Origin of the sequence: Aeromicrobium sp. 636 (assembly GCF_024433585.1) — a bacterium.
In the GTDB taxonomy this organism is placed as follows: domain Bacteria; phylum Actinomycetota; class Actinomycetes; order Propionibacteriales; family Nocardioidaceae; genus Aeromicrobium; species Aeromicrobium senzhongii.
This window is the reverse complement of the sequence record NZ_WNJU01000003.1, coordinates 168,863-224,147: the sequence shown is the minus strand read 5'-3', so window position 1 is coordinate 224,147 and position 55,285 is coordinate 168,863. Positions and strand designations below refer to the sequence as shown.

Genomic DNA, 55,285 nt, shown 5'->3' with positions numbered 1-55,285 from the left:
TGCGGACACTGGCACCTGAAGCCAGCGCGTCTACCATTCCGCCACTCGCGCATGGTCCGGATAACCGAACCGACGTCAGAGTCTAACAGGCACTCACCGCACCACGAACGCGGTGGGTCACCCAGCGATCCGTGGACCCACTGTGCGGCGGGTCGCAGGCGCGAACGACCCCGATGTGGTCGGGTGTCGATACGATCAACAGGACCAGACGTCGCCGTCGTTCGCATGCCCAGGAGGTGAGCACCCGTGGCCGGAGTACTGCAGCGCTTCGAGAAGCGCCTCGAAGGTGCGGTCACCGGGGCCTTCGCGCGCGCCTTCCGCAGCGCCGTCCAGCCGGTCGAGATCGCCGCGGCCCTGCAGCGCGAGGTCGACCAGAACGCCACGATCATCAGCCGCGAGCGCAGGCTCGTGCCCAACGACTTCACCGTCGAGCTCTCGCCGGCCGACCACGAGCGCCTCGCGCCGTACGGGGCGACGCTCTCGAGCGAGCTGGCGACGCTGCTCAAGGAGCACATCGCCGAGCAGCACTACACCGCCGCCGGGCCGCTCCACATCGAGTTCGCCCTCGACGAGGATCTGCACACCGGCCGGTTCACGATCGTCAGCGCCTCCAACGCGTCCGTCACCCCGGTGCGCGGCGAGCCGATCACCGACACCGCGGTGCGCCGCGCCAAGGTCGTCCTCGACATCGGGGGCCTGCGTCACCCGGTGAATCCGCCCGGCATCACGATCGGGCGGGGCTCCAGCGCCGACCTCAAGATCGACGACCCGGGCATCAGCCGGAACCACGCCGAGATCTCGTTCCTCGGCTCGGGCGTCGAGATCCGCGACCTCGGGTCGACCAACGGGGTCATCGTCGACGGACGCCGCGTGGACGCAGCATTCCTGCGCAACGGGTCCACCGTCCGGTTGGGCAACACGACGATCGCGGTGCAGATCAGCGAGGAGATCGGGTGACCGGGGACGCGGGGGGCCGATGAGCGAACTGACCCTCACCTTGATCAAGCTCGGCTTCCTGGCCGTGCTGTGGCTCTTCGTGCTCTCGGCCGTGTCCGTGATCCGCACCGACATCTTCGGCACCAAGGTCCAGACCCCCAAGCCGCCCAAGGGGCAGAAGCAGAAACAGAAGCCGGTCAAGCCGGCCAAGGGCGGAACGCGCAACCGCCGCGCGCGGGGCGCCCCCAGCCAACTGGTGATCGTCGACGGTCCCAATGCGGGCCAGAGCGTGCCGGTCGGCACCGAGCCGGTACTGCTCGGCCGCGGCACCGACGCGGCGATCCGGCTCGACGACGACTACGTCTCCACCCGCCACGCCCGGTTCGCCACCAACGGCGAGCAGTGGTTCGTCGAGGACCTCGGGTCGACCAACGGCACGTACATCGGCAGCCAGCGCGTGACCACTCCGGAGCCTGTCGCCATCGGCACCGCGGTCCGGTTGGGGAAGACGATCGTGGAGTTGCGCAAGTAGATGGCGTCCCTGACCTACCGCTACGTGGCGCTCACCGACGTCGGTCTGCGCCGTTCGAACAATCAGGATTCCGGTTACGCCAGCCCTCGGCTGCTGGTGATCGCCGACGGCATGGGCGGCGCCGCCGCCGGTGACCTGGCCTCCTCGGCCGCCCTGGCCGAGATCCGCCAGATCGACCGCGACCTCGATCCCGAGGAGGACGGCGACGCGCTCGAGGCGATGCGCACCGCCGTCGCCCACGCCAACCACCGCCTCGCCGAGCTGATCCGTGACGACCCCGCCGTCGAGGGGATGGGCACGACCCTCGAGGCGATGCTCTGGGACGGCGAGAAGCTGGCCGTGGCCCACATCGGCGACTCGCGGGCCTACCGCCTGCGACAGGGCCGCCTGAGCCAGCTCAGCATCGACCACACCTTCGTGCAGAGCCTCGTCGACGAAGGGCGCATCACCGCCGAGGAGGCGCGCGTCCACCCGCACCGCTCACTGTTGCTCAAGGCGATCCTGGGCCGCGACGACTTCGAGCCGGACTTCACGTGGTTGCAGCCCTCGGCCGGTGACCGGTACCTGCTGTGCAGCGACGGCCTGACCGACATGGTCGACGACGAGACGATCGAGCGGACGATGAAGCTCGAGACGATCGACGTCGCCGCCACCGAGCTGATCCGGCTCGCGCTCGAGTCCGGGGGGTACGACAACGTCACCGTCGTCATCGCCGAGTTCGTGTCGGCCGACGAGCCCGAGGACGAGGACCTCGTCTGCGCCGACGGTCAGCCCCAGATCGTGGGCGCGGCGACGAACCAGGCACGCGGTCGCACCGGTTCGGTCCGGGCCGCCACCTCGCCGACCTCGAGCCTCACGGCCAACACCGGCGCGGTCGAAGCCGACCCCGAGGAGCTGCGCTACGCGCCCCGTCCCGTCCCGCGGCGACGCTGGGTGCGCTGGGCCCTGGTCGCCGTCGTCATCGTCGGCCTGCTCGGCGGTGCGGGCGCGTACGCCTACGACTGGTCCCAGCGTCAGTACTTCGTCGCCTCCCAGGACGGTCAGGTGGCGATCTTCCGAGGCGTGGACCTCTCGGTTCCCGGAGTCACCCTGGCGCACCTCGACGAGGTCACGCAGATCGAGATCGACACCCTGCCGGCCTATCAGCGCGACCGGGTCGCGGCGGGCATCACCGCCGCCGACCACGACGAGGCCAAGCGCATCGTCACCAACCTGAGCATCCAGGCCGTCGAGCCGACGCCGACCCCGACGCCCACGCCCTCACCCGCGCCGCGCCGCACCCGCGCGACGCCCGAGCCGACGGAGACCCCGTGAGTGCCGCGGGCGCGACCCCGGCCTGGATCCCCCGCAAGCGCCGCACCGCCGAACTGGGACTGCTGCTGCTCGCGATCGCGATCGGCATCGGCTCCTACGCGGCGGTGGGTCTGGGCATCGACGGCACGGTCCCCTCGGGCATCTACACGGTCGGAGGCGTCTACGCCCTCGTTGCGCTCGGCGCCCACCTGGCGGTCCGCCGGTTCGCCGGGTACGCCGACCCCGTGCTGCTCCCCCTGGTCGTGTGTCTCAACGGCATCGGCCTGGTCATGATCTACCGCATCGACCTGGGCCTGGACTCGATCGGCTCGCCGTTCGGTCCGTTCGCGCAGGGCCAGCTGCGCTGGACGATCCTGGGCGTGCTCATGTTCGTCGCGGTCCTGGTGCTGATCCGTGACCATCGCTGGCTGCAGCAGTACACCTACACCTTCGGGCTCGCCGCGATCGCCCTGCTGATCCTGCCGATCCTGCCGGTCATCGGCAGCGCCAAGCGCGGCGCCCAGATCTGGATCCAGCTGGGCCCCTTCAGCTTCCAGCCCGCCGAGGCGGCCAAGATCGCCCTCGCGATCTTCTTCGCCGGCTACCTGGTCGCCAAGCGAGATGCGCTCGCCCTGGCCGGCCGCCGGATCCTCGGCGTCGACCTGCCGCGCGGACGCGACCTCGGCCCGATCCTGCTCGGCTGGCTGATCAGCGTCGGCATCCTGGTCTTCCAGCGCGACCTCGGCTCGTCGCTGTTGTTCTTCGGCCTGTTCGTCGTGATGCTCTACGTCGCCACCGAGCGTCCGGGGTGGCTCGTCGTCGGCACCGGCCTGTTCGCCGTGGGCGCCTGGTTCGGCTACCTCGCGTTCGGGCACGTCCGCGCCCGCTTCGACGCCTGGCTCGATCCGTGGAGCGACCCTGACCAGAACTACCAGATCATCACCGCGCTCTACGGGCTCGGCCACGGCGGCCTGCTCGGCCGCGGTTGGGGTCAGGGCAGCCCCGAGCTGACGCCGTTCGGGTTCTCCGACTTCATCTTGTCGTCGATCGGCGAGGAGCTCGGCCTGGCCGGGCTCATGGCCGTGATCATGATCTACGGGCTCATCGTCGAGCGAGGCCTGCGCATCGCGCTGACCTGCCGCGACGCCTTCGGCAAACTGCTGGCGGTCGGCCTGTCGGTCTCGTTCGCGCTGCAGGTGTTCGTCGTCGCCGGCGGCGTCACCCGGCTGATCCCGCTGACCGGCCTCACGGCGCCGTTCCTGGCCGCCGGCGGCTCGTCGATCATCATGAACTGGATCATCGTCGCGTTGCTGCTGCGCATCAGCGACCAGACCCGTCGGCCCGCGCCCGAGGCGACCCCCATCAGCGGCGACGAGGCCACCCAGGTGGTGAAGCTGTCGTGAACAAGCCCATCCGCGCCATGGCCGTCGTCTGCCTGCTGATGTTCATGGGACTGCTCCTCAACGCGAACTACGTCCAGTTCGTGCAGGCCGACGACCTCAACGAGAAGCCCGGCAACCGTCGGGTCATCGACGAGGAGTTCAGCCGCGAGCGCGGCGCCATCATCGTCGACGGCGAGCCGATCGCCCAGTCGGTCCCGGTCAAGGACCGGTGGCAGTTCCAGCGCAAGTACACCGACCCGAAGCTCTACGCGCCGGTGACGGGCTACTTCTCGTACCAGTACGGCCAGGCGGGCATCGAGCGCTCGTACAACTCGATCCTGTCCGGCAGCGACGACCGCCTGTTCGTCAACCGGGTCATCGACCTCATCGGCAACGACCAGCCGCAGGGCGGCAGCGTCGAGCTGACCCTGGACGCGGCCGCCCAGAAGGCCGCGTTCGAAGGGCTGGCCGACCTCGGCGAGGAGACCCGCGGCGCGGTCGTGGCGCTCAACCCGCAGACCGGTGCGGTCCTGGCGATGGTGAGCCAGCCGACCTACAACCCCAACCAGCTGGCCAGCCACGACGCCGACAAGGTGATGCGGACGATGCAGCGGCTGGAGAAGGACAAGACGCAGCCGCTGACCAACCGCTCCACCCAGACCACCCTGCCGCCGGGATCGACGTTCAAGATCGTCACGTCGGCGGCCGCGATCGAGGACCTCGGCCTCTCCGCGGACGACGACGTGCGCGGCGGAGCGACGTTGGGCTTCCCCGGCATCGGCTACAAGCTCACCAACCAGGGCGGCAGCAGCTGTGGCGGCAACCCGATCAGCTTCGAGCGTGCGCTCCAGGTGTCGTGCAACGTGTCCTTCGGCTGGCTCGCCGGCAAGGTCGGCCAGGAGAAGATGGCCGACCAGGCCGCGAAGTTCGGCTTCGGCGAGCGGCCCATCGAGGACCTCCCCTCGGCCGCCAGCCGCTTCACCGCCGATCCCGACACCAAGCTCGAGCCGCCGCAGCTCGCGCAGTCCGGCATCGGCCAGTTCGAGGTCGCGGCCACGCCGCTGCAGATGGCCATGGTGTCGGCCGCGGTCGCCAACGACGGCGTCCTGATGAAGCCGCACCTGGTCCGCACCGTGCGGGCGCCCAACCTCTCGATCCTCGAGCAGCCCGAGCCGCAGGAGCTCGGGCGCCCGATGTCGGCGGGCGACGCCCGCGAGCTCAGCGACATGATGGTCTCCGTCGTCGACCAGGGCACCGGCAGCCCCGCCGCGATCCCCGGCATCGACGTCGGCGGCAAGACCGGAACCGCCGAGTCCGCACCCGACCGACCCCCGTACGCGTGGTTCATCGGCTTCGCACCGGCCGACGATCCCCAGGTCGCCGTCGCCGTGTTGGTCGAGTCCGCGCAGAACACCAGTGACATCGCCGGAGGCCGCCTGGGCGGGCCGATCGCCCGTGCCGTGATGGAGGCAGTGCTCCGATGAACCTCATCCACCCTTTGGGAGACTGGAAACCATGACCGAGAGTGACGCGAAGATGGAGCCGCTCGGCGGCCGCTACGAGGTCGGCGAGCTGGTCGGACGCGGCGGGATGGCCGATGTCCGCGCCGGCTACGACCTGCGGCTCGGCCGTCCCGTGGCGATCAAGCTGCTCCGTGCCGACCTGGCCGCCGACGAGACGTTCCAGGAGCGGTTCCGCCGCGAGGCGCAGTCCGCGGCGTCCCTGAACCACCCGTCGATCGTCGCGGTCTACGACACCGGCGAGGCCACCGACGCCTCCGGCGCCACGGTGCCCTACATCGTGATGGAGCTGGTCGAGGGCCGCACCCTGCGGGACGTGCTGCGCGACGGCCGCAAGATCCTGCCCGAGCGCGCACTGTCGATCACCGCCGACATCCTGGCGGCGTTGGACTACAGCCACCGCGCCGGCATCATCCACCGCGACATCAAGCCCGCGAACGTCATGCTGACGCCCGAGGGCAAGGTCAAGGTGATGGACTTCGGCATCGCCCGGGCGATCGCCGACACCTCGAGCGCGATGACCCAGACCGCAGCCGTCATCGGCACGGCGCAGTACCTGTCGCCCGAGCAGGCCCGCGGCGAGACCGTCGACGCCCGCAGCGACATCTACTCCACGGGCTGCGTGCTCTACGAACTGCTCACGGGACGGCCGCCGTTCGTCGGCGACAGTCCCGTCTCCGTGGCGTACCAGCACGTGCGCGAGGAGGCCCGGCCGCCGTCGCAGCTCAATCCCGACGTCTCGGTCGCGGTGGACCACGTGGTCGCGAAGGCCCTGGCCAAGCGCGTCGACGACCGTTACTCCAGCGCCGGCGAGATGCGCAAGGACATCGAGCGGGTGCTGGCCGGGGGCTCGGTCGACGCCCCGACGCAGGCCGTTCCGGTCACCGCCGGCGCCACGCAGGTCGCACCGGCCGTCACGGCCCCCGTCCTGCCCCCGCCCGGCGAGGAGGAGGAGAAGAAGGGCCACGCCAAGTGGTGGGCCCTGGCGCTCGTCCTGCTGGCGATCGCGGCGGCGATCGGCGTGGCCCTGATGCTCAACGGCGGCGACGAGGAGAACGCGCCTCCGCAGGTCGCCGTGCCGCGGGTCGAGGGCCTCGACGTCGAGACCGCGACGAACCGGCTGGAGTCGAAGAACCTCACCGTGGGAGACACGCGCGAGCAGACCAGCGCCGACATCCCCGAGGGCCAGGTCATGGCGACCGATCCCGAGGCCGGCACCACGGTCGACGAGGGCACCGCGGTCGACCTCGTCGTCAGCTCCGGTCCGGAGCTGGTCGATCTGCCGAACCTCACGAGCTACTCGTACGACGAGGCCAAGGACCTGCTCGAGGGCGACCAGTACGGCCTCAAGGTCAAGCGTCAGAACACCGACAGCGACCAGCCGAAGGACCGCGTCCTCAACAGCAACCCGCCGCCGGGGTCCTCCGTCGAGCGCGGCAGCACCGTGACGCTCATCGTCTCGCGTGGTCAGGTCGACGTGCCCAACGTCGTCGGGCAGAGCGCGGACGACGCGCGCCAGGCGCTCGAGGACGCCGGCCTGAAGGTCTCGGTGCAGAACGACACGTCCGGCACCGCGCCGAACGGCACCGTCACGGCGCAGAGCCGCGAGCCCGGCAGCATGGTCTCGCCGGGCACGACGATCACCATCACGGTGTCGCGACCGCCGGCTCCCACCACGCCCACGCCCACCCCGACCACGGAGCCCACGGACGACGACCTCCTCCCCTGAGGGAGGTCAGTCCAGGGCGGTCGCGTACCGCATGGAGACGCTGCCGTCGTAGGCCGGAGCCTTGATCCGGTCCACGGCGCGCTCGTCGAGCCCGAGGCTGTAGCGCTCGGCGTACTGCGTGTAGGTCGCCACCTCGGGCGAGGCGGCCAGCGCCTGGCGCAGAGCGGCCTGGTCCCCGATCGCCTCGATGACGTAGGGCGGGGCGTACGGCACGCCGTCGAGCACGACGGTGTTGCCGACGCACTTGATCCCGATCGAGCTGATCAGCCGCTGGCCCTGGAGCGTCACCGCCTCGGCGCCGCCGGCCCACAGGGCGTTCACGAACGCCTGGATGTCCTGCTGGTGGACCACCAGCAGGTTCGGGTCCAGTCCCGGGAACTCGACGGAGCGGGGGGCGTCCTCCAGCGCGATGCGCAGGCCGGGTCCCTGGACGGGCGTCAGACCGGCCGGGCCGGAGAGGGCCTCCACGCGGCGCAGGTCGCGACGCAGGTCCGCATCGTCGACCTTGCGGCTCATCGCGTCGACCTCGCGTTGCAGCCGGGACGCCTCCTCGCGACGGGTCTCGACCTCACGAGCCCGGTCGCGCAGGACCGAGTTCAGGTCTCCACCGGCCGGGCGCAGGTCCGATCCGTTGGACGTCACGGCGGCGGCGACCACCACGATTCCGCACACGCAGGCCAGCGCCAGCGCCAGCAGGCTCCACCTGCTGACGGTCGCGTTGTTCCCCTCATGACGTGGCGTGTCCCGCACGGCGACTACGCTAGCGGAGTACGTCACACCGCGGCCTCGCCGCCGCCCGACCGGGAGAAGCTCGTGTTCAACAGGTTCAAGCGCAAGTCCGTCGACGACAACGGCCCCAAGCCGGTGCGCATCGGCAACCGGTGGGCCGCTCCTCTGATGGTCGCGTGCGCGGTCATCGGCCTGGCCTGGATCGTCGTGTTCTACACGATCAGCAACACCGACGTCACCATCCCCGGCTACAGCGACCTCGGTGGCTGGAACCTCGTGATCGGCATGGGATTCATCCTCGCGGCCTTCGGCTTCGCGATGAAGTGGGAGTGAATCACACCGATGTGATTACCCACAGGTGTGCACACACATGTGGATAACTACACCCGTGTGATTCGGTGCCGCGACGCTCAGGCGAAGCCCGGAACGAGCGATCCGACGAGGTGGTCGGTGCGCCAGGCGATCGCGGCGACGAACAGCGCCCACAGCACCACGAAGGCCACGACCTGCACCAGCGTCCGGCGATCCCGGGGCGCGTAGGCGAACACCAGGCCGAGGGCGACACCGGTGAGGAAGCCGCCGAGGTGGCCCTCCCAGCTGATCCCCGAGCGCAGACTGAAGAAGGCGTTGATCGCCAGGATGACGACCATCCCGGTGATGTTCTGACGCGTGCGGATCAAGAAGATCAACGCCAGGCCGAAGAGCCCGAACACCGCGCCGGACGCACCGATCGTGGGCGTGAACGGGTCCTCGAGCAGATAGACCAGCACCGACGACCCGATGGCGAGCGTCAGGTACGTGATGACGTACCGCACGCGGCCGAGGGTCTCCTCGACGTAGGGCCCGAACAGATAGAGCGCGAACATGTTCAGCGCGATGTGGGTCAGGCCGCCGTGCAGGAACGCGGCGGTGATCAGGCGCCAGTAGTCGCCCTGGGCGACCTCGATGCCGCTCATCCAGCCCCAGCGGAAGAACTCGCTCTGATTGGGGTTGCCGGCACCGCCGGTGGCCATCACCACGACCTGGGCCGCGATGTTGATCGCGATGATCGCGTAGGTGATGGCTCCGGCGCTGCCGGTGACGGCCCCGCCCGCGATCGTGCGCGGCTGGCGCACGGCCGCCTGGCCCCGGCTCACGCACTCGGGGCACTGGAAGCCGACGCTGGCCTCACGCATGTCCTGAGGACAGATGTACCGCGAGCACCGCTGGCACTGGATGTACGCAGGCCGGTCGGGATGCCGGTAGCAGGTCTGCTGACCGGCGCCCTCGGGAGTCACCGCTCGATGGTCACGGATTCGATCACGACGGGCTCGGCCGGACGGTCGAACCGGTCGGTCTCGATCGCGGCGATCGCGTCGACCACGGCGCGGCTCTCGGGATCCTTGACCTCGCCGAAGATGGAGTGCTTGCGGTTCAGCCACTCGGTCTTGGCGACCGTGATGAAGAACTGCGAGCCGTTCGTTCCGGAGCCGTTGGGCTTGGTGCCGGCGTTGGCCATGGCGAGCAGGTACGGGCGATCGAACTGCAGCTCCGGGTGGAACTCGTCGTCGAACTCGTAACCGGGTCCACCGCGGCCGTCACCGAGCGGGTCGCCGCCCTGGAGCATGAAGTTGGAGATCACGCGGTGGAACGTGAGCCCGTCGTAGAAGGGCTTCGTCGACACCGAACCAGTGGCGGGATCGACCCATTCCTTCGTGCCCTCGGCCAAGCCGACGAAGTTCGCCACCGTTTTGGGTGCTTGGTGGTCGAACAGCTCGATCTTGATGTCTCCACGGTTGGTGTGGAGCGTTGCGTTGATGGGCACTTCACGTCCTTTCAGGGGTTGAGTCCATCCTTGCACGACCCGACGAACGAGGACCGCTAGCGTGGGGGCATGTCGAGACTGGTGTTGCTCCTGGTCGCCTCGGCGACCGCTGTCGTGGTGCTCCGCAAGGCGACCGCCGACCGCGGTGGCTCCTACGATCCCAGGACGGACCGGTGACCGTCGACCTCCGCCACGACGCGGGTGTCACGACGCTGACGTTCTCGTCCGGACCGGTGAACCTCTACTCGCTGGAGCTGCACGACGAGTTCGACGCGGCCCTCGACCAGGTCGAGGCCGACCTGCCCCGCGTCCTCGTGGTGCGCGCCGAGGGCAAGATCGTCTCGGGCGGTGTGGACGTGGCCCAGTTCCACGCCCGGAAGACGAAGGCCGACACCCAGGCGCTCTACGACCGCATGCTGGAGCTGCCCGAGCGCTTCGCCGCGCTGCCGGTGCCGACCGTGTTCGTCGCGCACGCCCTCACGCTGACGTGGGCCCTCGAGGTCGCGCTCGCCTGTGACGTGCTGCTGGCCTCCGAGAAGGCGAAGTTCGGCCTGGTCGAGCGGGTCATCGGTCTCACCCCCACGATGGGCGGCACGCAGCGGTTCGCGGGACGTGCCGGCGTCGCGCGGGCCAAGGAGTTCGTGTTCACCGGGACCCCGTACGACGCGGCCACCCTCGAGCGCTGGAACGTCGTGAACCGCGTCTTCGCCCCCGACGAGCTGGACGCCGGCGTCGACGCCTTCGCCGCGGACCTCGCGGTGGGCCCCACCCGCGCCTTCGGCGCCGCCAAGGAGATCCTGCGCGAGTTCGAGACCGGGGGCGTGCCCGGCTCGATCGCCCGCACCACCGCCATCGCCGCCGAGCTCTTCGACACCGAGGACCTCCAGCACGGCATGGCCTCCTTCCTCGCCGACGGCCCCGGCAACGCCACCTTCGCCGGCCGCTGACCTCCGCCCTTCCCAGATTTGCTCCTATTTCGACCTTTGAGGGGCAATCAAAGGTGAGATGAGGAGCAGATCTCGGGGCGGAGAGGTCAAGGTCCCTTGACTGTCAAACGTCCTTGACACTACGGTCGAGGCATGACGTCGCAGGTGCGGGACCAAAGCTTGTGGGGACGGTCACGGTTCGGGGGTGGGACCGCGGTACTGCTGGCAGGATGCACCGGGGCGGCGCTCGCGGTGTCGGGGGCACTCGCGCTGTGGGCGCTGACGGGGCTCGACGGGTCGCGCCGCGGCGAGATCCTCCTGGTGGCGTTCGTCTCGCTGCCGTCGGTCTTCGCGATGGCATGGGTCGCCCTGGTCGACCCGGGCTCGATCCGCGACGCGGTGCAGCGCCCTGACGACACGATCGAGTCCCACTGGCTGCAGCGCGCCCAGAGCGGCGCCTTCACCGACCTGCTGCTGGTCCTGGGCGTGGTCCTGGTCGCCGGGGTGATCGTCGACCTGGCCGTCTCGCTCCGGGTCGCGCTCATCGCTCTGACCACCTTCGCGATGGCCGACGTCGGCGTTCGACTGGTGTGGATCAGGCGCCGGGAGGGCTGATGCTCAACCACGTCCTGCGCACGCGCGAGGAGCGCGGATGGTCGCAGAAGCGCCTCGCCGACGAGCTCGGCGTCTCGCGCCAGACCGTGATCTCCATCGAGAAGGGCCGGTACGACCCCTCACTCCCGTTGGCGTTCCGGCTGGCCGAGGTGTTCGAGTGCCGGATCGAGGACCTGTTCGTCCCCGGGCACGACGAGGGCTAGAGCGTCAGACCGCAGCGGCGGGCTGGCGGCCGGCGTGGACGCGCAGGGTGGTGCGGCGCTCGGACCAGAAGGACACGAACGGGATGCACGCCAGCACGATGACGCTGAGCATGAAGCCCCAGGACCACTTCTCGCGCAGGGTCAGGCGGGCGACGATGACGATCAGGATCATGAACAGGAAGCCGTGCACCTGGTCGATGACCAGGAACATGTCCTGGTTGAGGTTCCACCACGAGCCCGCGTCGGTGGCGATCTTGCCGATGAAGCCCGCCATCACGATCAGGAGGTTGAGTCCGACGATGGTCGCCATGACCTGGTAAGCGCGCAGGAGTCGATCGTTCACGGCCCCAGATTACCGATCTCGGCCAAGCACCATCTCGCGGGACATGCGCCACCACATGAAGAGCGCGAAGACCGCGAACACCCACCATTGCAGTCCGTATCCGAGGTTGCGGCCGCCGGCCGTCCACGACACGTCGGGCGACGGGACCTCAGCGACGTCCAGGCCGCCGGCCACCTTCTGATCGGTCGCGATCGCGAAGCCGGACCACAGGTTGTCGTAGCCGAGCTCGTTCAGCAGGGTCGGGATCCGCACCGAGCCGATCGTGCGGGTCTGGGGATCCCAGCCCGCCCCGGACTCCTGGCCCGGCTGCAGCACCGCCTCGAAGGAGACGTCGCCGACCGGCACATCGGGGAACGTGGCGGTGGGCTTGGGCGCCCAACCCCGCACGACCATCAACTGCGCCTCGTCGACCGTGACCGGGGCCAGCAGCCACACGCCCGACCGACCGTCATCGGTGCGATCGGTGACCCACAGCTGCTCGGCGGCGGGCCGGAACCGACCCGTCACCGTGACGGCGCGCTGGTCCTGGTCGGTCGTGAAGACCTCGCCCGGACCCCACACCGACTCGATGTCGGCGGGACCGGAGCCCGCGGCCTGGACCTGTTCGTCGGCCTGGCGCTGGTCGTACACGCCCAGCTGCCACGTGCCCATGAAGATGCAGCACCCGATCGCGACGATCGCGAACAGGTGCAGGCCGAGCAGGCGCGGAGCGAACCACGCACCGGGTCCCGGCCGATCGATCATGACGTGAACGGCTTGAGGCCGGGGTAGAGCGGGAAGCGCTCGGCCAGGACGGCCGTGCGCTTGCGCAGGCCGTCGATGTCGACCTCGCCGGGCTGCAGCGCCGCGGCGATGACGTCGGCGACCTCACGGAACTCCTCGGCGCCGAAGCCACGGGTGGCCAGCGCGGGCGTGCCGATCCGCAGACCGGACGTGACCATCGGCGGACGCGGGTCGTTCGGGACCGCGTTGCGGTTGACGGTGATGCCGACCTGGTCGAGACGGTCCTCGGCCTGCTGACCGTCGAGCTCGGAGTTGCGCAGGTCGACCAGGACCAGGTGCACGTCGGTGCCACCGCTGAGGACCTGGATACCGGCGGCGACCGCGTCATCGGCCAGGAGCCGGTCGGCAAGGATCTGGGCGCCCTCGATCGTGCGCTGCTGGCGCTCGGCGAACTCGGGCTGGAGCGCCATCTTGAACGCGACGGCCTTGGCGGCGATCACGTGCTCGAGCGGGCCGCCCTGCTGACCGGGGAACACGGCCGAGCGCATCTTCTTGGCGATCGCCTCGTCGTTGGTGAGGATCGCGCCGCCGCGCGGGCCGCCGAGGGTCTTGTGCGTCGTGGTGGTGACGATGTGCGCGTGCGGCAGCGGGCTGGGGTGCAGGCCCGCGGCGACGAGGCCGGCGAAGTGAGCCATGTCGACCCACAGGACGGCGTCGACCTCGTCGGCGATCGCGCGGAACGCGGCGAAGTCGAGCTGGCGCGGGTAGGCAGACCAGCCGGCGATGATCACGCGGGGACGGTGCTCGATCGCGAGGGCGCGGACCTCGTCCATGTCGACCAGGCCGGTCTCGGGGACGACGTGGTAGGCGATCGGGTTGTAGAGCCGGCCCGAGAAGTTGAGCTTCATGCCGTGCGTCAGGTGGCCGCCGTTGGCCAGGTCGAGGCCCAGGATCGTGTCGCCGGCCGTGGCGATCGCGTGCAGGGCCGCGGCGTTGGCCGAGGCGCCCGAGTGGGGCTGCACGTTCGCGTACTCGGCGTCGAAGAGCTGCTTGAGCCGGTCGATGGCCAGCTGCTCGACCTGGTCGACGAACTCGCAGCCGCCGTAGTAGCGCTTGCCGGGGTAGCCCTCGGCGTACTTGTTCGTCAGCACGCTGCCCTGCGCCTCGAGGGCGGCGACCGGAGCGAAGTTCTCGGAGGCGATCATCTCGAGCGTCGTCTGCTGGCGAGCCAACTCGGCGTCGAGGAGCGCCGCGACGTCGGGATCGAACTCGGCGAGATGCTGGTCATGGCTCATGAGTCCAAGGGTATCGCCCTGGGGTGACACCCCGATTCGCCCGTCCGGCGAGCGGTTAATAGAAACGCAACCTTCAGGACGTGGCACGCTCCGCCGGTCGGGAGTACCGTCTGGACCGAGTGTCCAGATGGTGGACACCCGACAGGAGGATCGGATGAATTCCATGCGGCGACGCGCCACCGTGCTGGCTGCTGCCACCCTCGCCGGCTCCGTGCTGGCGGCGTGCGGCTCCGGCCGGAGCGACGACAGCGACGCGGGCCTGATCGTGGGCACCACCGACAAGGTGGTCTCCATCGACCCGGCCGGCTCGTACGACAACGGCTCCATGGCCGTGCAGACGCAGGTGTACCAGTACCTGCTCAACTTCCCGGCCGGCAGCACCGAGCTCACGCCCGACGCCGCGGAGAAGTGCGACTTCGAGAAGCCCACCGTGTACGTGTGCACCCTGAAGTCGGGCCTGAAGTTCGCCAACGGCAACGAGCTCACGGCCTCCGACGTCGCCTTCTCGTTCCAGCGCATCGTCGACATCAACGACCCCAACGGCCCGGCCTCGCTGCTCGGTGCCATGAAGAAGGTCGAGGCGCGCGACGACTCCACCGTGGCGTTCACGCTCGCGGCCCCCAACGACCAGACCTTCGCCCAGGTGCTCGTCACCTCCGCCGGTCCGATCGTCGACGAGGAGACCTACCCCGCCGACAAGCTGCTCTCCGACGAGGAGGCGGTCGAGGCCAACGGCTTCGCCGGCCCGTACACGATCGGCGAGTACAAGAAGAACGAGCTGGCCGAGTTCACGATCAACCCGGACTACGACGGCACCTACGGCGAGCCGAAGTCCGACGTGACGATGCGGTACTACGCCGACTCGAACAACCTCAAGCTCGACGTCGAGAAGGGTGACATCGACGTCGCCTACCGTTCGCTCACGCCGACCGACATCGAGAGCCTCGAGAAGAAGAAGGACGACGTCACGGTCCACACGGGCCCCGGTGGCGAGCTGCGTTACATCGTCTTCAACCTCAAGACGATGCCCGGCGACGGCGCCGACCAGAAGCTGGCCGTCCGCAAGGCTGCGGCCTCGTTGGTCAACCGCGACGAGATCTCCTCCGAGGTCTACAAGGGCACGTTCACGCCCGCGTACTCGGCCGTCCCGGAGGGCCAGACCGGTGCCACCGAGGCGTTCAAGGACGCCTACGGCGACAAGCCCGACCCCGCGGCCGCGAAGAAGTACCTCGAGGACGCGGGCGTCAAGACCCCCGTCACGCTCAACCTGCAGTGGAGCCCCGACCACTACGGCAGCAGCTCGGACCAGGAGTACCAGGCGGTCAAGCGCCAGCTCGAGGCCGACGGCCTGTTCAAGGTCAACCTGCAGTCGACGGAGTGGAACACCTACTCCGAGGAGCGCGTCGCCGACGCCTACCCGGCCTTCCAGCTGGGCTGGTTCCCGGACTTCCCGGACGCCGACAACTACCTGACGCCGTTCTTCGCGCCGAACAACTTCCTGCAGTCGCACTACGAGGACGACGCGATGACGAAGCTGCTCGACGCCCAGCGCGTCGACTCCGACCAGGCGTCCCGCGAGGCGACCCTGGCCAAGGCACAGGACATGGTGGCCGCCCAGATCCCGATCCTCCCGCTGCTGACCGGCGCGCAGGTCGCGGTCTCGGGCACCGACGTCAAGGGCGTGGACGACACGCTCGACGCGTCGTTCAAGTTCCGGTTCTCGTCGCTGTCGAAGTAACCGATCAACCCAGGAACGGGGTCCCGGCGCGCCAGGTCGGCGCGCCGGGACCCCGCTTCCACGCTGCCAGGAGTGCATTGTGACCACTGACGTCCTCGTCGCCGCCGACACACCGTCGGCCGAGCCGCCGGCCCGCCGCGGCGGGCTGAGCCCGCTGGCGCGCTACCTGCTGGTCCGGCTGGCCCTCATCGTGCCCATGCTGTGGGTGCTGGTCACCCTGGTCTTCTTCCTCATGCGGGTGATCGGCGACCCGATCACCGCGGCGCAGGGTGGTCGACTGACGCCGGATCAGATCGCCGAGCGCAAGGCCGAGGCCGGCCTCGACCGGCCGATCCTGACCCAGTACGTGGAGTACCTGGGCAACATCCTGCGCGGGGACTTCGGCACGACGCTGACCGACAACCGCGAGGTCACCGACATCCTCATCGTCAACGGCGCGGCCACTCTCGAGCTGTCCTTCTGGGCACTCCTGGTCGCCTTCTCCGTCGGCATCCCGCTCGGCCGGATCGCCGCGCGGTACCGCGACCGCTGGCCCGACGTGCTGCTGCGGCTGTTCGCGATCGTCGCGTACGCCGCGCCCGTCTTCTTCGTCGGCCTGCTGCTGAAGCTGGCCACCGCGCCGTTCGGCTGGCCGACCTCGGGCCGCGCCTCGACCGCCACCGAGCTGACGCTGGCCAAGGTCGAGCCCCAGACCAACATCATGATCATCGACGCCCTGCTGTGGGGAGAGCCCAAGTACGTCTGGGACGTCCTTCAGCACGCGGTGCTGCCCGCCCTCGCCCTGGGCCTGCTCACCGGCGGCGTCTTCCTGCGCCTCGTGCGCGTCAACCTGCTGCAGACGCTGCGCGCCGACTACGTCACGGCCGCCCGCGCCCGCGGCGTCTCCGAGCGCCAGGTCGAGCGCAAGCACGCCTTCCGCAACGCGCTCGTCCCCGTCGTCACGGTCATGGGCATGCAGATCGCCATGCTGCTGGCCGGCGCCGTGCTGACCGAGACCACCTTCGAGTGGAAGGGCATCGGCTACGAGCTGGCGCAGTACCTGATCCGGCGCGACTTCCTCGCCGTGCAGGGCATCGTCACCGCGATCGCGTTCGTCGTGTGCATCGCGAGTTTCCTCATCGACGCCATCGTGGCGCTCGTCGACCCCCGAGTGAGGTTCTGATGCGGTACCCCGGCAAGAGCGTCATCGAGCAGTCCCACGGGTTGCAGCGGTTCATGCTGCTGCTCGGCGCGTTCCTCATCGCGTTCTTCCTCGTGCTCGCGGTCTTCGCGCCGTGGCTGGCCCCCTACGACTTCAACCAGGTCCGCGGCGACGACGGAGTGCTGTTCGGCACCCAGCAGCCGCCCAGCGCCGACCACTGGTTCGGCACGACCGTCGGCGGCACCGACGTGCTGTCCCGCGTGATCTACGGTGCCCGCACCGCGGTCGAGGTCATCGTGCTCGCCGTGGCCGTGTCGAGCCTCATCGGCGTCCCGCTGGGCCTGGTCTCGGGCTACCTCGGCGGCTGGCTCGACAAGACCCTCGTCCTGGTGATGGACGCGCTGTACTCGTTCCCCTCGCTGCTGCTGGCGATCGTCGTGTCGATCGTGGTCTCGGGCGGCTCGAGCGGTGCCCTGGGCGGCATCGCGTCGGCGGCGATCTCGATCACCGTCATCTTCATCCCGCAGTACTTCCGCGTCATCCGCAACGCGACCGTCTCGGTCAAGACCGAGCCGTACGTCGACGCCGCGAAGGTCGTGGGCGTCCGCACGCCCCGCATCCTGCGCCGACACGTCCTGTCGAACGTGGCGCAGACCCTGCCGGTCATCGCCACCCTGAACGCCTCCGAGGCGATCCTGACCCTGGCGGCCCTGGGCTTCCTGGGCTTCGGCATCGAGCCGTCGGCCGCCGCCGAATGGGGCTACGACCTCAACAAGGCGATGCCCGACGCGACGAACGACATCTGGTGGACGGGTCTCTTCCCGGGCTTGGCCATCGTGCTGGTCGTGCTCGGCGTGACACTGCTCGGCGAGAGCCTCAACGACATCATGAACCCGCTGCTGCGCACCCGCGGTGGCGACAAGGCCGAGAGCGAGCTCGAGATCGAGCTCGCCGAGGACCTGGCCCCCGCCCCCGAGGTGGCATCGGGCACCGAGGCCCCGGTCGGAACGAACGGCCAGCCGCCACGACGCACCGCGGTCCTGTCGCTGTCGAACCTGCGCGTCAGCTTCGGCACCGACGCCGGCCGGATCGTCGCGGTGGACAACGTCGGCTTCGACGTCGCGCCCGGTGAGGTCGTGGCCGTCGTCGGCGAGTCCGGCTCGGGCAAGTCCGTCACGTCCCGCGCCGTCATGGGCCTGCTGCCCGGCACGGCGAACGTCGACGGATCGGCGGTCCTGCGCACGTCCGACGCCGCCGAGCGCGAGCTCATCGGGATGAGCTCGCGCGACCTGCGACCCGTCCGCGGCGACGAGATCTCGATGATCTTCCAGGAGCCCTCGACCGCGCTCGATCCCGTGCGCACCGTGGGCTGGCAGATCATCGAGGCGATCCGCGCGCACCGCGACGTCAGCAAGTCGCAGGCCCGCGCCCGTGCCGTCGAGCTGCTGGACCTGGTCGGCCTGCCCGATCCGGACCAGCGCGTCGACTACTACCCGCACCAGCTCTCGGGCGGCCAGAAGCAGCGCGTCATGATCGCCATCGCGATCGCCTGCGACCCCGACGTGATCGTGGCGGACGAGCCCACCACGGCCCTGGACGTGACGGTCCAGGCCGCGATCCTCGAGCTCCTGCTGGACCTGCGCGACCGGCTCGGCACCGCGATCGTGCTGATCACGCACAACATGGGCGTCGTCGCCGACATGGCCGATCGCGTCGTGGTCATGTACCGCGGCAAGATCGTCGAGACGGCTCCGGTCGACCAGCTGTTCTCGGCTCCGGCGCATCCCTACACGCGCGCCCTGCTGGACTCGGTGCCCCACCTCGGTCGCACGCGCGCTGCGGAGGGGACCACGGCGACCGGACCGGCACCGCTGCAGAACGCACCGGTCGTGCTCGACCTCGACGACGTCGTCGTCGAGTTCGCCGGCGGCTGGGGCGAGCCGGTCTTCCGCGCCGTCGACCACGTCAGCCTGCAGGTGCACCGCGGCGAGGTCCTCGGACTCGTGGGCGAGTCCGGCTCGGGCAAGTCGACCCTCGGCCGGGTCGCCGTCGGTCTCCAGCAGCCGACCTCGGGCACGGTCCGCGTGGGCGGCGAGCTGGTCTCGGGCCTGAGCGACGCCGACCTGAGGCCGTTCCGCCGCCGGTTCGGCTTCGTCTTCCAAGATCCCGCCGCGTCGCTCAACCCGCGGATGTCGATCCTGGACTGCATCGCCGAGCCGCTGCGGGTGCACACCGACCTGACGAGCGCGCAGGTGACCGAGAAGGTCCAGAGCCTGCTCGACTCGGTCGAGCTGCCGCGCGACTTCGCCGAGCGCTTCCCGCACGAGCTGTCCGGCGGGCAGCGTCAGCGCATCAGCCTGGCACGCGCCCTGGCACTGGATCCCGATCTGCTGATCGCCGACGAGCCGACCTCGGCGCTGGACGTCTCCGTGCAGTCGCGGGTGCTGGAGCTGTTCCTGGAGTTGCAGCAGCGGCTGCAGTTCGCCTGCCTGTTCATCACCCACGACCTCGCCGTCGTGGACACCCTGGCCAACCGGGTGGCCGTGATGCAACGCGGCAAGCTGGTCGAGCTGGGAGACCGAGACCAGGTCCTGCGCCGTCCCACCCAGGAGTACACGCGCAGCCTGATCGCCGCGGTGCCCGTGCCCGATCCGGCCGAGCAGCGCCGCCGCCGTGCTGCGCGCGGTGACCTGCTGACCGGCGCGTAGGCGAGTTCCCGGCGATCGACACCCAGACCACCCCTGGCCGACGCCCTTCGTCCGGACGCGGCCACCCACGGGCTCATGCGCGAGCGGTTCGCGGCGTTCGCGGTCAGGCAGGGCGGACCGTCGGCCTGACCGGCGCGTCCGTCAGGCGATGCAGAACTCGTTGCCCTCGGGATCGGCCATCACGAAATGGTCGAGGTGGTCGCCGGCCCGGTGCTCGGTGAGGTTCACGGCTCCGGCGGCGAGCAGTTCAGCCTGCTTGGCACGGATGCGGCTCTCGCGCGTCTGCGGATCCACGTGGCGCCCGCCGGAGACCTTCACATCAAGGTGGACGCGGTTCTTCGTCTGCTTGGGCTCGGGCACCTTCAGGAAGCTGATCGTGGGTCCGGAGCCGTTCTCGGGCTCGATGGCGGCACCGTCGTTCCACTCGGACTCGGGTACATCCCATGCGGTGAGGAAGTCCTCCCAGGACGCCCACCCGGCCGGGGGCGACGCCTCGACGTAGGGCAGCGCCGTCATCCAGAAGCGCGCCAGCAGTCGGGGGTCGGTGCAGTCGATCGCGATACCGAGGATGACGTCGTCGGTCATCAACCACTCCTACCACGCGGGCGACCGCCGCTGGTACCGACGATCCACAGCGTGGGCGGATGAAGGCAGTGGTCCAGGACCGGGGTGGCGACTTTGTCCGCGGCAAGGGGTGTGCAAGTCGTGACCGCTCGCGGCCGTATCTCGGCCAGGCAGTTGTCAATCCTTCCAGGCGGCGACCTGGCCGCGCCGCTCCAGCCCGAGCTTCGCGAGCACCGTCGACACGTAGTTCTTGACAGTCTTCTCGGACAGGAACAGATGCGCGGCGATCTCGCGGTTCGAGTGACCCAGGCGCAGTTGGTCGAAGACCTTGCGCTCCTGGGCGGTGAGGTCGGCGAGGGGATCGGGGGCGGCCTGGTGGCGCAGCCGCTCGAGGACTGAGCGGGTCACGGCCGGGTCGAGCAGGGACTGGCCCGCGGCGACGCGCTGGACGGCGTCGACCAGGTCGTTGCCACGCACCTGCTTGAGCAGGAACCCCGAGGCGCCGGACATGATGGCGTCGAACAGGGCCTCGTCGTCCTCGTAGGACGTGAGGATGAGCACGGCGGTGTTCTCGGCGGACAGGCGAACCCGCCGGCACAGCTCGATGCCCGAGCCGTCGGGCAGCCGTGCGTCGAGCACGGCCACGTCCGGCTGGAGCCGCTCGATGGCCTCGGCCGCCTCGGCGACCGTGCCGGCCTGGCCCACGACGGTGATGGTCCCGGAGTCCTCGAGCAGGTCGCCGACCCCGCGGCGGACCACCTCGTGATCGTCGAGCAGGAAGACGCGGATCAGATCAGTCGCTTCGGTCACGGGGGTCAGCCTACGGAAGCCGCTCCGGTTTGAACTCCGTTCCCGACCGGAACGCTCCAGACCAGGCGGGTGCCGACCCCTTCCGGACCCGGCTCGATCGTCAGCGTGCCACCCGCGCGACGGGCGCGCTCCTGCAGATTCGCCAGGCCGCTGGCCGGCACGTGGTCACCCATGCCGATCCCGTCGTCGGTCACGCTCGCGACGACACGGTCCGGCTCGACGTCCAGGCACAGGTCGACCTTCGAGGCGTGCGCGTGGCGGATCACGTTGGCGAGGGCCTCGTTCATGACCGCGTGCACGTCGCTGCGCAGACCGATGTCCAGCACCGCCAGGTCACCTTGGACCTCGATCGTCGGGGCGAATCCCAGAGGCGCCGCCGTGGCCTTCAGCATGCGGACCAGACGCGCGCCGTCGGTGGCCGGATCGGAACCGAGGGCGAAGATCGCCCCGCGCAGGTCGGCGATGGCCCGGTCGACGTCATCGACCGCTTGGGAGGCGCGTTCGGCCCAGGGCTCGGGCACGTGGCGCGCGACCCGGTCGACCGCCAACCCGACCGCGAACAACCGACCGATCACGAGGTCGTGCAGGTCGCGGGCGATCCGGTTGCGGTCCTCGACGACGGCCAGGCGCGTCAGCTCGGCGCGGGTGCTGGCGAGCTCGTCGAAGAGCCGGGCGTTGCTGATCGCCGTGCCGGCCACGGCGGCCAGGCCGGTGACCAGACGCTCGTCGTCGGCGGTGAAGCCACCGGTCTTCTCGGTGAGGTACAGGTCGCCGAAGACCACGCCGTTGACCCGGACCGGGACACCGAGGAACGCGCCCATCGGAGGATGGTTCGGGGGGAATCCCACCGAGTCCGGGTGCGAGGCGACGTCCTCGAGACGCAGCGGACACCCGTCGCGCAGGACGACCCCCAGCACTCCGTGGCCGCGGGGCAGCCGGCCGATCGACTCCGCGGTGTCGGGATCGATGCCCTCGACCAGGAACTCGACCAGCTCGTCGTCGGAGTCGCGGCCCAGCACGCCCAGGGCGGCATACCGCGCACCGGTCAGCTCACGGGCCTGGTCGATGATGCGCCGCAACAGGCTGTCGAGGTCCAGGTCCGACGTCACCGCGACCGCGGCATCGACGATGTTCTCCCACCGAATCCGGTCCAGTTCGTCCACCCGCCCACCGTACCGACCCGGTCGGGCCCAAGGTCCCAGCAACTCGTGACATTCGACCCTGCCGACTCCTCACCTGCCGACGCACAATGGAGAGGTACGAAAGGAACGATTCGATGAGCAGCAACAACACCATCGTCGTCGGCGTCGACGAGACCCCCGCCGGAGCCTCCGCCCTGAAGTGGGCAGCCCGTGAGGCGGAGTTGCGTGACGCCGAACTGAAGATCGTTCACGTCTGGCAGATCGACGCCGCGGTCGCCATGGCCGGTGCAGAAGTGCCGTGGATGGCCTACGAGTCCGACGCCCGTTCGAACGCCGCCCGCTGGGTGACCGAGACCATCGGCGCCCAGGATCCGAGCGGTCGTCCCCGCCGCATCGACGTGGTCCAGGGCGCCCCCGGCCCGACCCTCGTCGAGGCCTCCCGCGAGGCCGACATGCTGGTGGTGGGGACTCGCGTCCACACCGGTATCAGCCGGGTCCTGTTCGGTTCGGTCAGCCACTACTGCCTGACGCACGCCCAGTGCGTGGTCGTGGCGGTTCCGACCGTCTCGACGGGCGACGTGCTGGACGTGGAGTCGGCCGACGAGCTGGTCGACCACTGAGGCGCGCCGGGACCCAGGTCCCGGCCGCTCCACCGTCGTGGTCGACGCGTCCCCCCGGCGTCGGCCCTCGCACGGGGCCTCATTCCCCCCTCGGAGGCCCCATCTCCCGCAGTCCCGGCGGCACTGTGCCGCCGGGACTACGTTGGTTCCATGATCGAGAGGGTCCGTGAGCACGCCGGATCGGTGATCTTCGCCCGAGTCGCGGGACCTGAGGGCCCACGTCGCCGCGAGCGCATCCACGCCACCGAGGGCCCGAGGCGGTTCGCCCCGGACGACCCGATCTGGCGGGTGCACAGCGACGCCTCGATGTTCGTCGGCGGCATCCGCGCGCTGCTGCTGCAGTCCCTGCACCCGCTGGCGATGGCCGGCGTGGACCAGCACTCGGGCTTCCGCGGCGACCCGTGGGGACGCCTGCAGCGGACCAGCGGCTTCCTCGCCGAGACGACGTTCGGCACCATCGAGCACGCCGACCGCTCGATCGGCGCGGTCCGACGGATTCACGAACGGGTCCGGGGGACCGCCGACGACGGTCGTCCGTACGCCGCGTCCGACCCGCACCTGCTGCGATGGGTGCACGTGGCCGAGGCCGACTCCTTCCTGCGCGCCCACGACCGGTACGGGTCCCGCCGCCTCTCACCGACCGAGCGTGATCGCTACGTGGCCCAGTCCGCGGTGACCGCTCGACTGCTGGGTGCCACCGATCTGCCCGAGGACGTCGCCGCACTCGAGGAGGCCCTGCGCGCGTACCGTCCCGAACTCCACAGCACGCCCGCCGCCCGCGAGGCGGCCCGCTTCATGCTGTTGCGCCCGCCAGTTCCGTGGGCGATCCGTCCGCCGTACGGCCTGCTCGCCGCCGCTGCCGTGGGCCTGTTGCCGCGGTGGGCACGCGTCCCGTTGCGCCTGCCATGGCTGCCGATCACGGAGGCGACCGCCGTCCGGGCGGGCGGCACCGTGGTCACCCGCGCGATCGGCTGGGCGATGTCGCCCCCCGAGCGCTCCACATGAGGTTCCCGCCGAATCGGGCAACAATGGGGGGCGAACCCACCTCGATCCAAGGAGTGCCCCCGTGAAGAAGCTCGCGCTGTTGACCGCTGTCGGCGTCGGATACGTCCTCGGAACCCGTGCCGGCCGCGGCCGCTACGAACAGATCAAGCAGCAGGCCGAGAAGGTCTGGAACACCGAACCGGTCCAGGCGACCGCCCAGAAGGCGCAGGACACGGCGAAGACCACCGCCAGCGACGTGGGCCACCGCGCCGCCGAGACCGCCAAGGACGTCACCAGCACCGTGACCGAGAAGGTCAAGACCGCCGCCGACTTCTCGAAGGACGACGCGTCCTCGACCTCGTCCAGCCAGTCGGCCGCCGCGGCCGATGCCGATGCGGCCGCTCCCGCGTACAGCACCAGCAGCGAAGGCCTGCGCGCCGACGCCGCCGAGGCCGACGCCGCCGCCGCCTTCGACATCGACGAGGCGGGCTCGGACGACCTCGCCTCGCAGCCGTACCCGTTGGGCGCCGACGACACCGTCGACGGTTCTCGCCCCTGATGCACCTGCGGATCTTCACCGAGCCCCAACAGGGCGCGTCCTACGACGACCTGCTCGCCGTGGCGCAGGAGAGTGAGCGGCTCGGCTTCGACGCCTTCTTCCGCTCCGACCACTACCTCGCCATGGGTGGTGACGGGCTGCCCGGTCCGACCGACGCCTGGATCACGCTGGCCGGTCTGGCCCGCGAGACCTCGACGATCCGGCTCGGGACCCTCGTCACCAGCTCGACGTTCCGGCTGCCCGGGCCGCTGGCCGTCAGCGTGGCCGGCGTCGACCAGATGAGCGGTGGACGCGTCGAGTTGGGGCTCGGTGCGGGCTGGTTCGACGACGAGCACCGGGCATACGGGATCCCGTTCCCCGCCACGCCCGAGCGCTTCGACCGTCTCGAGGAGCAGCTCGAGATCATCACGGGCCTGTGGGCCGACACCTCGGGTGCGTTCTCGTTCGAGGGAACGCACTTCCAGGTGCAGGCCTCGCCGGCCCTGCCCAAGCCGGTCCAGGACCGCGTGCCGGTGATCATCGGAGGCAAGGGCAAGCGCCGCACGCCCGCCCTGGCGGCGCGGTTCGCCGACGAGTTCAACGTCCCGTTCGTCTCGGTCGACGAGACCCGCACCCTGTTCGGGCGGGTGCGCTCGGCGTGCGAGACGGCCGAGCGCGATCCCGACTCGCTCGTGTACTCCAACGCGCTCGTGCTGTGCGCCGGCGCGGACGAGGCGCAGATCGCGCGCCGGGCCGCCGCCATCGGCCGTGAGGTCGATGAGCTGCGCGAGAACGGTCTGGCCGGGACCCCGGCCGAGATCCTCGAGCGGATCGGGCAGTTCGCCGACGCCGGGACCGAGCGGATCTACCTGCAGGTCCTGGACCTGTCCGACCTGGACCACCTGCGGCTCGTGGCCGAGGAGATCCTGCCCCACGTCTGAGCCGCGAGGGTCACGGCCGGGTGACGTCGAGCCGGTCCCGCTCCATCTCGCGGGTCAGCGCCTCGAGGAACTCGATCAACGCGGGTCGCGCGCTCTCGGGCACGGCGGCGGCGATCTTCTTCATCCGGTCGTGCATGTCGGCCAGGTGGGCGTCCATCTGGCTGCGGGCCAGGTCGGTCGGCAGGAGGATCACCGACCGCCGGTCCGTCGGGTGCGGGGCCCGCGTCAGATGACCCGAGGCGACGAGCCGGTCGACCAGGGTCGTGACGGCCGCGGTCGAGATGCCGAGGTGATCGGCCAGCTTCCGCGGCGTCACGCCACCGGGCGACGCCCGGGGCGCGTCCGGAGTGTCCGGAGTGTCCGGCTCCACGGCGCGCATGACGTGCCTGATCGACCGCAGGTCGGTCGGATTGACGTGCATGGCGGCGCTCAGCCGCGCCCGCATGTCACGGTCGGCCCGCACGAGGTGGCGTACCGCACGCAGCAAGGCGCGCTCGTCGTCGGTGTACTCGTGCGTCATCGGAGGGTTCTGGGGGTGGTGCGACGACACCTGCACAGACTACACTTTCTTTTAGAACTTGATATCTAGATTGCTTAGCAATAATCTGCAAGGGTCGTCGAGGAGGCGCCCATGGAGACCGTGCTGCACCAGAACTCGGCGAGCCGCGAGCCCGACCGGTTGCCCCCGGGCGACCCGCGGGACCTCGTCGTGCTCCTCGATGACGACCACCAGCCCCGCGGCACGGCCTCCCGATCGGCCGTCCACAGCCACTACACGCCGTTGCACCTGGCCTTCTCCTGCTACCTCTTCGACGCCGACGACCGGTTGCTGGTGACCCGCCGGTCCTTGACCAAGCGGTCCTGGCCGGGCGTGTGGACCAACTCCTTCTGCGGCCACCCGCGCCCACAGGAGTCGCTCCTGGACGCTGTGCGCCGCCATGGACGCAGCGAGCTCGGTGTGGACACCCACGACATCCGCCCGGTCCTGCCGGAGTTCTCCTACCGTGCCGTCGATGCGGCCGGAGTGGTCGAGAACGAGTTCTGCCCCGTCTTCGTCGCCCGCGCCGACGGCGCCGTCACGCCGCATCCCGACGAGGTCGCCGAGCTGGCGTGGATCACCGTCGATGACCTGCGCGACACGATCCGCGTCGCCCCGTGGGCGGTCAGCCCGTGGCTCGTCGCCCAGACCCGCGCGCTCGACGAGTCCGACGCGTGGCACCTGCTGCGCCCGGTCGGGACGGAGACCGCACCATGAGCCTGCAGGACGAGCTCGACGACCTGGTGAGTCCGGCCCAGGTCCCCGACCTGAGCCGCGACCACGGCGCCCTGATGGCCGCCGTCGAGGTCGGTACCTCGGGAGGCAAGCGCTTCCGGCCCTGGCTCGTGACGAGCGTGCACACCGCGTTCGCGGGCACCCAGCCCGAGTCCGTGGTCGACCGGGCCGCCGCCGCCACCGAGCTGTTGCACACCGCCTTCGTGGTCCACGACGACGTGATCGACAACGACGACACCCGCCGTGGGCGGCCCAGCGTCCCGGGTTGGTTCCGCGCCGACGCGATCGCGCTCGACACCGCGCCCGACGACCAGGACACCTACACCCGCGCCGGCGCGATCCTGGCCGGCGACCTCGCCCTGGCGGCGGCGATCCGCGCGGTCGCGACGTGCGGTGCCGACGCGCTCACGACCGGCCGACTCCTCGACCTGCTGGACGACACGCTGCACGCGTCGGCGGCCGGCGAGCTGGCCGACGTCCGGCTGGCGCTCAGTCCGCGGATGCCCGATGCCCAGGAGGCCCTCGCCGTCGCCGAGCACAAGACGGCCGCCTACTCGTTCGTGCTGCCGATGCAGGCCGGGGCCGTGCTGGCCGGAGCCACCGACGACGACGTCGCGGCACTCGGCGAGATCGGTCGCAGCCTCGGCATCGCCTTCCAACTGCGCGACGACGTCCGCGCGATCTTCGGCGACCCGGTCGAGACCGGAAAAGACCGGCTGGGGGACCTGCGCGAGGGCAAGCGCACCCCGTTGATGGTGCACGCCTCGCAGACCTCCTCGTGGCCGCGGATCGCCCCGCACCTGGGCGACCCACACCTGACCGAGACCACCGCGGCCACCGTGCGCGAGCTGCTGGAGTCCTGCGGTTCGCGCGGACACATCGAGGAGCTGGCCGACCAACACATCGAGATCGCCCGCGAGCAGTCCCGCTCGCTCGGACTCGACGCGGCCCTGTTCGAGCCGCTCCTGACCCATGCGTGGAGCGACGTCCCGTCCCCGCGTGCCGGTGCCGCATGAACGCACCCTGGACCCACGACCGCGACCAGCAGCCCACGACCGGGTACGAGCTGTACGACGAGGTCGCCGAGAAGAGCGCCGCGCTGGTCATCAAGCGGTACTCGACCTCGTTCGGCATGGCCTCGCGCCTGCTGAACGGGCCCGTGCGCACCCGCGTGCGCAACATCTACGCGCTGGTCCGGGTCGCCGACGAGATCGTCGACGCGCCGCGCCCCCTCGGCGAGCCGGCCGACCAGCTGCGGCTGATCGACGCGCTGCAGGCCGAGGTCCACGAGTCGCTGCGCACGGGGCACAGCGCGAACCTCGTGGTGCACGCCTTCGCCCGCACCGCGCGGTCGTGCGGCATCGGTACCGATCTGGTCGATCCCTTCTTCGCCTCGATGCGCACCGACCTCTTCCGCGTGGAGCACGACGAGGCCAGCTTCGCGGCGTACGTCTACGGGTCGGCCGAGGTCGTCGGCCTGATGTGCCTGCGAGCCTTCCTCGCCGGGCGCCCCGAGGCCGACCGCGAGTACGCCGCCCTCGCTCCGGGCGCCCGGCGGCTGGGCGCCGCGTTCCAGAAGGTCAACTTCCTGCGCGACCTCGCCGCCGACCGCGACCAGCTGGGACGCAGCTACTTCCCGGGCCTGGACCCCGACCGCTTCGACGAGGCCGCGCGCGACCGGTTCCTCGACGACATCGACGCCGACCTGGGGGCGGCGGCCGCGGTCATCCCGGCTCTTCCCGTCGGCAGTCGTCGTGCCGTCTCGGCGGCCCACGCGCTCTTCGCCGAGCTGTCCCACCGGCTGCGAGCCGCATCGCCCGAGCGCATCCGGACCGAGCGCATCCGCGTCCCCGGACCGGTGAAGGCGCGCATCGTGGCGCGAGCGGTGATGGTGGGCGCCGGATGAGCCGCGTCTCGGTCATCGGCGGCGGCATCTCGGGCCTGGCCACCGCCGCACTGCTGGCCGCCGACGGGTGGTCCGTGGACCTGTTCGAGCAGCGGACCGAGCTCGGGGGCCGCGCCGGCAGTTGGAGCAGTGGCGGCTTCCGGTTCGACACCGGGCCGTCCTGGTACCTGATGCCCGAGGTCTTCGACCACTTCTTCCGCCTGCTGGGCACGACGTCGGCCGAGCAGCTCGACCTCGTCCGGCTCGACCCCGGCTACCGGGTCTTCTTCGAGGGCAGTGACCAGCCCGTCGACGTGCGCGCCACCCGCGCCGAGAACGTCGCCCTGTTCGAGTCGCTCGAGCCCGGGGCGGGCGCCCGGCTCGAGGAGTACCTCGACTCGGGCAGCGACACGCACCAGATGGCGATCGACCACTTCCTCTACACGAGCTTCGACCGGCCGACGAACCTCGCGCACCCGGACGTGGTGCGACGCCTGCCGCGCCTCGCCGAGCTGCTGGGCCGCTCCCTGGAGTCGTTCGTCGGGTCGCGGTTCGCCGATCCGCGCCTGCGGCAGGTGCTGGGGTACCCGGCCGTCTTCCTTGGCTCCTCGCCCTCGCGGACGCCGAGCATGTACCACCTCATGAGTTGGATGGACCTCGCCGACGGGGTCCGCTATCCCCAGGGCGGCTTCTCGACCGTCATCGACGCGATCGCGGCCCTGGCCGCCTCGCACGGGGTCCGCATCCACACCGGCGCGACGGTCGTCGGCATCGACACCGAGCGCGGCGACCGGCGGCGTCCGTCGCGGCGGCGGGCCCGCGTCACCGGCGTCACCGTACGGACGTCCGACGGCATCGAGCAGGTACCCGCCGACGTCGTCGTCGGCGCCAACGACCTGCACCACCTCGAGACCCGGCTGCTGCCCGAGCACCTGCGCACGTACCCCGAGTCGTGGTGGCAACGTCGCGATCCCGGACCGGGTGCCGTCCTGGCCTACCTCGGAGTGCAGGGTCGCCTGCCCGAACTGGCGCACCACTCGATGTTCTTCACCAGCGACTGGGACCGGAACTTCGACGACGTGCTCGGCCGTCCCGGCCGCGTCCCCGACCCGGCGTCCTCCTACGTCTGCCGGCCCTCGGCCACCGACCCCTCCGTGGCTCCCGCGGGCGATGAGAACGTGTTCGTCCTGGTGCCCGTGCCCGCCGACGTCCGGCTCGGGCGCGGTGGGATCGACGGCGCCGGCGACCCCGCGGTCGAGAAGGTCGCGGACGCGGCGATCGGCCAGATCGCCCAGTGGGCCGGCGTGCCGGACCTCGCCGAGCGTGTCGTCGTCCGCCGCACGGTCGGGCCCCGGGACTTCGCCGACGATCTCAACGCCTGGTCCGGCGGCGCGCTCGGCCCGGCCCACGTGCTGCGCCAGAGCGCCTTCCTGCGCGCGAACAACGCCTCGCGTCGAGTCGACGGGCTGCTGTACGCCGGATCCAGCACGATCCCGGGCATCGGTCTGCCGATGTGCCTGATCAGTGCCGAGCTGGTGCTCAAGCGCCTGCGCGGCGACCGGTCCGCCGGACCCTCACCCGAACCCGGAATCGGCACTACGGTGGTCGCGTGAGCTGGCTCTACCTCGCCTCGGTGATCGGTGCGGGCTTCTGCATGGGTCTGGTCGACCACCGGTGGCGGCTCTTCGCGTTCCGCATCCCGCGCGTCGCGCTCGCCGTCCTGGCCTCCGGCTTCGTCTTCTTCCTCCTCTGGGACCTCGTGGCCCTCGAGATCGGCGTCTACGGCAGGGGCGAGTCGCCCGCGATGACCGGCATCGAGCTCGCCCCGCACCTCCCGCTGGAGGAGCTGTTCTTCATCGTCTTCCTCTGTTACGTCACCGGAGTCCTCCACGGACTGTTCGGTCTCCTGCTGCGCCAGCGCGAGTCGGTGCGCCGATGACCTACCTGCAACTGGCGACCGTCTTCGTCGCGGTGACCCTGCCTGTCCTGGCCGTCGCGGTGTTCGTCCGTCGTCCGGATCGGCGCTGGTGGGCCGCGACCGGCCTGACCGCCCTGGCCCTGTGCGTGCTGACCGCCGTCTTCGACAGCATCATGATCGCTGCGGACCTGTTCCGTTTCGACGAGTCGTCCCTCATCGGCATCCACGTGGGACTCGCCCCGATCGAGGACTTCGCGTGGCCGATCGCGGCGACCGTCCTCGTGTCGGCGCTGACACTGCTGCTCGACCGCGACGAGGCACGGGCGTGAGCCCTCTGGGACAGGTGCTGGCCTCGTCCCGTCCGCTGTCCTGGGTCAACACGGCGTTCCCGTTCGGTGCGGCCTACCTGCTGGCCGGGGGCGGGCCCGACGCCCTGTTCTGGCTGGGCTGCCTGTGGTTCCTGATCCCCTACAACCTGCTCATGTACGGGATCAACGACGTCTTCGACTACGAGTCCGACCTGCGCAACCCGCGCAAGGGCGGCGTCGAAGGTGTCGTCCTGGACCGCCGCGTCCACCGGCTGACCATCTGGGCCGCGGTGGTCTCGAACGTGCCGTTCGTCGTGCTGTTCGCCGCCGTCGGATCGGTCGCGTCCAATCTCGTCCTCGCGATCAGCATCTTCGCCGTGGTGGCGTACTCGGCGCCGGTCCTGCGCTTCAAGGAGCGGCCCTTCCTGGACTCGATCACCTCCAGCACCCACTTCGTCAGCCCGGCGGTGTTCGGGCTGGCCCTGGCCGATGCCCGCGGTCACGAGGTCGAACTCGGTGTCACGGTCGTGGCCGCGCTCGCCGGCTTCTTCCTCTGGGGCGTCGGATCCCACGCCTTCGGCGCCGTGCAGGACGTCACGGCCGATCGCGCGGCGGACATCGGCTCGATCGGCACGGTGCTGGGCGCCCGCAACACCACGTGGTTCGCGCTGGCGGCCTACCTGCTGGCGGGGGTGTGCCTGCTGGCGCTGCCGTGGCCCGCGACCCTGGCCGCGCTGCTGGTGCTGCCGTACGCCGCGAACATCGCTCCGTTCCTGTCGGTCACCGACGAGACGTGCGAGCAGGCGAATGCGGGCTGGCGCAGGTTCCTGTGGCTCAACTTCCTCACCGGCTTCCTGGTGACCCAGCTGCTGATCTGGATCAGCCTGCGCTGATCCGCCGGATCCGGTCCTGCCAACGCGTCCACGGGGGACGGACGGCCCAGTTCAGCCGCAGCGTCGTGACGGCCCGCCCCATCCGGCGCCGCAACTGCGGCCAGCCGCGCAGGGACCGGGCCGACACCCCGACGCGCAGGCCGCGGTCGTAGCGGATCACCGACTCCGGTCCGAGGACGAAGGACAGGTCCATGTCGTCGTGGACGTCGTCGAGCCGGTGCACCTCGTCGCGGACCCGCTGCCAGCTGGTGCGTCGCACCGCCATGCTCGAGCCCCACAGGGGCACGTGCGCCAGCGCGAGGTAGGTCAGCACGAAGTAGGCACCCAGGTAGACGAGTGCGGCGGGAGGTCGCAGGACGGCGGGCAGGTCGTGGAACCGGCCGGGGCCCGTGACGGCGTCGACCCTGGGGTCGGACATGGCTCGCGCGATCTGGGCGACCCAGTCGGGTTCGGGGCGCGAGTCGGCGTCGAGGCGGGCGATGACGTCGCCGGTCGCGGCATCGTAGCCGCACGCCGCGGCGACGGGGATGCCGAGCCGGGGCTCGGTCACGACACGTGCTCCGTACGTGCGCGCCACCTCGGCCGAGGCGTCGGTGCTGGCGTTGTCGACCACGACGACCTCGTCGGGCGCCACGGTCTGGCGGGCCAGCAGGCGCAGGCAGGCGCCGAGCTCGACGGCGTCGTCGTGGACCGGGATCACGACGGAGATGCGAGGACGGGTCACTGCGGCTCCGCCATGTCGGTGCAGCTGACGATGAGCGCGGCGACCACCGCTCCGAGGGCTCCGGCGGCCAGGTCGCCGATCGTGTCGTCGTAGCCGACCTGGATGCGCTCGTCGAGGTACGTGTGACCCAGCCACTCGCCGAACTCCCAGAGCACGGCCAGGGTGACGGCGGCCGTGGCGGTCGTGACGAAGGCGCCGAGCGCGGGACGGCCGATCCGGGGATCGCGGTGCCGGGGCAGCGCGTCGGCGCGCACGAGCACCTGCCAGGTGATGACGGCGATGAGCCCGGTGGCGGTCGCATGGACCACGAGGTCCAGGGCCGGGATGGCCACGTACCAGTCGAGCTGGGCCGCCCAGCCGCCGAGCAGCAGGGTGCCGCAGTACGCCAGGTCGAGCCACGGTGACGAGCCGATCGCCCGCGGAACGAACAGCGCTCCGAGGACGAGGAAGAACAGGGCGAAGCCGAGCCACCCGCCCTCGATCGTCGCCGCGACGAGGCTGATGACACCTGCCGCGCGCAGGACATCGGGGGCGGTCAACGGCATTCGGCCATCCTACTGAGCCGGTCGTGCACGGGCCGGGCGCGGCGGCCGTTCTGCGGTGAAATGACAGGAAACTACATGCGTGTAGTTTGTCCACACCTCTGTGCACACCTGGGGACAACGCCGTCGTCTGTCCACAGGTTCGTCCCCAGCCGTGAAGGAACCGGGGGAGGTCACCGTGTCGTGGGTGACCCCGGACGACCGGGCTCGCGATCGGAGCGTCGCTTCGGCGCCGCGCGTGTGGTCGAGGTCGCCCTCCCGCCCGGACTCGACGAGGGGACGTCGCTGATGATCACCGCGCCGCGCTACGACGGTCTCGAGGTGACACCCGCGCAATGGGCCTGCTGAAGCCGGCACGACGACATCGGGTGACCCGCCTGGCTGGCGGATCACCCGAGAGGTCGTGGATCGGTCGGTCAGCGACGCGTCGCGTCGGGGCCCTGGCCCGGATCGGGCGGCAGGACCTCGTCGCGCGTGACGTCCGTGCGCGTCTCGCGGTACTCGCCACCGGCGACCGCGGGGTCGGCGGCCGTCGTCGTCTCGCGCGTCTCGTACGTCTCGGTCACGTTGCCGTGCTTGTCGGTCGTGACGTCCGGGTCGATCTTGTCGGCCTGCGTCGAGTGGTGCTCGGCGTGCTGCTTGACCTCGGTGGCCTCGCCCTCGAGCTTGCCGGCTCGCTGCTCGAGCCGCTCGGCGTCCAGCCGGGCCTGCTCGGCGTCCGCGCGGGCAGCGGCGGCCTCGGCCTCCGTCTGGCGAGCGGTGACCGTGGCTTCATGGGCCTCGTCGCGCAGGCGTGCGGCCTCCTCGCGGTTCTCGCGCTCCTTCTCGAGCCGGCGCTGCTCCTTCGCCTGACGGCCCTTGGTGAGGGCCCAGACGAGGGCGGCGACCAGCAACACCGCCACGACGGCGATCAGTACCCAGACCCAGGTGTCGATGTTGTCCATGGGTTTTCTCCTCCACGGGCGCGGCTGCGTCGGTCGACACTGGAGCGCCGAGCCCTCCACCCTTGGTACCGCAGGAGAACCGGGGGCGCTCGTTGGGAGATTCGCGAGGGGACTCAGTGACGTGAGCGGGACACGTCGCCCTTAGGTTCCTGTGAGCCCGCGCGTCCCCACGCGATGAACGCCCACAGCCACCCGGCCAAGAGCACCAGCCAGAGTGTCAACTCGGCTATCCCGATGCCTCCGAGGAACGGGGCGGCCACCAACACCAACAGGACGGGCAGGAGCGCTTTACGGCGTGGTGTCATCTCGATCTCCTGCGTCGTCACCCACGACCACGCGTCGCCGTCGTACGGGGCGCGTGTCTCCCCGCGAGGCATCACGGCGAGTGGCTCATATGTAGTGCACGGGCGGACGCGGTGTCCAGACCCGGGAAGACTCCTCGAGGATGGGTCCAAGGGATCCCAAGACGTCAGCGCACTGGCGTGGGCGTCCGGACTGATCAAGGATGGAACCATGCCGGCGTACGAGAGTTGGGCGTCCAGTCCGGCATCACGCAAGGTCATGCGAGCCAACAAGGGCCGTGACACCTCGCCCGAACTGGCCGTGCGGCGGATCCTGCACGCCCATGGCCTGCGCTACCGCGTCAACCGGCGTCCCGAGTCGACGCTGCGGCGGACGGCCGACATCGTCTTTCCCACGCAGCGCGTCGCTGTCTTCATCGACGGCTGCTACTGGCACGCGTGCCCCGAGCACGGGACCCAGGCCCGCACCAACGCCGACTACTGGTCGACAAAGCTCGCGGGAAATGTCGCTCGCGACAGGGACACGAACGAACAACTTCAATCGCTCGGATGGACTGTCCTCAGATTCTGGGAGCATGAGGATCCCGCCGCAGTCGCGTCACAGATCACCGGCGCCGTGCGCAGGCTTCGCGAGTGACGCGCACATCCTCAGACATGCCTCTGGCCTCGCGTTCTTGTGGGTGTCCTGGTGCTAAGCTGACGAACGTGCGTTCGAGCTCTCCTGCCTTCACTTTCATCGACCTTTTCGCGGGCATCGGTGGCTTCCACGCCGCCATGAAGGCTCTTGGCGGCGAGTGCGTCTACGCCGTGGAGATCGACAAGCAGGCTGCGCGCGTCTACGAGGCGAATTGGGGCCACCCCGCCCTCGGGGACATCACGGAGGACGCTGACGACGATCTGGGAGTCATGAACGTGCCCCCGCATGATGTGTTGTGCGCGGGATTTCCGTGCCAGCCGTTCTCGAAGTCCGGCGCGCAGCGCGGCATGGACGAGACGCGCGGGACCCTGTTCTTCAACATCGCCTCGATCATCAAGGCCCACCGCCCCAGCGTGGTGATGCTCGAGAACGTCCGCAACCTCATCGGCCCGCGTCACGAGCACGAGTACGCCGTCATCATCGAGACGTTGCGTGAGCTCGGCTACCACGTCTCCGACGTGCCCACTGTGTTCTCTCCTCACCTTCTGCCGCCAGAGCTCGGAGGAGCGCCGCAGGTCCGAGAGCGGGTCTTCATCACCGCGACCTACGCCCCCGACCAGGTGGCGAAGGACGTCGAGTTCGGCGGCCCTCTTCCCGCGGCGACGATGGCTGACAAGTTCGGTGACTTCGACCCCAAGCGCGACTGGCACATCGAGGATCTCCTCGACGACACGCACAACGTCCCGGGCTGTGAACTAACGGATGCCGAGACGCACTGGATCAGTGCATGGGACGAGTTCGTCCAGATCATGCGGCCGCTCATGGGAGGACGTCCCCTGCCGGGCTTCCCTATCTGGGCGGACGCCTGGCTCGATTTCCCGGAGATGAGCCGGATCAGCTGGTCGGCGAAGTCCATCACGATTCCGGCTGCGGTGACGATGCCGACCGTCGACTCGTCCCTGCCGGCGTGGAAGCAGAGCCACCTTCGGAAAAACTACGACCTCTTCGCCCGCCACTTCGCCGACATCATCCCCTGGGCCCATCAGTGGAGGCTCTACAGCGAGGTCTTTCCGCCATCACGGCGCAAGCTTGAATGGCAGGCGCAGGACTCCAAGTCTCTGTGGGACACCGTGATGCATATGCGTCCCTCAGGACTGCGAGCGAAGAAGCCCAACTACCTGCCCGCACTGGTCGCCATCACGCAGACGTCGATCATCGGAAGTCGAGAACGTCGTATCTCGCCGCGAGAGACCGCGCGCCTGCAGGGATTGCCCGACACGTTCATCTTCCCCGACCAGCCCGACTCGGCGACGTACAGGCAGATGGGCAACGGTGTAAACGTCGGTGCCGTCTGGCACGTCTTCCGACGTCACGTCGAGCGGGATCGCGCCCTCCTGAGTGGCAACGGAGTGGCTGGGGCCCGTATCGTCGAGGCAGTGGCTGGCGCGCCCAGCCGATCCAGCGAGATCCTGGCCCAGCACCAGCCGCCTTGCACTGATCGGACGGTCTGCCGGACGGCGCATCGACGCGGGTGATTTAGTTCTCGCGTGAACAGAAGCATCCAAGATCCGCTGCCGTTCATCCCTGCCGAAACAACGGCCGAGGCCATCGCTCGCATCTATGCTCTGACCGGCGCTCCAGTGCAGTCCAGAGGCGAGAAGCGCGCGCTCGTGGCTCTCCGAGATGCGCTCCACCTCGACGTCGACGTTGTTCGCACGAATGCAGTCCTGGGCGAGAGGCTCGCTGGCGCCCTCGACCTGATGTGGGATCGCGGCGAGTTCACCGAGCGGAACAAGGTCAATCTCGCCGGTCTGAATGCGCTTTTGGATGGCGCCTACCGCGCCTACGACCGCGGATCGCTCAGTCGTCTACGAGACATGATTCCAGAGACACTCGACGGGCCCGGATGGGAGTCTTTCCAACCGGCCGTCTCCAAGATCGAGGCCGTAACCCGGATCGCGGCTCTGACCGGTGCACCCTCGGAGTGGCTTGGTCCGGGCAGCAAGGAGCACAAGTCCGTACTGGTGAACCTTGCAGATCGTGTGCTTCCGGACGCCGCCCTTGACCGGACGAGCAAGACCCGCCTGGGTCGCGACCTCGCACACGCCTTCGGCGCTCGCTGGACGGACGACTGCTACTCCACTGGCGAGACGATCTCACTCAAGGGCCTCAATACGATTCTCGCCGGAGCGGAACGCCGACTCGGGCGCCTGGGGAGCAATACAGGCGATGTCTTGATCTCACCCGAGAGTGAGGGCGCCGCTCTCGCGGCGGCACTCAACGATGGCTGGCGCTCGGAACCCTGGGACGGCGTCAAGTGCATCGAGTGGATGCGTGATTCGAACGTCCGCGGATACAACGAGAACGAGTGGCAGGGCTGGTACTTCGAGGCACGAGGACGGGAGATCCTCAACGCTGCTTTCACACCTGCGGCCGTGCCACCGAGGTCCCGTTACGGGAACACGACCTTCGACTACAGGCTCAACCACGTGTGGGACCTGAAGGCTCACACCAGCGAGCAGAGGCATCCAATGGATGGGTCACTCAAGCGGCGTCGCGATCAGGTCATCCTCAACGACGCGGCGGCTATCCGGGAGTGTGTCGCTGACCAAGGGCTCGGTTTCCTGGTCCTGTCTGGCCAAGGCGTGATGGACGACGACGGCTCCTTCGTCTCGTGGCATCGCGCGTTCAAGGCGGTTCAGGGCGGGAAGGTCGCACCATCGAATTCAGGCAAGTCGCGCCCTCGGAAGAGCGCCTTCATCCCCCTCGCGATAGAAGCCTTCTGGATTGCCGACCTCCCAGCTCTCAACGCCGCGATCTCGGCTGGACATCTCGCGGTGAAGCCTCAGGGCCGCCAGGCGCCGAAGGAGTCGGGTGGATCCGGCGCTGCTCGGGCTGACAAGTTCCACATGGACCTCGGGCGCGCACGGTCTGATCTGCGCGTGGCAGAGCGAACGTGGCGCCGCACGTCCTTTCGTTCGGCTGCTTACTCCAAGGCGCCGTGAGACGTCGAGCACGAGTAGTCGTGGTTGCTCCGCTGTGCTCGAACACGTCCACCACGCCGTCTACCGCGGTTTGGCCCATGCCAACTCAGCGAGAGACTAGATGCCGCCACGCAAGCTCAAACCCACGATGCGGGGGCCGTCGATCAGTTCATTTCGCAACGAGTGAAATGGTTGAAGGCCTAGCATCAACGCGTGCGTAAAGAAGATTTGATCAGCTCGATCGCAGAAGTCGCAGGAATTCCTGACCCAGGTGCTGGCGTGGGATCATCCGTGTACAAGTCGTTATTCGTGGGCCTATGCCTCAAGTTCGGGATCGACCCCAACGGCACCATGCCCCAGTTGGCTCAGCGAATCGTCACGGCGGCGGACCTGCCCTACAACGCCCGACTTTTCGACAGTCGGCTCACCCCATCAAAGGGTGGCTCGACTGTGACACTCGAGGGGTTGCGGGCCATCCTCGAGGCGGTAAGGAAGTTGAAGGCCTGAGGGATTCCCGGACCGCCCTAGCCTAGGGAGAAAGGAGATCTCGCGGACGGCTCACCAGTGGATTGCCCCTCGTGACCTGTGGATCCGAGACCAGGCCAAGTAGGACCGCGATAGGACCGGTCAACCTCTTACGGATGACGCCGTCGGATCCTGACCCGGACATCCACCGGACCGCACGCTCGCCTGCGATCTAATGGTGGAGCCTAGGGGACTCGAACCCCTAACCCCCTGCTTGCAAAGCAGGTGCGCTACCAATTGCGCCAAGGCCCCCGGTGGGAGTGATCAGACCGTATCGCTGTGCGCGGCCCACGGATCGGGCTGTGCGGCGGACTTGCGGCGGCGGGAGAACCAGACGGCCCCGGCGACCGCGGCCGCGAGGGTGAGAAGCTTCTTCATGTCGATCCTCCTTCGGGTGGGCCTAGATGGACTTGAACCATCGACCTCTTCCTTATCAGGGAAGCGCTCTAACCGAGCTGAGCTATAGGCCCCGGGCAGCAATAGAAGAGATTACCGCAAGCCCCTGGGGGACTTCCAATCGGGTCCGCGCGTGCTGCGCTCGCGGACCCGATCGGTCGCCGTGGTCAGCGGCGTTCGCCGAACGTGACCTCGATTCCGCCGAGAATCCCGGCGGCGAGGTTGTACAGGTGAGCAGCGATCGTGGCCAGGGCGGACATGAAGATCACGTTGAGGCTCGAGACCAGCAGCGTCAGGCCCACGACCCGGCCGAAGCCGAGGTAGTCGGTGACGTCGAAGCCCGAGGCGTCGTCGGCGAGCACGTTGGAGACGCTGTCGTTCAGCGAGCCCCACACGCCGGTGATCTGCATGACGAGCCAGAACACCGTCACCGCGACGACGCTGACGACCATCAGGGACACCGAGACGACGAACGCCATCTTGGTGACGCTCCAGGGGTCGACGTGCTTGACCTTGAGCTGGGCCGAGCGGGTCGTGGCCGACTCCGCGGCCGGGGCCGTCGACGTGGTCGAGGACTTGCTCGGAGCGCTCTTGGCAGCAGGCTTGCTCGGCGCGGCCGGCGCCGTCTTCGTCACCGGAGCGGGCTTCGGCTCGCCCGGGCGGGGGACCACGGGAGCCGGGGCCTTCGGCGCGGGCGCGGTGGGCGCGCTCGCGGCCGCAGCTGCGGCACCGGCGGCCGCGGCGGCCGCGACGGGGCCGGCCGGCTTCTTGGACTCGGTCGGCTGGGCCTTCGGCTGCTGCTTCGGGGCGGACTGGTCCGCCTTCTGCTGCGGCTTGGGCGCCGGCTTCTTCTCCGGCGCCTCACGCGGGACGGCCTTGAACGTCTGCGTGGGACGGTCGTCTCCGGTCGGCGGCGCCTTGGCGTCACCGGGGGCCGGCTGGTCGTCACGGACCGCCGGGATCACCGCCGTGGCGTCGGGGGCCGCCTTCGTCGTGCGGGCGTACTCGGCCTTGCTCAGTGGACGGCGTGCCGAGACCGTCGGACCCGTGCCGTTCGACTTGGCCTTGGGCTGCACACCGTTGGACTTCGCACCGTTCGGCTGAGTGCCGTTCTGTGGCGTGCCGTTCTGCTGGCCGTCGCCGGGCTTCTGGTCAGTCACTGTCGTCCCCACTCGTGTTCGACTCCTCGGCCGGCTCCGCGGCGTCCTCGACGGTCAGATCGGTGTTGCGCGCGATGGTCACGACCCGATCGTTCCCCTTGAACTTCACGAAACTCACTCCCATCGTGCCACGTCCCTTCACAGGAACACCGGACACGAGGCTTCGCGTGATCTGGCCGTGCTCGGTCACGCTGATGACGTCATCGTCGTCACGCAGGACCAATCCACCCACCAGCTCCCCACGGGACTCGGTGATCTGCATGGCCTTGATGCCCAGACCGCCACGTCCCTGGACGCGGTACTCGTCGATGCGCGTCTTCTTGGCGAAGCCGCCGTCGGTGACGGTGAAGACGTAGAGCTGCTGGCTCTCGTCGTCCTTGCCCTCCTCGTCGGCACCCGCCTTGATGACGGTCATCGACAGCAGCGAGTCGTCGTCGCGGAACTTCATGCCCGTGACGCCGGACGTCGCGCGGCCCATCGGACGCAACTGCTCGTCGTCGGCCCGGAAGCGGATCGACTGCGCCTTGCGGCTGATCAGCAGGATGTCGTCCTCGGGCGAGACCAGCTCGGCACCGACCAGCTCGTCGTCCTCGTCGCGGAAGTTGATCGCGATGACGCCGGCCTGGCGCGGGCTGTTGTAGTCCGTGAGGCGGGTCTTCTTGACCAGACCGCGCTTGGTGGCGAGCACCAGGTACGGCGCCTGCTCGTAGTCGCGGATGGCCAGGACCTGGGCGATCTCCTCGTCCGGCTGGAACGCCAGCAGGCCGGCGACGTGGCCGCCGCGGGCGTCACGGCCGCCCTCGGGCAGGTGGTACGCCTTGGCACGGTAGACCCGGCCGGCCGTGGTGAAGAACAGGATCCAGTGGTGGGCCGTCGTGGAGAACACGTGCTCGACGACGTCCTCGCCGCGCAGCGAGGCACCGCGCACGCCCTTGCCGCCACGGTTCTGGACCCGGTACAGATCGGTCTTGGTGCGCTTGGCGTAGCCGCCCTTGGTGATCGTGACGACCAGGTCCTCGTCGGGGATGAGGTCCTCGTCGGACAGGTCGCCGTCGGCGGCGATGATCTTGGTGCGTCGGTCGTCGCCGTACTTGTCGACGATGACGGCCAGCTCCTCGCCGACGATCTCGCGCTGGCGGGCCTCGCTGGCCAGGATCAGCTTGTAGGCGGCGATCTCCTGCTCGATGGCGGCGAGGTCGTCGATGATCTTCTGGCGCTCGAGGGCGGCCAGACGACGCAGCTGCATGTCGAGGATGGCGGTGGCCTGGAGCTCGTCGATGTCGAGCAGCTCCATCAGACCCTGGCGCGCCTCGTCGACGGTGGGGCTGCGCCGGATCAGCGCGATGACGTCATCGAGCAGGTCGAGGGCCTTGACCAGGCCGCGCAGGATGTGGGCGCGCTCCTCGGCCTTGCGCAGGCGGTACTCGGTGCGGCGCCGGATGACGCTGATCTGGTGAGTGATCCAGTGCGAGATGAACCCGTCGAGGGTCAACGTGCGCGGCACGTCGTCGACGATCGCCAGCATGTTCGCGCTGAAGTTCGTCTGCAGGTCGGTGTGCTTGTAGAGGTTGTTCAGCACGACCCGCGCCACGGCGTCGCGGCGGATCTCGATGACGATGCGGCGGCCGGCGCGATCGCTGGACTCGTCGCGCAGGTCGCTGATGCCCTGGACCCGGCCGCTCTGGGCGAGGTCGGCGATCTTGCGCATCAGGCCGTCCGGGTTCACCTGGTAGGGCAGCTCGGTGACGACGAGCTGCATCCGTCCCTTGGTGTCCTCCTCGATGCTGACCACGGCGCGCATCGGGACCGAGCCGCGGCCCGTGCGGTACATGTCCTCGATGCCGCTGGTGCCGACGATCAGGCCGTCAGTCGGGAAGTCGGGGCCCTTGATGCGCTCCAGCAGGGCCTCGAGGAGCTCCTCGCGGGAGGCCTCGGGGTGCTCGAGCGCCCACTGGACGCCCTCGGCGACCTCGCGCAGGTTGTGCGGCGGGATGTTCGTGGCCATGCCGACCGCGATGCCGGCCGAGCCGTTGACCAGCAGGTTCGGGATGCGCGCCGGCAGGACGGTCGGCTCCTGCGAGCGGCCGTCGTAGTTGGCCTTGAAGTCGACGGTCTCCTCGTCGATGTCCTTGACCATCTCCATGGCGATCGGCGCGAGCTTGCACTCGGTGTACCGCATGGCGGCCGCGGGATCGTCGCCCGGCGAGCCGAAGTTGCCCTGGCCGCTGATCATCGGCGCCCGCATCACCCACGGCTGCGCGAGACGCACGAGGGTGTCGTAGATCGCCGAGTCGCCGTGCGGGTGGTACTGACCCATGACGTCACCGACGATGCGGCTGCACTTGTTGAAACCGCGGTCGGGGCGGTAGCCACCGTCGTACATCGCGTACAGGACGCGGCGGTGCACCGGCTTGAGGCCGTCGCGCACGTCGGGCAGCGCGCGAGAGACGATGACGCTCATCGCGTAGTCGATGTACGACCGCTGCATCTCGTCCTGCAGCTCGACCGGTTCGGTGCGGTCGGTTTCGATCGGGGAGTCGGTCACTTCTGTGTCCTTCGTTCCGTGGCCTGGCTACTGCGGCTCGCTGTGCTCACCGTGCTGCCGGACCACCGGTGGTCCATGGGGTCAGATGTCGAGGAAGCGGACGTCCTTGGCGTTCCGCTGGATGAACGAGCGCCGCTGATCGACGTCCTCGCCCATGAGGATGGTGAAGATCTCGTCGGCGGCGGCCGCGTCGGCCAGCGTGACCTGGCGCAGCAGTCGGCCGTCGGGGTCCATCGTGGTCTCCCACAGCTCGCTGGCGTTCATCTCGCCGAGGCCCTTGTAGCGCTGGACCGGGGCCGTGTTGGGCAGCCGGTAGCCGGCGTCGAGGCCGGCCGCCATGACGGCGTCGCGCTCGGAGTCGGAGTAGGCCAGCTCGTGATGGTGGTTGGTCCACTTGATCTTGTACAGCGGCGGCTGCGCCAGGTACACGTGACCGGCGTCGATGAGCGGCTTCATGAACCGGAACAGCAGCGTCAGCAGCAAGGTGGTGATGTGCTGGCCGTCGACGTCGGCGTCGGCCATCAGCACGATCTTGTGATAGCGCAGCTTGGCGATGTCGAAGTCCTCGTGGACGCCGGTGCCGAGCGCGCTGATGATCGCCTGGACCTCGGCGTTCTGCAGGATCTTGTCGATCCGGGCCTTCTCGACGTTGAGGATCTTGCCGCGCAACGGCAGGATCGCCTGCGTCGCGGGGTTGCGTCCGTTGCGCGCCGAGCCGCCGGCCGAGTTGCCCTCGACCACGAAGATCTCGCACTCCTCCGGGTTGCGGCTGGAGCAGTCGATCAGCTTGCCGGGCAGGCCGCCGCCGGAGCCGAAGCCCTTGCGGTTGCGGGCCAGGTCGCGGGCCTTGCGGGCGGCGACGCGCGCCGCGGCGGCGTCGATCGACTTGCGGACGATCGTCTTGCCCTCGGCGGGGTTGCGCTCGAACCAGGCACCCAGCTCGTCGTTGAGGACCTGCTGGACGAAGCCCTTGGCCTCGGTGTTGCCGAGCTTGGTCTTCGTCTGGCCCTCGAACTGCGGCTCGGCCAGCTTGATCGAGATGATCGCGGTCAGGCCCTCGCGGATGTCGTCGCCGGTGAGGCGGTCTTCCTTGCGCTTGATGAGGTTGTTGGTCTCGGCGAAGCGGTTGACCGTGGTGGTCAGCGCCGCGCGGAAGCCCTCCTCGTGCGTGCCGCCCTCGTGGGTGTTGATCGTGTTGGCGAACGTGTGCACCGACTCGCTGAAGCTGTCGTTCCACTGCATCGCCAGCTCGAGCGACAGGCCGTTGGCCTCGTCATCGCGCTCGAGGCTGATGACGTCGCGGTGGATCGGGGCCTTGCTGCCGACGTTGATGTAGTTCACGTAGTCGACCAGGCCGCCGTCGTAGCGGAAGGTGACCTCGCGCTCGACGTCGTCGATGACGCCCGTCTCGGCATCGTCCTCGAGGTGGCGCTCGTCGCGCAGCGTCAACTGCAGGCCCTTGTTCAAGAACGCCATCTCGCGGAAGCGCGTCTTGAGGGTCTCGTAGTCGTAGGTCGTGGTCTCGAAGATGGTGTCCGAGGCGTAGAAGGTGGTGGTGGTGCCCGTCTCGTCGGTCTCCTCCTCGCGCACGAGCGGCCCGTCCGGGACGCCGTACGTGAAGGACTGCGTCCAGCGGTGGCCGTCGCGCTTGACCTCGACGTACAGCTTGGACGACAGGGCGTTCACGACCGAGACGCCGACGCCGTGCAGACCACCGGAGACCTTGTAGCCGCCGCCGCCGAACTTGCCGCCGGCGTGCAGCGAGGTGAGCACCAGGGTGACCGCGGGGATCTTCTCCTCGGGGTGCTCGTCGACGGGGATGCCACGGCCGTCATCGACGACCTTGACGCCGCCGTCGGCCTGCAGGACCACCAGGATCTCGGTGGCGTAACCGGCGAGGGCCTCGTCGACGGAGTTGTCGACGACCTCGTACACGAGGTGGTGCAGACCGCGCTCACCCGTGGAGCCGATGTACATGCCCGGTCGCTTGCGGACCGCCTCGAGCCCCTCCAGGACCTGGATGTTGCTCGCGTCGTACGTGCTGGGTGTCTCGGGCGCCTGGGTCACCTATCCAGTATACGGGGCCATTCTGTTCGTCTCACGACACGACACCTTTTGTGGAGGCTCCGATGTTCATCCACAGATGCCGCTGAACGGCTCATAACGGCCTCTGGGAGTCACGACCAGGGGGCCGACCAAGGCACCCATCGTCCGGACCCCTCCGCGCGGGCCTCACGGACCGCTGGCCGTTCCGGCCGGGCTCAGACCGGGACGTTGAACCCCAGCAGGGCCGCGGACCGGCCGTCGGCGGAGAGCTCCAGCGTCGTCACCGCGACATTGCGCACCTTCGGCATGACGCTGCGATACCGGTTCGGATCGATGCTCAGGAGCGTGCAGAGCACGAGCCGCAACAGGGTCGAGTGCATGACGACGAGGGCCGGCGCCTCGGACTGCGAAGCCAGCGCACGCAGCTCGGGCAGCGCCCGCTCGACGGCGGCCCGGCCGGGCTCACCCTCCGGTAGCGGCGACTCGGCGGGTCGCTCGAGGAACCGAGCCAGGTCGTCGGGGAACCGCTCGGCCATCTCGGCGCGGGTCAGCCCTTCGCCGCGACCGAAGTCGACCTCGCGCAGCGCCGGGCGGACCTGCAGCTCGAGGCCCAGGGCCTCGGCCGCGGGCGTCGCCGTCACGACCGCGCGGCTCAGGTCCGAGCTGTGCACCGTGAGCGGCCCGTGCGCCGCGGCCCAGGCGCCGAGATCGCGCGCCTGCTCCATCCCGCGCTCGGTCAGTCCCACGTCGGAGGAGCCGGCGTACCGGTTCTCGGCGTGCCAGACCGTCTCGCCGTGCCGGGCCAGGTGGATCACGGAGGTCATGCCAGCCATCCTCGGGCACGCCACGCATCGGCCAGGCGGCCGTGCACCTGCAACAGCCGCTCGGACGACTCCCGACGCGGCTCGACGACCGACGCGACACCGGACATACCGCGCACGAGGGCGGTCCAGTCGGCCTCGGTCTCGGCGCCCACGATCGACGATGCCGCCAAGATCGCGGCACCGACCGCGGGCTCGGCCGAGCGGGGGATCGTCACGGGGCGCTGGAGCATGTCGGCGCGGAGCTGGTTCCACAGGTCGCTGCGCGTGCCCCCGCCCGAGGTGCTGTAGCGGCCGTCGACCGAGCCGCCGGCGGCGGCCAGCACGTCGATGCAGGTGCGCTCGAGCGCGGCCACGCCGACGATGACCGACAGGTACGCGTCGGCCCCGAAGCCGAGGACGGAGAGGTCGCGCTCGACACCGTCGACCAGCGCGAACCCGCCGGCGTCCGGGCGCACGAACGGGAACCGCTCGCCGGTGCCGGTCAGCGGGTAGGCCGGCACGACGGAGGCGCCGTCGTCCCACAGGCGTTGGGCCTGGATCGTCAGGCCCGGCAGATCGGCGCCCGGGAGCAGCGCGCCCAACGCGCCCGCGCCGACGCTCGACGCACCGCCGGGCAACCACCGACCCGGCACGGGCGAGCGGTGGGAGTACACGGCGCCGCCGTCGTCCTTCAACGGTGTCGAGGTGACGCCCTTGAGCACGAGTGTCGTGCCGATGACGCAGTGCCAGTCGCCGTCGCCGATCGCGCCGGCGCCCAACTGTGAGGCGCAGCCGTCGGTCATGCCGCCGACCACCGGGGTGCCGGCCGGGATGCCGGTCCGCTCGGCCCAGTCCGCCGCGACCGTTCCCAGCGGGGCACCGGGAGCCACCACGTCGGGCAGCGTGCCCGGGTCGACCCCGAGACCGCCCAGGACGTCGGTGGGCCACGCCAGCTCGAGCAGGTCATACCCGCTCTTGAGCGCGCTGCTCCAGTCCGTGGCGACCGGGCCGCCGCACATCGCGGCCGCGACGACGTCGGGCTGGTGGGCGAAGCGATGTCCCGCAGGCAGCCCGCCACGCGCCGCGTGCACGATCGTCGCGACGCCCCAGCTGGGCTGGATGCGGTAGCCGAGCCGGTCCCAGCGAGCGGGATCGGCGGCGGCGACCTCGGCCGCCTCGGCCGCGGCGCGGGCGTCGTCGTACATGATCGCCGGACCTGCGGGACGACCCGCCGCGTCGACCTCGATCACCGTGCCGGACGTGCCGCACAGCGAGACCGCCGCGATGGCGGCGCGTTGGTCGGGGTCGAGCCGGCCGACAGCCTCGGCGGTCGCGGCGGCCGTCGCCGCGAGCCACTCGTGCGGGTCCTGCTCGTGGCGGACTCCGTCCCGGGTGCTGGTCAGCGGACGCGCCGCCTCGGCCAGGACCGTTCCGTCGAGGCCGACGGCGAGGACTTTGACGCTCTGGGTGCCGAGGTCCACGCCGATGCTCACGGGGTTCACGTTGCTCATGCCGTCCATCTCTGTCGTGCTTCACGGACGTCCGCCAGGTAGGCGGCGTATCCGGCTTCGAACCGGTCGCGCAGGTCGTCCTGCGGGGTGATCACCTGTCGGTCTTCCGCCCAGGCGTCCTCGTCGACGGGTGTGCCCAGGGCCGCCCAGGCCACGGCCGCCGCTCCGCGCGCGCCGACGAACGGCTCGTACGGGACGTGCAGCGCCTGCCCGGTGGCGTCGGCGATCAGTTGGGCGAAGGCCGGTGTCCCGAGCCCGCCGCCGCATCCCGAGAGCTCGCCGTCGAGGCCGGCGGCCTCGAGGCAGTGCCGCGCGGCGTAGGCCACGGACTCGCACATGGCTCGCACCAGGTCGGCCGGGCCGTGCGTCAGCGTCATGCCGAGGATCTGTCCCGTGGCCCGCGGCTCCACGAAGGGGGCGCGCTCACCGGCGCCCGAGACGAACGGCAGGGCGCGGATCCCCGACGCACCCGGTGCCGACTGCTCGAGCAGCCCTTGCAGGTCGGCCGTGCCGGCACCCACCAGCGAGAGGGCGTGCGCGATCGCCGCGGTGCCCGCCATCGACGGCATCGTCCGCAGGAACAGGTCGGGGTCGGGCGTGCACAGCCACATCCCGGCCGGCTCGCTGTCGGGATCGATCGTCGCGTCGCGGGTCAGCGCCTCGCAGCTGAGCGTCGTGCCCACCACGACGGTGCCCTGCCCGGGCCGCCGCGCGCCGGCGCCGATGCCGCACGTCATGACGTCGTACGGACCGGCCGTCACGGGCAGGCCCTCGGGCAGCCCGAGCAACTGCGCGCCCGTGGCATCCAGGGCGAAGACCGCGCGGGGCGCGGCGGGCTCGGGCAGCAGGCGACGCCACGACTCCACGCCGCACGCCACGAGGGCCTCCTCGACGTACCGGCGGGTGCGGACGTCGAGGAAGGGCAGCGACGCGTCCGACGCGTCGACGGAGACGACCCCCGTCAACCGCTGCAGCACGGCATCGATGCAGTAGCCGGCGACGGCGGAGCGCTCCAGCACCTCGGGCTCGTGCTCGGCGAGGTGGGCCAGCAGCGCCGCATGCGATCCGGGGAAGACGCCCGACCCGGTGAGGGCGTGCACGCGGTCGAGCACGCCCTCACTGCGCCAGCGCGCCACGCGGTCCGCCGCGCGGCCGTCCATCCAGGAGATGGCGCGCCGCGTGGGGCGACCGTGCTCGTCGCGGAGCCACAGGCCGTCGCCCTGACCGGTCAGCGCGATCGCGTCGATCGGCTCGTCCGTGCCGTCCATGACGGTCCGGACGACGGTGACCACCGAGGCCACGACGTCGTCGAGGTCCTGTTCCACCACGCCGCCGGGCCCGCGCAGGAGCTCCGACGGGCGGCTCGCCGATCGCACGCTGCGACCGTCGCGGCCGATCAGCGCGGCCTTCGTGACCGACGTGCCGATGTCGACGCCGAGGATCATCCCCGGAGCACCTCCGGGTTGCACACGTGGCGCAGCTCGCCGCCGCCCAGGTACGCGGCGACCTCGCCGGCGATGATCGACGCGGCGCGCTCCGCCGTCTCGCGCGTGGCACCGGCGAGGTGCGGCGAGAGCACGACGTTCGGCGCGGACAGCAGCGGCCAGTCGGCCGGCGGCGGCTCGATGTCGTAGACGTCCAGCCCGAGGGCGCGCAGATGACCGGACTCGAGCAGCTCGGGCAGCGGCGCGTAATCGAGCAGACCACCGCGGGCGGTGTTGATCAGGACCGCACCGGGACGCATCGCGCGCAGGCGCGTCTCGTCGAGGATGTGCCGCGTCTCGTCGGTCAGGCGGGCGTGCAGGCTGACGATCCCGCTGCGGGCGATCAGCTCGTCGAGCTCGACCAGCTCGACACCGCCGGTGGGCGCGGCGTACGGGTCGTACGCGATGACGGTGGCGCCGAAGGCCTGCAGGATGCGCGCGACGATCGAGCTGATGGCACCCAGGCCGATCAGGCCGACGGTCTCACCGGCGAGCTCGCCGCCGGCCTCCTCCCAGGAGTAGTAGTCGCCGCGCCACGTGCCGCGGGCCAGCTCGCCGTGGGCGGCCGGGATGCGACGACTGGCAGCCAGGATCAGCCCGATGGTGAACTCGGCGGCTGCCTGAGCGTTGCGGCCCGGCGCGTTGACGACGATCACGCCGGCACGGGTCGCAGCCTCGAGATCGACGTTCACGGGTCCGCCCCGGCTGACACCGATGAGCTTGAGCTCGGGCGACGCCTCGATGATCGAGCGCGAGAACGGCGCGAGCTGGGTGACGGCGATCTCGACCCCGCGGAGCGCCTCGATCATGCCGTCGACCGTGCCGGACGCCTCGTCGACGTTCTCGACGGGACCGAAGGGCTCGTGCGGCCACTCCGAGCACGTCGACCGGAAGTCCAGCGGGACTGCGTCACCGACCGCGGCACGGATGGCGTCGGAGAACAGTTCCGGGCGAACGAAGCGGTCGCCGGCCGAGAGGATCGTGGTCAATGGGTTCACCTTTTCCGAGGGCGGCGCGCACGCCCCGCCGAGATAACAAGATTGTTGTTATCTATATCACCGGGACTGTGACGGTGTCACGTGCCGTCCGTGACGTGGAGCCGCACGTGCTCGGCCATCGTCTCGCGCATCGCCACGGGAACGTCCGGCGTCACCACCAGGTCGCTGAACTCCGACAGCTCGGCGAACCGGTGCAGCGAGCGCCGTCCCACCTTCGAGCCGTCGATCATCAGCACGCTGCGCTCGCCGGCCCCGATCATGGCGCGCTTCATCAGCACCAGCTCCTGCTCCTGGTGGTAGGCGCGGACGTCGTCGATCGTCGAGGTCGACTGGAACGAGACGTCGACGGCGTAGGTGGCCAGACCCGACGCGTCGGGCGCGCCGATGAAGGAGTCGTGGGTCCGCGAGTACGCCCCGCCGAGCATGATGACCGACACGTCGTCCTGGTCCATCAACACCTCCAGCACCTGCCGGTAGTTGGTGATCACGGTGACCGCGCCCACCGTCGGGAGCAGCCGTGCGAGGGCGAGGGCGGTGGTCGAGTCGTCGAGCAACACCGACATCCCCGGCTCGACGAAGCCCAGGGCCGTGCGCGCCAGCGCGTCCTTCGCCTCGACCTGGCGTTGCATCCGGAACTCCGAGCTGGACTCGAAGACGCCGGTGGGCAGCGCCGAGACCCCGCCGTGCACGCGCCGGAGCAGTCCGCGCCCCGCGAGATCGTCGAGATCGCGGTGGATCGTCATGACGCTGACGCCCGCGTCCTCGACCAGTTCCGCGACGCTGGCGAAGCCCTGCTCGACGACGCGATCGATGATCCGTCGCTGGCGTTGAGCACGCGATGGCCGGGCTGGAGCCTGCTCGGTCATGTGTGTCCTTCCTCGGGTCAACACGCGGTGTGTCGGGGTAACAGCCCACTTGACAGACTTAACGTGTTAAATGTTACGGTCCCCGCATTCAGCGTGTGACAGCTGTCACAAGCGATGGTATAGGCACGGCTTCGGTCGGACGCCCGGTTCAGAAGAGAGAGACACATGAAGACAACGAGCTTCCGCATGGCGGCAGTCGCCGCGGCGGTCATGGCCCTGGGAACGCTGGCCGCTTGCGGCTCGGGCGACGACTCCGAGGGCAAGGACGGCGACAAGGCCTCGGGCACGATCGCGTTCCTCATGCCGGACCGCGCGTCCACGCGCTACGAGGAGCAGGACCGCCCGCTGTTCGAGAAGAAGGTCAAGGAACTGTGCGAGGACTGCAAGGTCCTCTACCAGAACGGCGACGGCGACCCGAACAAGCAGCAGCAGCAGGCCAACTCGGCCATCGCCCAGGGCGTCGACGTCCTCGTGCTCGACGCGGTCGACACGAAGGCCGCGGCCACGATCGTCGCCAACGCCCAGGCGCAGGACATCCCGGTCATCACCTACGACCGCCCGATCACGACCAAGCCGGCCGACTTCTACGTGTCGTTCGACAACGAGGGGATCGGCAAGATGATCGCCGAGTCGCTCGTGAAGAAGCTCGACGCCGACCAGGCCGACGGCGGCCTGCTGATGGTCTACGGGTCGCCCACGGACGACGCCGCCCAGCTCATCAAGAAGGGCATGAAGGCCGGCGTCGAGGGCAGCAAGTACGACGTGCTGGCCGAGTACGACACGCCGGACTGGAACCCGCAGAAGGCCCAGGACTGGGTCTCGGGCCAGATCACCAAGTACCGCGACGACATCGCGGGCGCGGTCGCGGCCAACGACGGCACCGGCGGCGGCACCGTCGCGGCGCTCAAGGCCGCGGGCATCGACCCGGTCCCGCCGGTCACCGGCAACGACGCCGAGGTCGCCGCGATCCAGCGGATCATCGCCGGTGAGCAGTACAACACGATCTCCAAGCCGATCAGCATCGTCGCCAGCGCCGCCGCCGAGGCCGCCGTCGCGTTCCTGAAGGGTGAGGAGCCGAAGGCCGACACCGAGCTGTTCGACACTCCGTCGCAGCTCTTCACGCCCGAGGTCGTCACGACCGAGAACGTGAAGAAGGTCATGTTCGACAGCGGCATCTACACCGCCGACCAGGTGTGCACCGGCGCCTACGCCGCCGGCTGCAAGAAGCTCGGCATCAACTGATCACGCTCGGCCGGTCCCCGCACGCGTGTGGGGACCGGCCGTCGTCGATCCACAGGGAGAGACATGAACCAACCCACCGAGGCGACCCCCGCGTCCGGGCGCCCCATCCTGAGCCTTCGGGCGATCAGCAAGAACTTCGGCGCCGTCGCCGCACTGACCGACGTCGACCTCGACGTCCACGCCGGTGAGGTCGTGGCCGTCGTCGGCGACAACGGCGCCGGCAAGTCCACACTCGTGAAGGTGCTGTCCGGCGTCCACGCGGCCTCGTCCGGCACGCTCGAGTTCGACGGCCGCGAGGTCAGCATCACGAGCCCGCAGAACGCGATCGACCTCGGCATCGCGACGGTCTTCCAGGACCTCGCGCTGTGCGACAACCTCGACGTCGTCAGCAACCTCTTCCTCAACAGCGAGATCTCGCCGCTGCGCCTCGACGAGGTGCAGATGGAGGTCCGCTCCTGGGAGCTGCTGCGCCAGCTCGCGGCCAAGATCCCGTCCGTGCGGATCCCGATCGCCTCACTGTCGGGCGGTCAGCGCCAGACGGTGGCGATCGCCCGATCGCTGCTGCTGGACCCGAAGCTCATCATCCTCGACGAGCCGACCGCCGCCCTGGGCGTGGCCCAGACCGCGGAGGTCCTCAACCTCGTCGAGCGCCTGCGTGAGAACGGCCTCGCCGTGATCATGATCAGCCACAACATGGAGGACGTCCGCGCCGTCGCCGATCGCGTCGCCGTGCTGCGTCTGGGCCGCAACAACGGTGTCTTCGACGCCCGCAACGTCACGACCGAGGAGCTGGTCGCGGCGATCACCGGCGCCACCGACAACGCCGTGACGCGCCGTGCCGACCGTTCCGCCTCGACCCATGAGGAGATCCGATGACCACCCCCGAGGGCCTGAGCCCTGTCGCCGCCGACCTGCAGGACGAGCGCCTGCGCACGAGTGAGGGACTCGGCGGCTTCGTGCGTTCGCTGGGCGAGCGGATCCGCGGCGGTGACCTCGGGGTCCTGCCCGTGATCGTCGGCCTCGTCGTGATCTGGACCGTGTTCCAGTCGCTGAACTCGTCGTTCCTGTCCAGTGCGAACCTGGGCAACCTGCTGATGGAGTCGGCCGCGGTCGGCGTCATCTCGCTGGGCATCGTCTGCGTGCTGCTGGTCGGCGAGATCGACCTGTCCGTCGGCTCCGTGAGCGGCTTGTCGGCCGCGATCCTGGGCGTCTCCTTCGTCCAGCACGACTGGCCGGTGTGGCTGGCCGTCCTCGCCTCGCTCGCCGCGGGCGCCACGATCGGCTTCGTCTACTCGGTCGTCTACACGCGTTTCGGTGTGCCGTCGTTCGTCATCTCGTTGGCCGGCCTGCTGGGCTTCCTGGGCCTGCAGCTGAAGGTGCTCGGCCCCAGCGGCACGATCAACCTGCCGTTCGACTCCCCGATCGTGAAGCTCGGCCAGCTGTGGTTCGTGCCGGCGACGCTGTCGTACGTCCTGGTCGTGCTGGCCGCGGCGGGCTTCTTCCTGGCCCGGTTCGGACGGTCGCGTGCTCGCGCTGCGGCCGGCCTGTCCTCGGTCCCGGTGTCGCACCTCGCGCTGCAGGCCGGTGCGATGGCCGTCGTCCTGCTCGCGGCCGCCTGGTACATGAACCAGGCCCGCGGCATCGGCTGGATGTTCGTGCTGTTCGTCGGCCTCGTCCTGGCGATGCACTACGCACTCACCCGCACGCGCTGGGGCCGTTCGGTCTTCGCCGTCGGTGGCAACGAGGAGGCCGCCCGCCGCGCCGGCGTCAACGTGAACCGGGTCTACATGACCGTCTTCATGCTGGCCTCGACCTTGGCGGCGCTGGGTGGAGTCCTGGCCGCGGGCCGTCTCGCCGCCGCCGCTCAGAGCAGCGGCACGGGTGACGTGAACCTGAACGCGATCGCGGCGGCCGTGATCGGTGGCACCAGCCTCTTCGGCGGTCGCGGGTCGGCCTTCGCGGCGCTGTTGGGCATCTTGGTGATCTCCTCGATCTCCAGCGGCCTGACCCTGGTCAACCTCGACTCGTCGTGGCGCTTCATGGTCACCGGTGGCGTGCTGCTGCTGGCCGTGATCCTGGACTCGGTCGCACGGCGATCGCGCGTCAGTCACGGCAGGGCCTAGCTGCTCCGCAGCACCTCGCACACGGCCGCGTGTCCGTCCCTCGGACGGCACGCGGCCGTTGCCGTTGCGCCGTCTGAAAGGCTGGAGGGGTGAGTTCGATGACCCGATCGAGATCCTCCGTCGTGGGACCGGCCCTCGTGGTCGGTGCCGGTGCCGCCGCGCTGTTCTTCGCCGTGGTGAGCGTGGCGCTGTGGTCGACGACGGGTCAGGCCGCGGACGAGGACGCGATGCTCGCGGTCACCGCGGGTCGCGAGGCCCGGCTGACCGTGCTGTCGATCCTGGGTCGCGTCTCGATCGGCACGGTGGCGGTCCTCGCCGTCGGGTGCCTGCTGCTGGCCGCGCTGCGCCGGCACGGCCGCGCCGCGCTGGCCGCCCTCACCGTCATCGTCGGAGCGAACGTGACCACGCAGGTGCTCAAGCACGGCGTGCTCGACCGCGCGGACCTGGGCTACGGCGTGCACAACTCCCTGCCGAGCGGCCACGTCACGGTCGTCGCGGCCGCGGTGGCCGCGCTGTTGATCGTCGTCCCGCCCGCTGCGCGAGCCTCTGTCGCCGGGCTGGGCACCTTCGCCACCGGCCTGACCGGCCTGTCGACGATCGTCGCGGGCTGGCACCGGCCGGCCGACGTCGTCGCCGCGCTGCTCGTGACCCTCGGGTGGTGCGCCGTCGGCGTTCTCGTGCACGGAGGCCGCCGATCGCGGGACTCCGCGGTGTTCCTCGCGGCGCTCAGCGGAGCGGTCGCGTCACTGATCGGGATCGTCCTGATCGGCGTGCGCCCGGTGTCGGGCCTCGAGGGGTTCCTGCAGGCGTCCCTGGTGCTGGGCGCCGTGGCCCTGGCCTCGGCGTGCGCGATCTGGCTGATGTCCTGGATCTGCCCGGACGCCTCCCGGGTGTGACCCCGCCATGGCGAGGAGCGAAGCGACGAGGGGCCGGCCCGGCGGAGCTCTGCGGAGCCGGGAGTGAGCGCGAAGCGAAGCGAGCGCGGCCGGCCCACTATCCGTAGGTGTCGCGCGGCCCGCGTCCCTTGATCGAGCGCGGACCCTTCTTCCAGCTGGGTGCCTGCGGACCACGGACGTCGATCCGCAGCACCTGACCGTCACCGAGCTCCTGGTTGAGCTTGGCCACCAGCCGCGGTGCCAGCAGCTTGAGCTCCTTGGCCCACGCGGTGGAGTCGGCCTCCAGGTGCACGACCCCGTCGCTGAAATGGTCGACCGTGCAGTGCTGGGCCACCTCGGGGCCGACGATCGCGGCCCAGTCCGAGAAGACGCGCGACGCGGCGAGCCGGTCGTTCCAGCCCTGGTTCTTCACCATCTCGCCCAGGACGTCACCCAGCGCGACCGCATCCTCACGACCGGGGCGCCGCGCCGGACCCGTGCGCCGCATCGGCCGGCGCCGCCTGGTCGCCGGCTGGCCCCCGGTGCGGTACGCGTCGGCGATCTCGCGGGCCAACCGGAGCACGTCGTCATCGTCAGTCACGTGGGGTCACCGCCCCTCGGGCCACGTCGAAGGCCTGACCCACCAGCTCGGGCGGGACGTCTCCCTGCACGGCGGCCGTCACCAGCACCTGCTCGGCCGAGGCGACCCGGGCGGCCAGACGGGAGCGCCGATCAGAGTCGAGCTCGGCGAAGACGTCGTCGAGGATCAGGATCGGGTCGTCGCCCTCGTCCCGCAGCAGGGCGAACGCCGCAAGGCGCAGCGCCAGCGCGAGGGACCAGGACTCGCCGTGACTGGCGTAGCCCTTGGCGGGCAGCTCGCCGATCCCGAGCAGGACGTCGTCGCGGTGCGGCCCCACGAGGCTGATGCCGCGCTCGAGCTCCTCGCGACGGCGTCGGCCGATCTCGTCGAGCAGTGCCTTGGCGATGTCGTCGACGTCACGCAGTTCCTCGACGCCCTCGACCGACGGCTTGTAGACGAGGGACACGACCTGGCGATCGGCCGCGGCGCCGGCTGCCACGTCCCG

Annotated in this window: 56 protein-coding genes and 3 tRNA genes (2 of these 59 cut by a window edge); 33 read left to right on the top strand and 26 right to left on the bottom strand. The window is 69.9% G+C overall.

The genetic code is table 11. The annotated features are described in order from the left end of the window. A tRNA-Leu gene (locus tag GL325_RS11870) sits at positions 1-51 on the bottom strand; it reaches 32 nt to the left of the window's first position. 195 nt (positions 52-246) lie between these two features. Between GL325_RS11870 and GL325_RS11865 the strand changes: the two genes are divergently transcribed. Genes GL325_RS11865 through pknB form a run of 6 tightly spaced genes read left to right on the top strand, consistent with a single transcriptional unit; the run spans position 247 to position 7,392 of the window. Further along, complete coding sequence (locus tag GL325_RS11865; RefSeq protein ID WP_187411640.1) at positions 247-957, top strand: DUF3662 and FHA domain-containing protein; 711 nt, start codon at positions 247-249, stop codon at positions 955-957. Between the two features lie 19 nt (positions 958-976). After that, positions 977-1,468: an FHA domain-containing protein gene (locus tag GL325_RS11860; RefSeq protein WP_154597238.1), complete on the top strand. Its 492-nt coding sequence runs from the start codon at positions 977-979 to the stop codon at positions 1,466-1,468. Continuing rightward, a complete protein-coding gene (locus GL325_RS11855; RefSeq protein WP_187769696.1) occupies positions 1,469-2,782 on the top strand; it encodes a PP2C family serine/threonine-protein phosphatase in 1,314 nt (437 codons plus the stop codon). It begins immediately after the preceding gene. Next, positions 2,779-4,164 (top strand): FtsW/RodA/SpoVE family cell cycle protein, encoded by a 1,386-nt coding sequence (locus GL325_RS11850; protein ID WP_187769695.1) that lies wholly within the window; start codon positions 2,779-2,781, stop codon positions 4,162-4,164. The genes GL325_RS11855 and GL325_RS11850 overlap by 4 nt, the downstream gene beginning before the upstream one ends. Further along, positions 4,161-5,627 (top strand): penicillin-binding protein 2, encoded by a 1,467-nt coding sequence (locus tag GL325_RS11845; protein ID WP_187769694.1) that lies wholly within the window; start codon positions 4,161-4,163, stop codon positions 5,625-5,627. Before GL325_RS11850 ends, GL325_RS11845 begins: the two co-directional genes overlap by 4 nt. A gap of 31 nt (positions 5,628-5,658) precedes the next feature. Continuing rightward, positions 5,659-7,392, top strand: coding sequence for a Stk1 family PASTA domain-containing Ser/Thr kinase (pknB, locus tag GL325_RS11840; protein WP_154597240.1), 1,734 nt, complete (start codon positions 5,659-5,661; stop codon positions 7,390-7,392). Positions 7,393-7,398: 6 nt separating this feature from the next. On the opposite strand, the gene GL325_RS11835 is transcribed toward pknB, so the two are convergent. Beyond that, a complete protein-coding gene (locus GL325_RS11835; protein ID WP_187769693.1) occupies positions 7,399-8,142 on the bottom strand; it encodes a DUF881 domain-containing protein in 744 nt (247 codons plus the stop codon). Between the two features lie 63 nt (positions 8,143-8,205). On the opposite strand from GL325_RS11835, the gene GL325_RS11830 reads away from it, so the two are divergent. Further along, on the top strand, positions 8,206-8,454 hold the full coding sequence (locus GL325_RS11830) for a cell division protein CrgA (protein ID WP_187411638.1): 249 nt from the start codon (positions 8,206-8,208) through the stop codon (positions 8,452-8,454). Positions 8,455-8,531: 77 nt separating this feature from the next. Here GL325_RS11830 and GL325_RS16005 read toward each other — a convergent pair whose 3' ends face one another. Beyond that, on the bottom strand, positions 8,532-9,398 hold the full coding sequence (locus tag GL325_RS16005; RefSeq protein WP_187769692.1) for a rhomboid family intramembrane serine protease: 867 nt from the start codon (positions 9,396-9,398) through the stop codon (positions 8,532-8,534). Beyond that, positions 9,395-9,925: a peptidylprolyl isomerase gene (locus GL325_RS11820; protein WP_222865808.1), complete on the bottom strand. Its 531-nt coding sequence runs from the start codon at positions 9,923-9,925 to the stop codon at positions 9,395-9,397. Before GL325_RS11820 ends, GL325_RS16005 begins: the two co-directional genes overlap by 4 nt. 173 nt (positions 9,926-10,098) lie before the next feature. On the opposite strand from GL325_RS11820, the gene GL325_RS11815 reads away from it, so the two are divergent. From GL325_RS11815 to GL325_RS11805, 3 genes are all read left to right on the top strand, one after another. Next, positions 10,099-10,872 (top strand): enoyl-CoA hydratase/isomerase family protein, encoded by a 774-nt coding sequence (locus GL325_RS11815; RefSeq protein WP_187769691.1) that lies wholly within the window; start codon positions 10,099-10,101, stop codon positions 10,870-10,872. 132 nt (positions 10,873-11,004) lie between these two features. Beyond that, the gene (locus GL325_RS11810; protein ID WP_187769690.1) at positions 11,005-11,466 is read left to right on the top strand and encodes a hypothetical protein; all 462 of its coding nucleotides are present in this window, start codon (positions 11,005-11,007) and stop codon (positions 11,464-11,466) included. Then, the gene (locus GL325_RS11805) at positions 11,466-11,669 is read left to right on the top strand and encodes a helix-turn-helix transcriptional regulator (protein ID WP_154597244.1); all 204 of its coding nucleotides are present in this window, start codon (positions 11,466-11,468) and stop codon (positions 11,667-11,669) included. The genes GL325_RS11810 and GL325_RS11805 overlap by 1 nt, the downstream gene beginning before the upstream one ends. A 4-nt stretch (positions 11,670-11,673) precedes the next feature. On the opposite strand, the gene GL325_RS11800 is transcribed toward GL325_RS11805, so the two are convergent. From GL325_RS11800 to glyA, 3 genes are read right to left on the bottom strand one after another with little or no spacing between them, the layout of a single operon-like run. Beyond that, positions 11,674-12,012: a DUF3817 domain-containing protein gene (locus GL325_RS11800; RefSeq protein ID WP_154597245.1), complete on the bottom strand. Its 339-nt coding sequence runs from the start codon at positions 12,010-12,012 to the stop codon at positions 11,674-11,676. 9 nt (positions 12,013-12,021) lie between these two features. Further along, a complete protein-coding gene (locus tag GL325_RS11795; RefSeq protein ID WP_187769689.1) occupies positions 12,022-12,756 on the bottom strand; it encodes an SURF1 family protein in 735 nt (244 codons plus the stop codon). Further along, positions 12,753-14,030 (bottom strand): serine hydroxymethyltransferase, encoded by a 1,278-nt coding sequence (gene glyA, locus GL325_RS11790; protein ID WP_187769688.1) that lies wholly within the window; start codon positions 14,028-14,030, stop codon positions 12,753-12,755. The genes GL325_RS11795 and glyA overlap by 4 nt, the downstream gene beginning before the upstream one ends. A gap of 163 nt (positions 14,031-14,193) precedes the next feature. Here glyA and GL325_RS11785 point away from each other — a divergent pair, with 163 nt between their 5' ends. The 3 genes from GL325_RS11785 to GL325_RS16000 all read left to right on the top strand — a co-directional run bounded on the left by GL325_RS11785 (position 14,194) and on the right by GL325_RS16000 (position 19,617). Further along, on the top strand, positions 14,194-15,768 hold the full coding sequence (locus GL325_RS11785; protein ID WP_223111256.1) for an ABC transporter substrate-binding protein: 1,575 nt from the start codon (positions 14,194-14,196) through the stop codon (positions 15,766-15,768). Between the two features lie 79 nt (positions 15,769-15,847). Next, positions 15,848-16,930, top strand: a complete 1,083-nt coding sequence (locus GL325_RS11780; protein WP_255956138.1) for an ABC transporter permease — start codon at positions 15,848-15,850, stop codon at positions 16,928-16,930. After that, complete coding sequence (locus tag GL325_RS16000; protein ID WP_154597249.1) at positions 16,930-19,617, top strand: dipeptide ABC transporter ATP-binding protein; 2,688 nt, start codon at positions 16,930-16,932, stop codon at positions 19,615-19,617. The genes GL325_RS11780 and GL325_RS16000 overlap by 1 nt, the downstream gene beginning before the upstream one ends. Before the next feature lie 141 nt (positions 19,618-19,758). On the opposite strand, the gene GL325_RS11770 is transcribed toward GL325_RS16000, so the two are convergent. The 3 genes from GL325_RS11770 to GL325_RS11760 all read right to left on the bottom strand — a co-directional run bounded on the left by GL325_RS11770 (position 19,759) and on the right by GL325_RS11760 (position 22,154). Next, complete coding sequence (locus GL325_RS11770) at positions 19,759-20,202, bottom strand: VOC family protein (protein ID WP_154597250.1); 444 nt, start codon at positions 20,200-20,202, stop codon at positions 19,759-19,761. Positions 20,203-20,358: 156 nt separating this feature from the next. Next, positions 20,359-20,991 (bottom strand): response regulator transcription factor, encoded by a 633-nt coding sequence (locus tag GL325_RS11765; RefSeq protein WP_304518638.1) that lies wholly within the window; start codon positions 20,989-20,991, stop codon positions 20,359-20,361. 5 nt (positions 20,992-20,996) lie between these two features. After that, entirely contained in the window at positions 20,997-22,154 is a 1,158-nt protein-coding gene (locus GL325_RS11760; protein WP_187769686.1) for a GAF domain-containing protein, read from the bottom strand. 113 nt (positions 22,155-22,267) lie between these two features. On the opposite strand from GL325_RS11760, the gene GL325_RS11755 reads away from it, so the two are divergent. The 4 genes from GL325_RS11755 to GL325_RS11740 all read left to right on the top strand — a co-directional run bounded on the left by GL325_RS11755 (position 22,268) and on the right by GL325_RS11740 (position 25,216). Next, positions 22,268-22,753, top strand: a complete 486-nt coding sequence (locus GL325_RS11755; RefSeq protein WP_187769685.1) for a universal stress protein — start codon at positions 22,268-22,270, stop codon at positions 22,751-22,753. Between the two features lie 150 nt (positions 22,754-22,903). After that, positions 22,904-23,758 carry an oxygenase MpaB family protein gene (locus GL325_RS11750; RefSeq protein WP_187769684.1) on the top strand — a complete coding sequence of 285 codons (855 nt, stop codon included), beginning with the start codon at positions 22,904-22,906 and terminating at the stop codon, positions 23,756-23,758. A gap of 61 nt (positions 23,759-23,819) precedes the next feature. Beyond that, positions 23,820-24,296 carry a hypothetical protein gene (locus GL325_RS11745; protein ID WP_154597254.1) on the top strand — a complete coding sequence of 159 codons (477 nt, stop codon included), beginning with the start codon at positions 23,820-23,822 and terminating at the stop codon, positions 24,294-24,296. Further along, complete coding sequence (locus GL325_RS11740) at positions 24,296-25,216, top strand: LLM class F420-dependent oxidoreductase (RefSeq protein ID WP_187769683.1); 921 nt, start codon at positions 24,296-24,298, stop codon at positions 25,214-25,216. Before GL325_RS11745 ends, GL325_RS11740 begins: the two co-directional genes overlap by 1 nt. 10 nt (positions 25,217-25,226) lie before the next feature. On the opposite strand, the gene GL325_RS11735 is transcribed toward GL325_RS11740, so the two are convergent. Further along, a complete protein-coding gene (locus tag GL325_RS11735) occupies positions 25,227-25,736 on the bottom strand; it encodes a MarR family winged helix-turn-helix transcriptional regulator (protein ID WP_187769682.1) in 510 nt (169 codons plus the stop codon). Positions 25,737-25,847: 111 nt separating this feature from the next. Here GL325_RS11735 and idi point away from each other — a divergent pair, with 111 nt between their 5' ends. The 7 genes from idi to GL325_RS11700 are packed head-to-tail and all read left to right on the top strand — an operon-like array spanning position 25,848 to position 31,493. Beyond that, positions 25,848-26,471 carry an isopentenyl-diphosphate Delta-isomerase gene (idi, locus tag GL325_RS11730; protein WP_187769681.1) on the top strand — a complete coding sequence of 208 codons (624 nt, stop codon included), beginning with the start codon at positions 25,848-25,850 and terminating at the stop codon, positions 26,469-26,471. After that, the gene (locus GL325_RS11725; protein ID WP_187769680.1) at positions 26,468-27,505 is read left to right on the top strand and encodes a polyprenyl synthetase family protein; all 1,038 of its coding nucleotides are present in this window, start codon (positions 26,468-26,470) and stop codon (positions 27,503-27,505) included. The genes idi and GL325_RS11725 overlap by 4 nt, the downstream gene beginning before the upstream one ends. Then, on the top strand, positions 27,502-28,395 hold the full coding sequence (locus GL325_RS11720; RefSeq protein WP_187769679.1) for a squalene/phytoene synthase family protein: 894 nt from the start codon (positions 27,502-27,504) through the stop codon (positions 28,393-28,395). The genes GL325_RS11725 and GL325_RS11720 overlap by 4 nt, the downstream gene beginning before the upstream one ends. Continuing rightward, complete coding sequence (gene crtI / locus GL325_RS11715) at positions 28,392-29,987, top strand: phytoene desaturase family protein (RefSeq protein WP_187769678.1); 1,596 nt, start codon at positions 28,392-28,394, stop codon at positions 29,985-29,987. The genes GL325_RS11720 and crtI overlap by 4 nt, the downstream gene beginning before the upstream one ends. After that, entirely contained in the window at positions 29,984-30,313 is a 330-nt protein-coding gene (locus tag GL325_RS11710) for a lycopene cyclase domain-containing protein (protein ID WP_187769677.1), read from the top strand. Before crtI ends, GL325_RS11710 begins: the two co-directional genes overlap by 4 nt. After that, positions 30,310-30,621, top strand: a complete 312-nt coding sequence (locus GL325_RS11705; protein ID WP_187769676.1) for a lycopene cyclase domain-containing protein — start codon at positions 30,310-30,312, stop codon at positions 30,619-30,621. The genes GL325_RS11710 and GL325_RS11705 overlap by 4 nt, the downstream gene beginning before the upstream one ends. Continuing rightward, the gene (locus GL325_RS11700) at positions 30,618-31,493 is read left to right on the top strand and encodes a prenyltransferase (protein ID WP_187769675.1); all 876 of its coding nucleotides are present in this window, start codon (positions 30,618-30,620) and stop codon (positions 31,491-31,493) included. Before GL325_RS11705 ends, GL325_RS11700 begins: the two co-directional genes overlap by 4 nt. Here GL325_RS11700 and GL325_RS11695 read toward each other — a convergent pair. Both GL325_RS11695 and GL325_RS11690 read right to left on the bottom strand, forming a co-directional pair. Further along, complete coding sequence (locus tag GL325_RS11695) at positions 31,480-32,217, bottom strand: glycosyltransferase family 2 protein (RefSeq protein WP_223111254.1); 738 nt, start codon at positions 32,215-32,217, stop codon at positions 31,480-31,482. The two genes, GL325_RS11700 and GL325_RS11695, sit on opposite strands and share 14 nt — an antisense overlap. Next, positions 32,214-32,762, bottom strand: a complete 549-nt coding sequence (locus GL325_RS11690) for a hypothetical protein (protein WP_154597262.1) — start codon at positions 32,760-32,762, stop codon at positions 32,214-32,216. The genes GL325_RS11695 and GL325_RS11690 overlap by 4 nt, the downstream gene beginning before the upstream one ends. Positions 32,763-32,942: 180 nt before the next feature. Between GL325_RS11690 and GL325_RS11685 the strand changes: the two genes are divergently transcribed. Then, complete coding sequence (locus GL325_RS11685; RefSeq protein ID WP_187769674.1) at positions 32,943-33,107, top strand: hypothetical protein; 165 nt, start codon at positions 32,943-32,945, stop codon at positions 33,105-33,107. A 68-nt stretch (positions 33,108-33,175) separates the two neighbouring features. Here the strand turns inward: GL325_RS11685 and GL325_RS11680 are convergent, their stop codons facing one another. Then, entirely contained in the window at positions 33,176-33,703 is a 528-nt protein-coding gene (locus GL325_RS11680) for a hypothetical protein (protein ID WP_154597263.1), read from the bottom strand. Positions 33,704-34,216: 513 nt separating this feature from the next. On the opposite strand from GL325_RS11680, the gene GL325_RS11675 reads away from it, so the two are divergent. From GL325_RS11675 to GL325_RS11660, 4 genes are all read left to right on the top strand, one after another. Next, positions 34,217-34,642, top strand: a complete 426-nt coding sequence (locus GL325_RS11675; protein WP_187769673.1) for a very short patch repair endonuclease — start codon at positions 34,217-34,219, stop codon at positions 34,640-34,642. Further along, complete coding sequence (locus GL325_RS11670) at positions 34,639-36,177, top strand: DNA cytosine methyltransferase (RefSeq protein ID WP_255956133.1); 1,539 nt, start codon at positions 34,639-34,641, stop codon at positions 36,175-36,177. Before GL325_RS11675 ends, GL325_RS11670 begins: the two co-directional genes overlap by 4 nt. Positions 36,178-36,189: 12 nt before the next feature. Next, on the top strand, positions 36,190-37,647 hold the full coding sequence (locus GL325_RS11665; protein WP_187769672.1) for a hypothetical protein: 1,458 nt from the start codon (positions 36,190-36,192) through the stop codon (positions 37,645-37,647). Between the two features lie 192 nt (positions 37,648-37,839). Next, complete coding sequence (locus tag GL325_RS11660) at positions 37,840-38,133, top strand: hypothetical protein (protein WP_187769671.1); 294 nt, start codon at positions 37,840-37,842, stop codon at positions 38,131-38,133. Between the two features lie 194 nt (positions 38,134-38,327). Here the strand turns inward: GL325_RS11660 and GL325_RS11655 are convergent. The 10 genes from GL325_RS11655 to GL325_RS11610 form a co-directional block, all read right to left on the bottom strand. Next, positions 38,328-38,403 (bottom strand) — tRNA-Ala (locus GL325_RS11655). Between the two features lie 143 nt (positions 38,404-38,546). Then, positions 38,547-38,621: transfer RNA gene (locus GL325_RS11650), tRNA-Ile, on the bottom strand. A gap of 93 nt (positions 38,622-38,714) precedes the next feature. Further along, entirely contained in the window at positions 38,715-39,707 is a 993-nt protein-coding gene (locus tag GL325_RS11645) for a DUF3566 domain-containing protein (RefSeq protein WP_255956131.1), read from the bottom strand. Continuing rightward, positions 39,700-42,195: a DNA gyrase subunit A gene (gene gyrA, locus GL325_RS11640; protein WP_230081716.1), complete on the bottom strand. Its 2,496-nt coding sequence runs from the start codon at positions 42,193-42,195 to the stop codon at positions 39,700-39,702. Before gyrA ends, GL325_RS11645 begins: the two co-directional genes overlap by 8 nt. Before the next feature lie 138 nt (positions 42,196-42,333). Then, positions 42,334-44,319 (bottom strand): DNA topoisomerase (ATP-hydrolyzing) subunit B, encoded by a 1,986-nt coding sequence (gene gyrB / locus GL325_RS11635; RefSeq protein WP_187411630.1) that lies wholly within the window; start codon positions 44,317-44,319, stop codon positions 42,334-42,336. Between the two features lie 194 nt (positions 44,320-44,513). Next, positions 44,514-45,122, bottom strand: coding sequence for a histidine phosphatase family protein (locus tag GL325_RS11630; RefSeq protein ID WP_187769670.1), 609 nt, complete (start codon positions 45,120-45,122; stop codon positions 44,514-44,516). Further along, a complete protein-coding gene (locus GL325_RS11625; RefSeq protein ID WP_187411629.1) occupies positions 45,119-46,612 on the bottom strand; it encodes an FGGY-family carbohydrate kinase in 1,494 nt (497 codons plus the stop codon). Before GL325_RS11625 ends, GL325_RS11630 begins: the two co-directional genes overlap by 4 nt. Then, positions 46,609-48,057: an FGGY family carbohydrate kinase gene (locus tag GL325_RS11620; RefSeq protein WP_187769669.1), complete on the bottom strand. Its 1,449-nt coding sequence runs from the start codon at positions 48,055-48,057 to the stop codon at positions 46,609-46,611. The genes GL325_RS11625 and GL325_RS11620 overlap by 4 nt, the downstream gene beginning before the upstream one ends. Beyond that, entirely contained in the window at positions 48,054-49,094 is a 1,041-nt protein-coding gene (locus GL325_RS11615) for a 2-hydroxyacid dehydrogenase (RefSeq protein WP_222865806.1), read from the bottom strand. The genes GL325_RS11620 and GL325_RS11615 overlap by 4 nt, the downstream gene beginning before the upstream one ends. A gap of 77 nt (positions 49,095-49,171) precedes the next feature. After that, on the bottom strand, positions 49,172-49,960 hold the full coding sequence (locus GL325_RS11610) for a DeoR/GlpR family DNA-binding transcription regulator (protein WP_187769668.1): 789 nt from the start codon (positions 49,958-49,960) through the stop codon (positions 49,172-49,174). Between the two features lie 165 nt (positions 49,961-50,125). On the opposite strand from GL325_RS11610, the gene GL325_RS11605 reads away from it, so the two are divergent. The 4 genes from GL325_RS11605 to GL325_RS11590 all read left to right on the top strand — a co-directional run bounded on the left by GL325_RS11605 (position 50,126) and on the right by GL325_RS11590 (position 54,221). Continuing rightward, a complete protein-coding gene (locus GL325_RS11605) occupies positions 50,126-51,202 on the top strand; it encodes a sugar ABC transporter substrate-binding protein (protein ID WP_154597269.1) in 1,077 nt (358 codons plus the stop codon). A 63-nt stretch (positions 51,203-51,265) separates the two neighbouring features. Continuing rightward, positions 51,266-52,078, top strand: a complete 813-nt coding sequence (locus tag GL325_RS11600; protein ID WP_154597270.1) for an ATP-binding cassette domain-containing protein — start codon at positions 51,266-51,268, stop codon at positions 52,076-52,078. Then, complete coding sequence (locus tag GL325_RS11595; protein WP_154597271.1) at positions 52,075-53,325, top strand: sugar ABC transporter permease; 1,251 nt, start codon at positions 52,075-52,077, stop codon at positions 53,323-53,325. The genes GL325_RS11600 and GL325_RS11595 overlap by 4 nt, the downstream gene beginning before the upstream one ends. Before the next feature lie 98 nt (positions 53,326-53,423). After that, entirely contained in the window at positions 53,424-54,221 is a 798-nt protein-coding gene (locus GL325_RS11590; protein ID WP_187769667.1) for a phosphatase PAP2 family protein, read from the top strand. A 97-nt stretch (positions 54,222-54,318) separates the two neighbouring features. On the opposite strand, the gene GL325_RS11585 is transcribed toward GL325_RS11590, so the two are convergent. Both GL325_RS11585 and recF read right to left on the bottom strand, forming a co-directional pair. After that, positions 54,319-54,801 carry a DUF721 domain-containing protein gene (locus GL325_RS11585; RefSeq protein ID WP_154597273.1) on the bottom strand — a complete coding sequence of 161 codons (483 nt, stop codon included), beginning with the start codon at positions 54,799-54,801 and terminating at the stop codon, positions 54,319-54,321. Further along, positions 54,794-55,285, bottom strand: the 3' portion of a protein-coding gene (gene recF / locus GL325_RS11580; RefSeq protein WP_187769666.1) for a DNA replication/repair protein RecF. Its footprint extends 636 nt past the window's final position; only the last 492 of its 1,128 coding nucleotides appear in the window; its start codon lies off the right edge, out of view; it ends in the stop codon at positions 54,794-54,796. Before recF ends, GL325_RS11585 begins: the two co-directional genes overlap by 8 nt.

What these genes read in the sequence shown, in the direction of transcription:
- GL325_RS11860 (WP_154597238.1), top strand. Translation starts at nt 977, where the DNA reads ATGAGCGAACTGACCCTCACCTTGATCAAGCTCGGCTTCCTGGCCGTG.
- GL325_RS11855 (WP_187769696.1), top strand. Translation starts at nt 1,469, where the DNA reads ATGGCGTCCCTGACCTACCGCTACGTGGCGCTCACCGACGTCGGTCTG.
- pknB (WP_154597240.1), top strand. Translation starts at nt 5,659, where the DNA reads ATGACCGAGAGTGACGCGAAGATGGAGCCGCTCGGCGGCCGCTACGAG.
- GL325_RS11810 (WP_187769690.1), top strand. Translation starts at nt 11,005, where the DNA reads ATGACGTCGCAGGTGCGGGACCAAAGCTTGTGGGGACGGTCACGGTTC.
- GL325_RS11805 (WP_154597244.1), top strand. Translation starts at nt 11,466, where the DNA reads ATGCTCAACCACGTCCTGCGCACGCGCGAGGAGCGCGGATGGTCGCAG.
- GL325_RS11795 (WP_187769689.1), bottom strand. Translation starts at nt 12,756, where the DNA reads ATGATCGATCGGCCGGGACCCGGTGCGTGGTTCGCTCCGCGCCTGCTC.
- glyA (WP_187769688.1), bottom strand. Translation starts at nt 14,030, where the DNA reads ATGAGCCATGACCAGCATCTCGCCGAGTTCGATCCCGACGTCGCGGCG.
- GL325_RS11785 (WP_223111256.1), top strand. Translation starts at nt 14,194, where the DNA reads ATGCGGCGACGCGCCACCGTGCTGGCTGCTGCCACCCTCGCCGGCTCC.
- GL325_RS16000 (WP_154597249.1), top strand. Translation starts at nt 16,930, where the DNA reads ATGCGGTACCCCGGCAAGAGCGTCATCGAGCAGTCCCACGGGTTGCAG.
- GL325_RS11770 (WP_154597250.1), bottom strand. Translation starts at nt 20,202, where the DNA reads ATGACCGACGACGTCATCCTCGGTATCGCGATCGACTGCACCGACCCC.
- GL325_RS11755 (WP_187769685.1), top strand. Translation starts at nt 22,268, where the DNA reads ATGAGCAGCAACAACACCATCGTCGTCGGCGTCGACGAGACCCCCGCC.
- GL325_RS11750 (WP_187769684.1), top strand. Translation starts at nt 22,904, where the DNA reads ATGATCGAGAGGGTCCGTGAGCACGCCGGATCGGTGATCTTCGCCCGA.
- GL325_RS11740 (WP_187769683.1), top strand. Translation starts at nt 24,296, where the DNA reads ATGCACCTGCGGATCTTCACCGAGCCCCAACAGGGCGCGTCCTACGAC.
- GL325_RS11735 (WP_187769682.1), bottom strand. Translation starts at nt 25,736, where the DNA reads ATGACGCACGAGTACACCGACGACGAGCGCGCCTTGCTGCGTGCGGTA.
- idi (WP_187769681.1), top strand. Translation starts at nt 25,848, where the DNA reads ATGGAGACCGTGCTGCACCAGAACTCGGCGAGCCGCGAGCCCGACCGG.
- GL325_RS11725 (WP_187769680.1), top strand. Translation starts at nt 26,468, where the DNA reads ATGAGCCTGCAGGACGAGCTCGACGACCTGGTGAGTCCGGCCCAGGTC.
- GL325_RS11720 (WP_187769679.1), top strand. Translation starts at nt 27,502, where the DNA reads ATGAACGCACCCTGGACCCACGACCGCGACCAGCAGCCCACGACCGGG.
- crtI (WP_187769678.1), top strand. Translation starts at nt 28,392, where the DNA reads ATGAGCCGCGTCTCGGTCATCGGCGGCGGCATCTCGGGCCTGGCCACC.
- GL325_RS11705 (WP_187769676.1), top strand. Translation starts at nt 30,310, where the DNA reads ATGACCTACCTGCAACTGGCGACCGTCTTCGTCGCGGTGACCCTGCCT.
- GL325_RS11690 (WP_154597262.1), bottom strand. Translation starts at nt 32,762, where the DNA reads ATGCCGTTGACCGCCCCCGATGTCCTGCGCGCGGCAGGTGTCATCAGC.
- GL325_RS11680 (WP_154597263.1), bottom strand. Translation starts at nt 33,703, where the DNA reads ATGGACAACATCGACACCTGGGTCTGGGTACTGATCGCCGTCGTGGCG.
- GL325_RS11675 (WP_187769673.1), top strand. Translation starts at nt 34,217, where the DNA reads ATGCCGGCGTACGAGAGTTGGGCGTCCAGTCCGGCATCACGCAAGGTC.
- gyrA (WP_230081716.1), bottom strand. Translation starts at nt 42,195, where the DNA reads ATGCAGCGGTCGTACATCGACTACGCGATGAGCGTCATCGTCTCTCGC.
- GL325_RS11630 (WP_187769670.1), bottom strand. Translation starts at nt 45,122, where the DNA reads ATGACCTCCGTGATCCACCTGGCCCGGCACGGCGAGACGGTCTGGCAC.
- GL325_RS11625 (WP_187411629.1), bottom strand. Translation starts at nt 46,612, where the DNA reads ATGAGCAACGTGAACCCCGTGAGCATCGGCGTGGACCTCGGCACCCAG.
- GL325_RS11620 (WP_187769669.1), bottom strand. Translation starts at nt 48,057, where the DNA reads ATGATCCTCGGCGTCGACATCGGCACGTCGGTCACGAAGGCCGCGCTG.
- GL325_RS11610 (WP_187769668.1), bottom strand. Translation starts at nt 49,960, where the DNA reads ATGACCGAGCAGGCTCCAGCCCGGCCATCGCGTGCTCAACGCCAGCGA.
- GL325_RS11605 (WP_154597269.1), top strand. Translation starts at nt 50,126, where the DNA reads ATGAAGACAACGAGCTTCCGCATGGCGGCAGTCGCCGCGGCGGTCATG.
- GL325_RS11600 (WP_154597270.1), top strand. Translation starts at nt 51,266, where the DNA reads ATGAACCAACCCACCGAGGCGACCCCCGCGTCCGGGCGCCCCATCCTG.
- GL325_RS11595 (WP_154597271.1), top strand. Translation starts at nt 52,075, where the DNA reads ATGACCACCCCCGAGGGCCTGAGCCCTGTCGCCGCCGACCTGCAGGAC.
- GL325_RS11590 (WP_187769667.1), top strand. Translation starts at nt 53,424, where the DNA reads ATGACCCGATCGAGATCCTCCGTCGTGGGACCGGCCCTCGTGGTCGGT.